47 protein-coding genes (2 of these 47 only partly in view) are annotated in these 57,671 nt (G+C 73.1%); 23 read left to right on the top strand and 24 right to left on the bottom strand.

Going from position 1 to position 57,671, the window contains the following annotated elements; genetic code table 11:
- The 4 genes from gcvT to ACFYU9_RS33015 form a co-directional block, all read left to right on the top strand.
- A protein-coding gene (gene gcvT, locus ACFYU9_RS33000; RefSeq protein ID WP_389208764.1) for a glycine cleavage system aminomethyltransferase GcvT crosses the window boundary here: on the top strand, positions 1–558 show its end. The gene continues 567 nt to the left of window position 1, outside the view; the window shows 558 of its 1,125 coding nt (coding positions 568–1,125); its start codon lies beyond the left edge, outside the window; it ends in the stop codon at positions 556–558.
- A gap of 111 nt (positions 559–669) precedes the next feature.
- The gene (gcvH, locus tag ACFYU9_RS33005) at positions 670–1,047 is read left to right on the top strand and encodes a glycine cleavage system protein GcvH (RefSeq protein WP_389208762.1); all 378 of its coding nucleotides are present in this window, start codon (positions 670–672) and stop codon (positions 1,045–1,047) included.
- Between the two features lie 23 nt (positions 1,048–1,070).
- Complete coding sequence (glyA, locus tag ACFYU9_RS33010) at positions 1,071–2,330, top strand: serine hydroxymethyltransferase (RefSeq protein ID WP_389208760.1); 1,260 nt, start codon at positions 1,071–1,073, stop codon at positions 2,328–2,330.
- 183 nt (positions 2,331–2,513) lie between these two features.
- Complete coding sequence (locus ACFYU9_RS33015; RefSeq protein WP_389208758.1) at positions 2,514–3,899, top strand: L-serine ammonia-lyase; 1,386 nt, start codon at positions 2,514–2,516, stop codon at positions 3,897–3,899.
- Between the two features lie 64 nt (positions 3,900–3,963).
- On the opposite strand, the gene ACFYU9_RS33020 is transcribed toward ACFYU9_RS33015, so the two are convergent.
- The 3 genes from ACFYU9_RS33020 to ACFYU9_RS33030 all read right to left on the bottom strand — a co-directional run bounded on the left by ACFYU9_RS33020 (position 3,964) and on the right by ACFYU9_RS33030 (position 5,679).
- Positions 3,964–4,206, bottom strand: a complete 243-nt coding sequence (locus ACFYU9_RS33020) for a hypothetical protein (RefSeq protein WP_389208756.1) — start codon at positions 4,204–4,206, stop codon at positions 3,964–3,966.
- Between the two features lie 227 nt (positions 4,207–4,433).
- Complete coding sequence (locus ACFYU9_RS33025) at positions 4,434–5,345, bottom strand: CopD family protein (RefSeq protein WP_389208754.1); 912 nt, start codon at positions 5,343–5,345, stop codon at positions 4,434–4,436.
- 112 nt (positions 5,346–5,457) lie between these two features.
- Positions 5,458–5,679 carry an EF-hand domain-containing protein gene (locus ACFYU9_RS33030; RefSeq protein WP_389208752.1) on the bottom strand — a complete coding sequence of 74 codons (222 nt, stop codon included), beginning with the start codon at positions 5,677–5,679 and terminating at the stop codon, positions 5,458–5,460.
- Between the two features lie 87 nt (positions 5,680–5,766).
- On the opposite strand from ACFYU9_RS33030, the gene ACFYU9_RS33035 reads away from it, so the two are divergent.
- The gene (locus tag ACFYU9_RS33035; protein ID WP_389209212.1) at positions 5,767–6,405 is read left to right on the top strand and encodes a GNAT family N-acetyltransferase; all 639 of its coding nucleotides are present in this window, start codon (positions 5,767–5,769) and stop codon (positions 6,403–6,405) included.
- Positions 6,406–6,416: 11 nt separating this feature from the next.
- Here the strand turns inward: ACFYU9_RS33035 and ACFYU9_RS33040 are convergent, their stop codons facing one another.
- The 6 genes from ACFYU9_RS33040 to ACFYU9_RS33065 all read right to left on the bottom strand — a co-directional run bounded on the left by ACFYU9_RS33040 (position 6,417) and on the right by ACFYU9_RS33065 (position 12,964).
- Positions 6,417–7,619, bottom strand: a complete 1,203-nt coding sequence (locus ACFYU9_RS33040; RefSeq protein ID WP_389208750.1) for a YncE family protein — start codon at positions 7,617–7,619, stop codon at positions 6,417–6,419.
- The gene (locus ACFYU9_RS33045) at positions 7,619–8,380 is read right to left on the bottom strand and encodes a polysaccharide deacetylase family protein (RefSeq protein WP_389208748.1); all 762 of its coding nucleotides are present in this window, start codon (positions 8,378–8,380) and stop codon (positions 7,619–7,621) included. The genes ACFYU9_RS33040 and ACFYU9_RS33045 overlap by 1 nt, the downstream gene beginning before the upstream one ends.
- 415 nt (positions 8,381–8,795) lie before the next feature.
- Positions 8,796–9,320, bottom strand: a complete 525-nt coding sequence (locus ACFYU9_RS33050; RefSeq protein ID WP_389208746.1) for an ATP-binding protein — start codon at positions 9,318–9,320, stop codon at positions 8,796–8,798.
- 157 nt (positions 9,321–9,477) lie between these two features.
- Positions 9,478–10,245: an enoyl-CoA hydratase/isomerase family protein gene (locus tag ACFYU9_RS33055; protein WP_389208744.1), complete on the bottom strand. Its 768-nt coding sequence runs from the start codon at positions 10,243–10,245 to the stop codon at positions 9,478–9,480.
- A gap of 87 nt (positions 10,246–10,332) precedes the next feature.
- The gene (locus tag ACFYU9_RS33060; RefSeq protein ID WP_389208742.1) at positions 10,333–11,577 is read right to left on the bottom strand and encodes an Ig-like domain-containing protein; all 1,245 of its coding nucleotides are present in this window, start codon (positions 11,575–11,577) and stop codon (positions 10,333–10,335) included.
- 160 nt (positions 11,578–11,737) lie between these two features.
- Positions 11,738–12,964 carry an Ig-like domain-containing protein gene (locus tag ACFYU9_RS33065; RefSeq protein WP_389208740.1) on the bottom strand — a complete coding sequence of 409 codons (1,227 nt, stop codon included), beginning with the start codon at positions 12,962–12,964 and terminating at the stop codon, positions 11,738–11,740.
- Positions 12,965–13,146: 182 nt separating this feature from the next.
- Here ACFYU9_RS33065 and glgX point away from each other — a divergent pair, with 182 nt between their 5' ends.
- Entirely contained in the window at positions 13,147–15,366 is a 2,220-nt protein-coding gene (gene glgX, locus ACFYU9_RS33070) for a glycogen debranching protein GlgX (RefSeq protein WP_389208738.1), read from the top strand.
- Here glgX and ACFYU9_RS33075 read toward each other — a convergent pair.
- Genes ACFYU9_RS33075 through ACFYU9_RS33095 form a run of 5 tightly spaced genes read right to left on the bottom strand, consistent with a single transcriptional unit; the run spans position 15,348 to position 19,177 of the window.
- Positions 15,348–15,470, bottom strand: coding sequence for a hypothetical protein (locus tag ACFYU9_RS33075; protein WP_389208736.1), 123 nt, complete (start codon positions 15,468–15,470; stop codon positions 15,348–15,350). The two genes, glgX and ACFYU9_RS33075, sit on opposite strands and share 19 nt — an antisense overlap.
- A gap of 53 nt (positions 15,471–15,523) precedes the next feature.
- Positions 15,524–16,180 carry a response regulator gene (locus tag ACFYU9_RS33080; RefSeq protein ID WP_389208734.1) on the bottom strand — a complete coding sequence of 219 codons (657 nt, stop codon included), beginning with the start codon at positions 16,178–16,180 and terminating at the stop codon, positions 15,524–15,526.
- Entirely contained in the window at positions 16,164–17,459 is a 1,296-nt protein-coding gene (locus tag ACFYU9_RS33085) for a sensor histidine kinase (RefSeq protein ID WP_389208732.1), read from the bottom strand. The genes ACFYU9_RS33080 and ACFYU9_RS33085 overlap by 17 nt, the downstream gene beginning before the upstream one ends.
- Before the next feature lie 27 nt (positions 17,460–17,486).
- A complete protein-coding gene (locus tag ACFYU9_RS33090) occupies positions 17,487–18,260 on the bottom strand; it encodes an ABC transporter permease (protein WP_389209210.1) in 774 nt (257 codons plus the stop codon).
- A gap of 14 nt (positions 18,261–18,274) precedes the next feature.
- A complete protein-coding gene (locus ACFYU9_RS33095) occupies positions 18,275–19,177 on the bottom strand; it encodes an ABC transporter ATP-binding protein (protein WP_389208730.1) in 903 nt (300 codons plus the stop codon).
- 163 nt (positions 19,178–19,340) lie between these two features.
- Between ACFYU9_RS33095 and ACFYU9_RS33100 the strand changes: the two genes are divergently transcribed.
- From ACFYU9_RS33100 to ACFYU9_RS33120, 5 genes are all read left to right on the top strand, one after another.
- Positions 19,341–21,206, top strand: a complete 1,866-nt coding sequence (locus tag ACFYU9_RS33100; RefSeq protein WP_389208728.1) for an ABC transporter ATP-binding protein — start codon at positions 19,341–19,343, stop codon at positions 21,204–21,206.
- A complete protein-coding gene (locus ACFYU9_RS33105) occupies positions 21,203–23,062 on the top strand; it encodes an ABC transporter ATP-binding protein (protein WP_389208726.1) in 1,860 nt (619 codons plus the stop codon). Before ACFYU9_RS33100 ends, ACFYU9_RS33105 begins: the two co-directional genes overlap by 4 nt.
- Before the next feature lie 399 nt (positions 23,063–23,461).
- A complete protein-coding gene (locus ACFYU9_RS33110) occupies positions 23,462–25,495 on the top strand; it encodes a M4 family metallopeptidase (RefSeq protein ID WP_389208724.1) in 2,034 nt (677 codons plus the stop codon).
- 98 nt (positions 25,496–25,593) lie between these two features.
- Positions 25,594–26,250, top strand: a complete 657-nt coding sequence (locus ACFYU9_RS33115; protein ID WP_389208722.1) for a response regulator — start codon at positions 25,594–25,596, stop codon at positions 26,248–26,250.
- 67 nt (positions 26,251–26,317) lie between these two features.
- Complete coding sequence (locus tag ACFYU9_RS33120; RefSeq protein WP_389208720.1) at positions 26,318–27,868, top strand: sensor histidine kinase; 1,551 nt, start codon at positions 26,318–26,320, stop codon at positions 27,866–27,868.
- 64 nt (positions 27,869–27,932) lie between these two features.
- Here ACFYU9_RS33120 and glgP read toward each other — a convergent pair whose 3' ends face one another.
- From glgP to ACFYU9_RS33135, 3 genes are all read right to left on the bottom strand, one after another.
- A complete protein-coding gene (glgP, locus tag ACFYU9_RS33125; RefSeq protein ID WP_389208718.1) occupies positions 27,933–30,479 on the bottom strand; it encodes an alpha-glucan family phosphorylase in 2,547 nt (848 codons plus the stop codon).
- A gap of 244 nt (positions 30,480–30,723) precedes the next feature.
- The gene (locus ACFYU9_RS33130; protein WP_389208716.1) at positions 30,724–32,736 is read right to left on the bottom strand and encodes a hypothetical protein; all 2,013 of its coding nucleotides are present in this window, start codon (positions 32,734–32,736) and stop codon (positions 30,724–30,726) included.
- A gap of 123 nt (positions 32,737–32,859) precedes the next feature.
- Positions 32,860–33,804 carry an AraC family transcriptional regulator gene (locus ACFYU9_RS33135; RefSeq protein ID WP_389208714.1) on the bottom strand — a complete coding sequence of 315 codons (945 nt, stop codon included), beginning with the start codon at positions 33,802–33,804 and terminating at the stop codon, positions 32,860–32,862.
- Between the two features lie 117 nt (positions 33,805–33,921).
- Here ACFYU9_RS33135 and ACFYU9_RS33140 point away from each other — a divergent pair, with 117 nt between their 5' ends.
- From ACFYU9_RS33140 to glgB, 5 genes are all read left to right on the top strand, one after another.
- Positions 33,922–35,076, top strand: coding sequence for an SDR family oxidoreductase (locus ACFYU9_RS33140; protein ID WP_389208712.1), 1,155 nt, complete (start codon positions 33,922–33,924; stop codon positions 35,074–35,076).
- 333 nt (positions 35,077–35,409) lie between these two features.
- Positions 35,410–37,404, top strand: a complete 1,995-nt coding sequence (locus ACFYU9_RS33145) for an alpha-1,4-glucan--maltose-1-phosphate maltosyltransferase (RefSeq protein ID WP_389208710.1) — start codon at positions 35,410–35,412, stop codon at positions 37,402–37,404.
- Complete coding sequence (gene treS / locus ACFYU9_RS33150) at positions 37,401–39,113, top strand: maltose alpha-D-glucosyltransferase (RefSeq protein WP_389208708.1); 1,713 nt, start codon at positions 37,401–37,403, stop codon at positions 39,111–39,113. Before ACFYU9_RS33145 ends, treS begins: the two co-directional genes overlap by 4 nt.
- A gap of 264 nt (positions 39,114–39,377) precedes the next feature.
- Positions 39,378–40,727, top strand: coding sequence for a maltokinase (locus ACFYU9_RS33155; protein ID WP_389208706.1), 1,350 nt, complete (start codon positions 39,378–39,380; stop codon positions 40,725–40,727).
- A gap of 151 nt (positions 40,728–40,878) precedes the next feature.
- A complete protein-coding gene (glgB, locus tag ACFYU9_RS33160; RefSeq protein ID WP_389208704.1) occupies positions 40,879–43,149 on the top strand; it encodes a 1,4-alpha-glucan branching enzyme in 2,271 nt (756 codons plus the stop codon).
- 74 nt (positions 43,150–43,223) lie between these two features.
- Here the strand turns inward: glgB and ACFYU9_RS33165 are convergent, their stop codons facing one another.
- Complete coding sequence (locus tag ACFYU9_RS33165) at positions 43,224–45,464, bottom strand: HelD family protein (RefSeq protein WP_389208702.1); 2,241 nt, start codon at positions 45,462–45,464, stop codon at positions 43,224–43,226.
- Positions 45,465–45,799: 335 nt separating this feature from the next.
- Between ACFYU9_RS33165 and thrS the strand changes: the two genes are divergently transcribed.
- Entirely contained in the window at positions 45,800–47,020 is a 1,221-nt protein-coding gene (thrS, locus tag ACFYU9_RS33170; RefSeq protein WP_389208700.1) for a threonine--tRNA ligase, read from the top strand.
- A gap of 67 nt (positions 47,021–47,087) precedes the next feature.
- On the opposite strand, the gene ACFYU9_RS33175 is transcribed toward thrS, so the two are convergent.
- The 3 genes from ACFYU9_RS33175 to ACFYU9_RS33185 are packed head-to-tail and all read right to left on the bottom strand — an operon-like array spanning position 47,088 to position 48,417.
- Positions 47,088–47,435, bottom strand: coding sequence for a thioredoxin family protein (locus tag ACFYU9_RS33175; RefSeq protein ID WP_389208698.1), 348 nt, complete (start codon positions 47,433–47,435; stop codon positions 47,088–47,090).
- The gene (locus tag ACFYU9_RS33180) at positions 47,432–47,848 is read right to left on the bottom strand and encodes a MerR family transcriptional regulator (protein WP_389208696.1); all 417 of its coding nucleotides are present in this window, start codon (positions 47,846–47,848) and stop codon (positions 47,432–47,434) included. Before ACFYU9_RS33180 ends, ACFYU9_RS33175 begins: the two co-directional genes overlap by 4 nt.
- Positions 47,849–47,895: 47 nt before the next feature.
- The gene (locus tag ACFYU9_RS33185) at positions 47,896–48,417 is read right to left on the bottom strand and encodes an Lrp/AsnC family transcriptional regulator (protein ID WP_389208694.1); all 522 of its coding nucleotides are present in this window, start codon (positions 48,415–48,417) and stop codon (positions 47,896–47,898) included.
- Positions 48,418–48,461: 44 nt separating this feature from the next.
- Here ACFYU9_RS33185 and ACFYU9_RS33190 point away from each other — a divergent pair, with 44 nt between their 5' ends.
- Positions 48,462–49,406 carry an NAD-dependent epimerase/dehydratase family protein gene (locus ACFYU9_RS33190; RefSeq protein WP_389208693.1) on the top strand — a complete coding sequence of 315 codons (945 nt, stop codon included), beginning with the start codon at positions 48,462–48,464 and terminating at the stop codon, positions 49,404–49,406.
- Complete coding sequence (locus ACFYU9_RS33195) at positions 49,406–50,278, top strand: aldo/keto reductase (protein ID WP_389208691.1); 873 nt, start codon at positions 49,406–49,408, stop codon at positions 50,276–50,278. The genes ACFYU9_RS33190 and ACFYU9_RS33195 overlap by 1 nt, the downstream gene beginning before the upstream one ends.
- A 142-nt stretch (positions 50,279–50,420) precedes the next feature.
- On the opposite strand, the gene ACFYU9_RS33200 is transcribed toward ACFYU9_RS33195, so the two are convergent.
- Positions 50,421–51,788 carry a cation:dicarboxylate symporter family transporter gene (locus ACFYU9_RS33200; protein WP_389208689.1) on the bottom strand — a complete coding sequence of 456 codons (1,368 nt, stop codon included), beginning with the start codon at positions 51,786–51,788 and terminating at the stop codon, positions 50,421–50,423.
- 183 nt (positions 51,789–51,971) lie between these two features.
- Between ACFYU9_RS33200 and ACFYU9_RS33205 the strand changes: the two genes are divergently transcribed.
- From ACFYU9_RS33205 to ACFYU9_RS33215, 3 genes are all read left to right on the top strand, one after another.
- The gene (locus ACFYU9_RS33205; protein WP_389208687.1) at positions 51,972–53,912 is read left to right on the top strand and encodes an ATP-binding protein; all 1,941 of its coding nucleotides are present in this window, start codon (positions 51,972–51,974) and stop codon (positions 53,910–53,912) included.
- 5 nt (positions 53,913–53,917) lie between these two features.
- Positions 53,918–54,637 (top strand): response regulator, encoded by a 720-nt coding sequence (locus tag ACFYU9_RS33210; RefSeq protein WP_389209208.1) that lies wholly within the window; start codon positions 53,918–53,920, stop codon positions 54,635–54,637.
- Between the two features lie 156 nt (positions 54,638–54,793).
- Positions 54,794–55,402, top strand: a complete 609-nt coding sequence (locus tag ACFYU9_RS33215) for a helix-turn-helix domain-containing protein (RefSeq protein ID WP_389209206.1) — start codon at positions 54,794–54,796, stop codon at positions 55,400–55,402.
- Between the two features lie 10 nt (positions 55,403–55,412).
- Here ACFYU9_RS33215 and ACFYU9_RS33220 read toward each other — a convergent pair whose 3' ends face one another.
- Entirely contained in the window at positions 55,413–56,153 is a 741-nt protein-coding gene (locus ACFYU9_RS33220; protein WP_389208685.1) for an RICIN domain-containing protein, read from the bottom strand.
- 82 nt (positions 56,154–56,235) lie between these two features.
- Positions 56,236–57,261 carry a 6-phosphofructokinase gene (locus tag ACFYU9_RS33225; protein ID WP_389208683.1) on the bottom strand — a complete coding sequence of 342 codons (1,026 nt, stop codon included), beginning with the start codon at positions 57,259–57,261 and terminating at the stop codon, positions 56,236–56,238.
- A gap of 279 nt (positions 57,262–57,540) precedes the next feature.
- On the opposite strand from ACFYU9_RS33225, the gene pta reads away from it, so the two are divergent.
- A protein-coding gene (gene pta / locus ACFYU9_RS33230) for a phosphate acetyltransferase (RefSeq protein ID WP_389208681.1) crosses the window boundary here: on the top strand, positions 57,541–57,671 show its beginning. Its footprint extends 1,951 nt past the window's final position; only the first 131 of its 2,082 coding nucleotides appear in the window; the start codon lies at positions 57,541–57,543; its stop codon lies off the right edge, out of view.

Genomic DNA, 57,671 nt, shown 5'->3' on the forward strand with positions numbered 1-57,671 from the left:
ACCGGCTACACCGGCGAGGACGGCTTCGAGCTGTTCCTGAAGCCGGAGCACGCCGAGGGCGTGTGGCAGGCGCTGACCGAGGCGGGCAAGGACGTCGGCCTGATCCCGTGCGGCCTGTCCTGCCGTGACACGCTCCGCCTGGAGGCGGGCATGCCGCTGTACGGCCACGAGCTGACCACCGCGCTCACCCCGTTCGACGCGGGCCTGGGCCGGGTCGTCAAGTTCGAGAAGACCACGAACGAGGGCCGCTTCGTCGGCCGCGAGGCCCTGGAGAAGGCCGCCGAGCGCGCCGAGTCCGCCCCGCCGCGCAAGCTCGTCGGCCTCATCGCCACGGGCCGCCGCGTCCCGCGCGCCGGCATGTCCGTCGTCGCGGGCGGCGAGGTCGTCGGCGAGATCACCTCCGGCGCCCCGTCCCCGACCCTGGGCAAGCCGATCGCCATGGCCTACGTCGACGCGGCCTTCGCCGCGCCCGGCACCGAGGGCGTCGGCGTCGACATCCGCGGCACCCACGAGCCGTACGAGGTCGTCGCACTGCCGTTCTACAAGCGCCAGAAGTGACCTTTCTGCACTGCTCCCCCGGCATGTGACGTGACGCATTCGTCTCAGGACACGTCTCATCCCGCAAGACCCCCGTACATCAGCACTCCCCGCATCCAGGAGAATCAGGTCATGAGCAACCCCACGCAGCTTCGCTACAGCAAGGAGCACGAGTGGCTGTCGGCCGTCGAGGACGGCGTCGCCACCATCGGCATCACCGAGCACGCGGCCAACGCCCTCGGTGACATCGTGTACGTCCAGCTCCCCGAGGCCGGCGACACCGTGACCGCCGGCGAGTCCTGCGGCGAGCTGGAGTCGACCAAGTCGGTCAGCGAGCTGTACTCCCCCGTGACCGGTGAGGTCGTCGAGGCCAACCAGGACGTCGTGGACGACCCGGAGCTGGTGAACAAGGCTCCGTTCACGGGTGGCTGGCTGTTCAAGGTGCGCATCACGGCCGAGCCGGCCGACCTGCTCTCCGCAGACGAGTACGACGCCTTCATCGCAGGCTGACCGAGACCCCCAGGGATCGATTCATGTCGCTTCTGAACACCCCTCTCCACGAGCTGGACCCGGACGTCGCCGCCGCCGTCGACGCCGAGCTCCGCCGCCAGCAGACCACCCTCGAGATGATCGCCTCGGAGAACTTCGCTCCGGTCGCGGTCATGGAGGCGCAGGGATCGGTCCTCACCAACAAGTACGCCGAGGGCTACCCGGGCCGCCGCTACTACGGCGGCTGCGAGCACGTCGACGTGGCCGAGCAGATCGCGATCGACCGGATCAAGGACCTGTTCGGCGCCGAGTACGCCAACGTGCAGCCGCACTCCGGTGCCTCCGCCAACCAGGCCGCGCTGTTCGCGATCGCCCAGCCCGGCGACACGATCCTCGGCCTGGACCTGGCGCACGGCGGCCACCTCACCCACGGCATGCGCCTGAACTTCTCCGGCAAGCAGTTCAACGTGGTCGCGTACCACGTGGACGAGGCCGGTCTGGTCGACATGGCCGAGGTCGAGCGCCTCGCCAAGGAGCACCGCCCGAAGGTGATCATCGCGGGCTGGTCCGCCTACCCGCGTCAGCTGGACTTCGCCGAGTTCCGCCGGATCGCCGACGAGGTCGAGGCGTACCTGTGGGTCGACATGGCCCACTTCGCGGGCCTGGTCGCGGCCGGTCTGCACCCGAACCCGGTCGAGTACGCGGACGTGGTGACCTCCACCACGCACAAGACGCTCGGCGGCCCGCGCGGCGGCATCATCCTGGCGAAGAAGGAGTTCGCCAAGAAGCTGAACTCCTCCGTCTTCCCGGGCTTCCAGGGCGGCCCCCTGGAGCACGTGATCGCGGCCAAGGCCGTCTCCTTCAAGGTCGCGGCCTCGGAGGAGTTCAAGGAGCGCCAGCAGCGCACCCTCGACGGCGCCCGGATCATCGCCGAGCGCCTGGTCCAGGACGACGTCACGCAGCACGGCGTCTCGGTCCTCTCCGGCGGCACCGACGTGCACCTGCTCCTCGTCGACCTGCGCAACTCGGAGCTCGACGGCCAGCAGGCCGAGGACCGGCTCCACGAGGTGGGCATCACGGTCAACCGGAACGCCGTTCCGAACGACCCGCGCCCGCCGATGGTCACCTCCGGCCTGCGCATCGGCACGCCGGCCCTCGCCACCCGCGGCTTCCAGGCCGAGGACTTCCGCGAGGTCGCCGACGTGATCGCCGAGACCCTGAAGCCCGGTTTCGACGCCGAGGCCCTGAAGGCCCGGGTCACGGCTCTCGCCGAGAAGCACCCGCTGTACCCCGGCCTGAAGTAATTTCGTACGCTTTAGTTCCAGCGCTCGTTCGTACGAAAACTCCGGGGCACCGCGCACACTGGACAGTGAGCGCGGTGCCCCACCGCTTTACCGCCCCGCACGTCCCGCACGTCCCTCCCGCTCTTCCTGCTTGTTCTGCACCACCCCGGCAGACAACGGCGTCCAGCCCCACAAGGAGTCCCCGTGGCCATCTCGGTCTTCGACCTGTTCTCGATCGGCATCGGCCCGTCGAGTTCCCACACGGTGGGCCCCATGCGCGCGGCCCGCATGTTCGCCCGCCGCCTGAAGAACGAGGGGCTGCTCGCCCACGTCGCCACGGTCCGGGCCGAGCTGTACGGCTCCCTCGGCGCCACCGGCCACGGCCACGGCACCCCGAAGGCCGTCCTGCTCGGCCTGGAGGGCCACTCGCCGCGCACGGTGGACGTGGAGACCGCCGACGAGCAGGTCGAGCAGATCAGGACGAGCGGGAAGATCAACCTGCTCGGCGCCCACGAGATCCCGTTCTCCTTCGACGACGACCTGGTCCTGCACCGCCGCAAGGCGCTGCCGTACCACGCCAACGGCATGACGATCTTCGCGTACGACGCCGGGGGCGCGCTCGTCCTGGAGAAGACGTACTACTCGGTCGGCGGCGGCTTCGTCGTCGACGAGGACGCGGTGGCCGGCGAGAACCCGATCATCCCGGACGACACCGTCCTGAAGTACCCGTTCCGCACCGGTGACGAGCTGCTGCGGCTCGCCAAGGACACCGGCCTGTCGATCTCCTCGCTGATGCTGGAGAACGAGAAGGCCTGGCGCACCGAGACGGAGATCCGCGAGGGTCTGCTGGAGATCTGGCGCGTCATGCAGTCCTGCGTCTCGCGCGGCATGTCCCGCGAGGGCATCCTCCCCGGCGGCCTCAAGGTCCGCCGCCGCGCCGCCACCTCCGCGCGCAAGCTGCGCTCCGAGGGCGACCCGGCCGCGCACGCGATGGAGTGGATCACCCTCTACGCGATGGCCGTGAACGAGGAGAACGCGGCGGGCGGCCGTGTGGTCACCGCCCCGACGAACGGCGCGGCCGGCATCATCCCGGCGGTCCTGCACTACTACATGAACTTCGGGGCCGGCGGGGCCTCGGAAGAGGAGAAGGAGGACGGCGTGGTCCGCTTCCTCCTCGCGGCCGGCGCCATCGGCATGCTCTTCAAGGAGAACGCCTCGATCTCCGGCGCCGAGGTCGGCTGCCAGGGCGAGGTCGGCTCCGCCTGCTCCATGGCCGCCGGCGCCCTCGCCGAGGTCCTCGGCGGCTCCCCCGAGCAGGTGGAGAACGCGGCCGAGATCGGCATGGAGCACAACCTGGGCCTGACCTGCGACCCGGTCGGCGGCCTGGTGCAGATCCCGTGCATCGAGCGCAACGGCATGGCGGCGGTCAAGGCCGTGACGGCGGCGAAGATGTCGATGCGCGGCGACGGCAGCCACCTGGTCTCCCTCGACAAGGTCATCAAGACCATGAAGGAGACGGGCGCGGACATGTCCGTGAAGTACAAGGAGACCGCGCGCGGCGGCCTCGCGGTGAACATCATCGAGTGCTGAGCACCGCCCCTCGCACGCACGCGACGGCCGGCCCCGGGGTTCTCCCGGGGCCGGCCGTCCCGCGTCAGGCGCGGACCCAGAGCACGATGATGTCCGGGCGGTCGGAGCTGAAGGGCTCGCAGGAGAAGACCGGGCCCCAGATCCGGTAGCCGGCCCGGCCGGCGGCCTGGCAGTCGGCGTACGAGGAGTAGGAGCTGTTCGCGTAGTAGCCCGGGCCCGGGCTGGCCTGGGCGGCGCCGGCGGCGCCGAGCGCGAGGGCCCCGGCGGTCACGGCGGTGGCGAGAGCGGCTGCGGTGCGACGGTACATGGCATGTCCTCCTGAAAACGCCGGGATGCCCCGGCGGAATGCCTGACGATGCGATGTGGTGCGTTTCGTACCGGCTGCGCAGCCGGGGACGAACGTACCGTCACGGACACGGCCGCACAATAGGTCTAGGCCAATCCTTGATCCTCGGCGAAACCGACCACCGTGCCGGTTCCCGCTGTAGTGACGTCACGACCACCGAGGCCGGCGCTCGCCGTCTTCCCCCCGCGTCAGGGCGGCAGCAGCCAGTGCGGGTCCGGCACCACGGTGAGCAGCGCCGAGACCAGCACCACCGCGCCGAGGACGCCCAGCTCGACCCGGGCCGGGGGCTGGGCGTCGGCGCCGCGCAGCATGCGGCGGCGGGCGGTGAGGGCGAGCAGCGCGGTGACGCCGAAGAGGGCCAGCTTGACGACGAGGACGCGGCCGTAGGCGGTGGTGAGCACGCCGTCGAGCGGGAGCCGGCGCAGGGTGGAGACCGTGCCGGTGGCGCAGAGGGCGCCGAAGAGCCAGGCGGCCATCCGCGCGTAACGCAGCAGGACGTCCCGGGCGCCGCCGCGCAGCCGCATGGTGCGCAGCACGTACAGCAGGGTGCCGGACCAGAGCGAGGCGGCCGTCAGATGGACAACGGTGAGGCCGATGCCGATGGCCGGCGTGTAGGACTCGGGGTGGGCGCGCATCGCCTCGGCGCCGACGGCGACGGCGAGCGGCAGCGCGGCGAGGGCCGGGCGGCGGGTGGCCGCGCAGATGGCGGCGAGGGCGAAGGCGTTGGCGGTGACGAGGATCAGCCGGCCCTCGCGGAGCCCGTACACGGTGGTGAGCCGCAGGCCGCTGATGGCGGCGAGCAGGAGCAGCAGTCCCGCGGAGGCCGCGCAGCCCAGGGCCGCGGCGGCGAGGGACCAGCGGCGCGGCAGCGGGCCCTGCCCGGCGATGCGGACGCCGGCGAGTTCGCCGACGGTGACGGCGAAGGCGACGAGGACGAGGAGCCGCAGCAGGGTGATGCTGCCGGCGGCGGGGATCACCAGTTCGCCGGTGCCCGTCTGGGCGAGTCCGGCGCCGAGGAGGGCGACCGCGAGGACGGCGGTCACGGCGAGGACCGCCGCCGTCAGGCGGGCCGGGGTGCCGAAGGGTCCGGGGAGCGTCACCGGACGATCGTCACCGGGGCCCGGACGGGCGGCAACTCGCGTACGTACGCATGGTCGTACGCGGCCGGCGGGGCTCGGCGGCCCCGCGCCGCCCGTCCGCGTCCCGGACGGCTCAGGCCTTGCTGAGGTGCGACCAGAACTCGTCCCAGGAGAGCATGCCGTCGCCGTTGTCGTCGCGCTGCTTGATGATGGCCGCGGCGACCGTCTCGGTGACGTTGAAGTCGCCCATCTCGGCCATGACGTGCTTGTACTCGGCGGCGGTGATGAAGCCGTCGCCGTCCACGTCGAACTTGTTGAATGCCGTGCGAGCCTCGGCCTCGTTGATGTCCGCCACTGCTTCCGCCCCTTCATGGTGCTTCGTTTGAGAGGGCCAGATTAGCCGGACGCGGCGGTGCCGCATGATGGGGGCATGAGCGCTGGCATGTACGGGACGGTGGCGGGGATTCTGGCGGCGGCGGCCCGGGGCGAGTTCCCGGCGCCCGACGGTTCGACGACGATCGTGCCGCAGCCGAACGGCCGGGACGCGGGGGTGCTGTCCTTCACGGCGCACTCGGTGGTGTTCCTCGACGAGGACCCGGAGTGGATCCGGGCCGAGCTGGCCGCGGCGTCCACGGACCCGCTGGTGGCCAGCATGACCCCGGGCTTCCTGACGGCCCTCGCGGCCCGCACGGGCCGGGAGCTGACCACCGTCGACCTGATGACGGTCGCGGACGCGCTGCCGGGCGAGCCGGAGATCGGGCTGCGGGAGATCGACGACCAGGACCATCCGCGGGTGGCGCGGGCGCTGAAGTACCGCGACGACGTACGGGTGTGGGTCGCCGACGGCGGTCTGGTGACCCTGGGCCGGGGCGTGGCGGGCCGTATGGAGGTCGCCGTCGAGGTGGACGAGGACGCGCGCCACCGGGGCCTGGGGCGGGCGCTCGCGACGGCGGCCCGTCAGCTGACCCCGGACGCCGTGGTGTGGGCGCAGAACACGCCCGGCAACGCGCGCAGCGTCCGCGCCTTCCTGGCGGCGGGCTACCGTCCGGTGGGCGCGGAGGCGCTGCTGGTGGCGCGCTGATCCGGTCGGGCTCAGCGGAAGATGCCGGTGTGGCCGAGCGAGTAGCGGCCCGGCTGCGGGTAGACCGCGAGGCCGTGCGGGCCGCTGCCGACCGGGATGCGGGCCAGCTGCTTGCCGCTCGTCGTGTCGATCGCGTACACCTCGGAGTCGTAGCGGCCGGAGAGCCACAGCACCTTGCCGTCGGCGGAGACGCCGCCCATGTCCGGGGAGCCGCCGTCGGGGAGCCACCACTTCTTGGTGAGCTTGTTCCTGGTGAAGTCGAAGACGGAGACGGAGCCCTCGCCGCGGTTGGATACGTACATCTCCCTGGAGTCGCGGGAGACGTACAGGCCGTGGCAGCCCTTGCCGGTGTGCAGCAGGGTCGGGGTGGTGAACTTCTCGCCGTCGAGGACCCACATGCCGTGCGCCATCATGTCGGCGACGTAGAAGGTCTTGCCGTCGGGTGAGATCTTCACGTCCTGCGGCATGGCGCCCTCGAAGGGCAGTTTCTGCTGGCCGACGACCTCCATCTTCTCGGTGTCGACCTTGAGCAGCTCGCCGGAGAACTCGCAGGAGACGACGAAGTAGCGCCCGTCGGCGGAGAAGTCGGCGTGGTTGACGCCGTAGCAGCTGACGGGGACGGTCTTCTTCCGCTCCATGGTGTGCGGGTCGCGGAAGACCAGCTCGCGGTCGAGCGAGGCCATGACGACGGCGTACTTGCCGTTCGGCGTGAAGTACAGGTTGTACGGGTCGTGCACCTCGACCGGTTTGCCGGCGGTGCCGGTGGCCGGGTCGATGGGGGTGAGGGTGTGGCCGCGGTCGTTGTTGACCCAGAGCGTCTTCATGTCCCAGGAGGGGACGACGTGCTGCGGCTGGCTGCCGACCGGGATGGTCTCGACGACCTTGTAGGTGGCGGGGTCGATGACGGAGACCGTGTTGGAGTTGGTGTTGGGGACGTAGACCCGGGACGGGAAGTCCTTGACGACCGGGGAGAGCGCGTTCGGCCGGTCGGCGGCGTAGACGTCGTCGGGCTTGAGCAGCGGTGGCATGCCGGGCAGTCCGGTGTCGGCGGGGGTCTTCTTCTTCGGTACGGCGGCGAGCGCGCCGGCCTCCTTGGTGGTGCCGGTGCGCGGGGGCGCCGGGTGGGGGCTGCCGCAGCCGGCGAGGCCGGCGCCGAGGGCGAGCAGCAGGGCGGCGGCGGCCAGGGTCCTGGTTCGTGACGTGAGGGTCGGCATCAGCTCAGCAGCTCCGTGGTGGTGACCGCGGAGAGGCCGCGGCGGTCCAGGTCGGCGAGGAGGAGGGGCAGCGCGGCGACGGTGTCCGGGTAGCCGAAGTGGAGGCTCACGACCGAGCCGGCCCGGATCCGGCCGGTGACGTTGGCGAGGACGGCCGCCGGTCCCGGCGAGGTGAAGTCGAGCGAGTCGACGTCGTACGACAGGACGTGCGGGTAGCCGGCGCGGCGGGCGGCCCGCTGGACGGCCGGGCCGGCGTGCTGGGTGCGCGAGGGCCGGAACCAGGTGCCGATGGAGCCGGTGAGGCGGCGCAGCCGGCGGGCGCAGCCCTCGATCTCGGCGTGCGCGTCGGCCTCGCTCATCGCGTTGATGTCGATGTGGCGCTGGGTGTGGTTGCCGAGGTCGTGGCCGCCGTCCAGGATCCGCCGGGCCATCTCGGGGTGCTGGTCGAGCCACTCGCCGACGGCGAGGACGGTGACGTGGGCGCCGGCGTGCTCGGCGCGGTCGAGGATCGCGCGGGCGAGGGCGGGGTCGCCCTGGCCGTGGAAGGTGAGGGCGACCCTGGGCCGGCCGGGCGGGCCGCTCGCGATCTCGGCGGGGCGGCCGGGATAGCGGCGGGGCGCGGGGGCGGCGACGGGGGCCGCGGGGGCGGGGCTGTGCGGGCGGGGGGCGGGGTCCGGCTCCGTACCGCAGGCGGTGGCGAGGGCTCCGGCGAGGGCGGTGGCCGCGCCGGCCCGGAGGGCACCGCGGCGGTCGGTCGGCATCACGGGCACTATTTAAAGACGATTAGGCCTGAAAGATAACGATTGAGCCGATTCAGGACGTTTACGGGTCGCGGTCATCCGTCCACTATGCGGACGAGCCCGGGAAACACCCGTTGAACCCCATATTTATTCATCGTTTACAAGGTAGGTGCTCTAGGTCACCAACGATTCATCGGCGAAGCATCCATGTATGTCCGGATATGACCCGGTAGGGACTTTTGGCGCCAAGGCCACCTGTCTGCCATAGTCGATGACACGACCCCCATTGACCCGGGCCAGGTCGACTTGGCTGCCGTGGGCAACACCCCCCCCTAGCCCACGGCGCACCTCACGAGAGCCCCCAACCGCCCCACCACGGCGAACGGGGGCTCTCGTGCGTCCGGACCCCGCCCCACCCGCGGTCAGCGGTCAGCGGTCAGCGGTCCATGACGCGCATCTCGAACCAGGTGGTCTTGCCGCGCGGCGCGAGGTCGACGCCCCAGCGGTCGGAGAGCTTGTCGACGAGGAAGAGGCCGCGGCCGCTGGTGTCCATCTCCGACACCGGCATCAGACAGGGCAGTCCGCGCGAGGGGTCGCGCACCTCGATCCGGATCCAGCCGCGGCGGCGCAGCATCCGCAGGGCGAAGACCCGGGCGCCGGTGTGCCGGACCGCGTTGCCGACGAGCTCGGAGACGAGCAGCACCGCGTGCTCGGCGATCTGCGGGCTCAGCCTCCAGTGGCGCAGCACCACCCATTCGGTGAGCCGGCGGGCGACCGCGGCGGACTCGGGACGGGACGGCAGCCGGGCGTCCTCCTCGGCCGGGTTGCCGTACAGCGCCAGCGCCTCGGTCGCCAAGTGGTGCGTCTCCGCGGCCTGTTCGTCCTCGGCGCCCGGCACCCACCGTGCGGCCGTCGCACCGCCATGCTGCCGCGGTTGTTCCGTACCCTCCAGGCCCGCCATGCCCACCATCATGGCCGCACCGGGCCGCCCGCGGGGCCGTTCCGGGGGAATCGACCCCCCGGAATCGACAATTCCACGAGACTGACCCTGGCATATGCCAAAGTCAGTCGGAACGGGGCGTGAAGACGGTCCGAAGACCGCCCTCACCCGGTCGGGCTCAGACGAACTTGGCCTTGCCCGGACCCTCCTCGACGAAGCTGCGCATCCCGCGCTCGCGGTCCTCCGTCGCGAACAGCCCCGCGAACCAGGTGCGTTCGATGGCGAGGCCGGTGTCGATGTCCGCCTCCAGACCCTGGTCGATCGCCTCCTTGGCGGCCCGCAGCGCGACGGCCGGGCCCTGGGCGAGCTTCGCGGCCCAGGCGTGCGCCTGCTCGTACACCTCGGCGGCCGGGACCACCCGGTCGACCAGGCCGAGCTGGAGCGCCTCGTCGGCCTTCACCATGCGGCCGGTGAAGATGAGGTCCTTGGCCTTGGAGGGGCCGATGAGGCGGGAGAGGCGCTGGGTGCCGCCGGCGCCCGGGATCAGGCCGAGCAGGATCTCGGGCTGGCCGAGCTTGGCGTTGTCACCCGCGATCCGGTAGTCGGCGCACAGCGCCAGCTCGCAGCCGCCGCCCAGCGCGTAGCCGGTGACGGCCGCGACGACGGGCTTGGGGATGCGGGCGATCGCGGTGAAGGCGTCCTGCAGACCGCGGGACCGCTTGACCATGGCCGCGTGGTCCATGACCTGCATCTCCTTGATGTCCGCGCCGGCCGCGAACACCTTCTCGCCGCCGTAGAGGACGACCGCGCGCACGTCGTCGCGGTCGGTGGCCTCCTGGGCCAGCTCGCGCAGCCGGTCCTGGGTGGCGATGTCCAGGGCGTTCATCGGGGGGCGGTCGAGACGGATCGTGCCGACGCCTTCGGCGACTTCGAGGTTCACAGTCATGGACCGAAGGTTAGCCGCCGTTAACGACGCGGGACCCGGTGCGTTCGGTCACAGCACCGGGTCCCTCGTCACGCGTACGGAAGGGGCTTACGCCTTCCACTCCGACCAGGACATGTTCCAGCCGTTGAGGCCGTTGTCCGGCTGGATCTGCTTGTCCTTCGAGTTCTTCACCACGACGACGTCACCGATGAGCGAGCGGTCGTAGAACCAGGCCGCCGGCGTGGAGCTGTCGCCCGCGCCGCGGGCGTCGCGCAGGCCGACGCAGCCGTGGCTGGTGTTGGTGGAGCCGAAGATGCCCGGGGAGCCCCAGTAGTTGCCGTGCACGAAGGTGCCCGAGGCTGACAGGCGCATCGCGTGCGGCACGTCCTTGATGTCGTACTCGCCGCCGAAGCCCACGGTGGCCCCGTTCATGCGGGTCACCTTGTACTTCTCGCTGATGACCATCTGGCCGTTGTACGTGGTCGTGGACGGCGCGCCCGCGCTGATCGGGATGGTCTTGATGACCTTGCCGTCGCGCTCGACCTTCATGGTGTGCGCCGAGGCGTCCACCGTGGACACCTGGCGGCGGCCGATGGTGAAGGAGAAGGTCTTCTTCTGCTTGCCGTAGACGCCCGGCCGGCCCTCGACGCCGTCGAGGTTGAGCTGCACGGTCACCTTGGTGCCGGCGGCCCAGTAGTCCTCGGGACGGAAGTCGAGGCGGTCGTTGCCGAACCAGTGGCCCTCGATCGGCACGGCCGGCACGGCCGTCACCTTGATGGCGCGCTCCACGGCCTCCGGGTTGGTGATGCCCCGGGTGAAGTTGACGGAGACCGGCATGCCGACGCCGACGGTCTCGCCGTTCTCCGGCGTGTAGTGGCCGATGAAGGTGTTCTTCGGGACGAGCGTCGTGAAGGTGGTGTCCTTCGCCGACTCGCGGCCGTCGGAGTCCTGGGCGATCGCGTGCACCTTGTACTGGGTGCTCGCGGACAGGTGCCCGGTCGGCTGCCAGCTCGCGCCGTCGGCGGATATCTTCCCGTCGACCTTGTTGCCCTCGGAGTCGGCGACCGTGACCGTGGTCAGCTTGCCCTGGTCGGCCGTCACCTTCAGCGCGCCGTTGGTGGCGACGGAGTCCGCGCCGTCCTTCGGGGCGACCGTGACGACTGCCTGCGAGGCCGCGTTCTCCTGCTTGCCGCCGGCGCCGCCGGCCTGGTCCTGGCCCCCCTTGCCACCGCCGGTGGCACCGCCCCCGCACGCCGTGAGGACGAGGAGCAGCGTCCCCGTCGTCAGCGCGCCCAGGCGGGCGCCGCGGCGCCGTCGTCCGGCGGTCGTCCCGGATATCGGCTGCCCGTTCACTATGCTTCTCCCCTCGCGCGACCCGGCACCGCCTGGGCCCCACCCCCGTGCGCATCCTCTCGCGCACACGGCGTTAGATAATCACACCGCAGGACACGAATCTTCCTCGTGAATGTCACCGTTCCGTCGCAGTTGGCGTGATAGAGCGGAAGCTGCCCCCTCAGTTCAGGGCCGAACCCTCCTTCCAGCGGTTCCACTCCAGGTTCCAGCCGCCGAGCCCGTTGTCCGGAGCGACCTGCTTATCGCGCGAGTTGACGACCTCCACGACGTCCCCGACGAGCGTCCGGTCGAAGAACCAGCCGGCCGGGGTGTCCGTGGCGCCGCCCTTCACGTCCCGCAGCCCGACGCAGCCGTGGCTGACGTTCGCCGAGCCGAAGGTGTCCGCCGAGGCCCAGTAGTTGCCGTGCAGGAAGGTGCCGGAGTCGGTGAGCCGCATCGCGTGCGGCACGTCCTTGATGTCGTACTCGCCGCCGAAGCCGACCGTCCGCCCGTCCATCCGCGTCACGTCGAACAGCTCCGTGACCACCATCTTCCCGTTGTACGTGGTGGTCTTCGGCGCGCCCGCGGTGATCGGCAGCGTGGTGAGCAGTTCGCCGTCGCGGTGGATGTCCATGGTGTGCTTCTCGGCGTCGACGAGGGAGACCTGCGAGCGGCCGACGGTGAAGGCGACGGTCTTGCGCTGGATCCCGTACACGCCCGGCGCGCCCTCGACGTCGCGCAGGGCGAGCTCGACGGTGACCTTCGTGCCCGGCTGCCAGTACGCGGCGGGGCGGAAGTCGAGCCGGTCCTTGCCGAACCAGTGACCGACGACCTCGACCGGCGGGTCGGAGGTCACGCTGATGGCCCGCTCGACCTCGCCGCGGTTGTCGATCTCGCGGTTGAAGGAGAACGAGACGATCATGCCGACGCCGACCGTGGAGCGGTTCTCCGGCTTGAAGTAGCCGATGAAGCGGTGCTCGGGGACGACGGTGGTGAAGGTGGTGTGCCGGGCGGAGCGGTGGCCGTACCCGTCGAGCGCGACCGCGTCCACGCTGTACTTGGCGGCGAGCGCGAGCCGGGTGCCGGGCCGGGGCCGCCAGTGCAGCCCGTCGGTGGAGATCTCCCCCGCGACGGCGGTGCGCTGGGCGTCCTCCACCTGGACCACGCTCACCCGTTCGAGCCGCCCGCTGTCGACCGAGATCTCCACCGGGCCCTCGGCGGGGATCCCGCGCGTGCCGTCCTCCGGATTCACCCGGATCACATCGCCCGGCGCCCGGGCCTTTCCGGGCAGGGGCCCGTCGAAGAGCCCACCGCCCCCGCCGCCGTCCGCTCCGGTGCAGCCCGCGAGGCCCACGAGCAGGCCCGCCACGGCGAGCGCGTGTGCCGCCCGCTTCAGTACATGTCTCACGCCCGGCCCAACGACGGCCCCCCTCCAGGGGAAACGTCCGGCCGGGTCATGTTGGGAGCGGGGCCGACCGGGCAGAACAGTCGGGAGGACGTACGGGGAGCCGCGGCCGGGACGCCGCGGGCCCGGCCGTGGCCCGACGGCCGGGCCCACTCCGCCGTACGAGAGCCGCGGGAGGCCGGACGGTGTCGAGCGCAGCCGAGCAGGAGGCGGTGCGTCAGCGTGCCCACGAGCCGCTGGCGCCGGTGGTGTGGCCGGGGGCGCCGATGCCGCTGGGGGCCCGTGTCCGGGTCGGGCCCGACGGGACCCTGGGCACCAACTTCGCGCTGTGGGCGGGCGGGGCGGAGGCGGTGGAGCTGTGCCTGTTCGCTTCGGACGGCACCGAGACCCGGCTGCCGCTGGCCGAGCTGACCCATGAGATCTGGCACGGCTTCGTGCCCGGTGTCGGCCCCGGGCAGCGCTACGGCTACCGGGTGCACGGCCGCTGGGACCCGTGGACCGGGGCCCGCTGGAACCCGGCGAAGCTGCTCCTCGACCCGTACGCGCGCGCCGTCGACGGCGACTTCACCCTGCCGCCCGAGGTGTACGGCCACGTCCGCGACTGGCCGCAGCAGCACGTCGCCGACACCGTCCGCGACGAGCGGGACTCCGCCCCGCACGTGCCCAAGGGCGTCGTCGTCCAGGACGACGACGACTGGTCCGACGACCGCAGGCCCAAGACGCCCTGGCCGGACTCGGTCATCTACGAGCTGCACGTGCGCGGCTTCACCATGCGGCACCCGGGCATCCCCGAGCACCTGCGCGGCACCTACGCGGGCCTCGCGCACCCGGCGGCCGTCGAGCACCTCGTACGGCTCGGGGTGACGGCGGTGGAGCTGCTGCCGGTGCACCAGTTCGCGCACGAGGACCACCTGCTGCGGCGCGGGCTCGCCAACTACTGGGGCTACAACTCGATCGGCTACTTCGCCCCGCACGCCGGCTACTCCTCGTCCGGCACCACCGGCCAGCAGGTCGGCGAGTTCAAGCGGATGGTGCGGGCGCTGCACGCGGCGGGGATCGAGGTGATCCTCGACGTCGTCTACAACCACACGGCGGAGGCCGGCGAGCTGGGCCCGACGCTCTCCCTGAAGGGCATCGACAACCGCGGCTACTACCGGCTCCAGTCCGACGCCCGCCGCTACGCCGACTACACCGGCTGCGGCAACACCCTGCACGTGGTGCAGCCGCAGGTGCTGCGCCTGATCACCGACAGCCTGCGCTACTGGGTGACCGAGATGGGCGTGGACGGCTTCCGCTTCGACCTGGCCGCGGCCCTCGCGCGGTCGATGCACGACGTCGACATGCTCTCCCCGTTCCTCGCGGTCATCGCCCAGGACCCGGTGCTGCGCCGGGTGAAGCTGATCGCCGAGCCGTGGGACGTCGGCAACGGCGGCTACCAGGTGGGCGCCTTCCCGCCGCTGTGGACCGAGTGGAACGACCGCTACCGGGACGCCGTGCGCGACTTCTGGCGCGGCGCGCTGCCGGACGTGCGCGACCTCGGCTACCGGCTCTCCGGCTCCAGCGACCTGTACGCGTGGGGCGGGCGGCGCCCGTACGCCTCGGTCAACTTCGTCACCGCGCACGACGGCTTCACCCTGCGCGACCTGGTGACGTACGAGCGCAAGCACAACGAGGCCAACGGCGAGGGCAACCGGGACGGCACCCACGACAACCGGTCCTGGAACTGCGGGGCGGAGGGCGAGAGCGACGACCCGGCGGTGGGCGCGCTGCGCCGCCGGCAGTCCCGCAACCTGCTGACGACGCTGCTGCTGTCGACCGGCGTGCCGATGCTGGTCGCGGGCGACGAGATGGGCCGCACCCAGGGCGGCAACAACAACGCCTACTGCCAGGACAACGAGACGAGCTGGCTGGACTGGTCGCTGCCCGAGGAGCCGGGCCGGGCCCAGCTGCTCGCGCTGACCCGGCGGCTGCTCGCGCTGCGCCACCGGCATCCGGTGCTGCGCCGCGGGGCGTTCTTCTCCGGCCGGCCGCAGGGCGCGGACGGGCTGCGGGACCTGGCCTGGTTCACCGCCGAGGGCGCCGAGATGACCGAGCGGGACTGGTACGCGCCCGCCGCCACGCTCGGCCTGTACCTGTCGGGCCGCGACATACCGGGCCGGGACGCCCGCGGCGAGCAGGTCCTCGACGACAGCTTCCTCGCGGTGCTGCACGCCGGGCCGCGCCCGGTGCGCTTCCGGCTGCCTGGCCCGCCCTGGGCGGAGTCGTACGAACTGGTCGTCGACACCGCCCTGGAGGACCAGTCCGGCCCGCCGGGCACGGTGCACCCGGGCGGGTCGGCCGTCACGGTGGCGGAGCGGTCGGTGGTGCTGCTGCGGGTGGCCGGGGTTCAGGACAGCTGCGCGTAGCAGGTGTAGGCGCCCTCGGTCTCGGCGTCCGGGCCGGTGTAGGAGGAGCTGGAGGAGCCGCCGCCGTAGGTGTAGTACGTGCCGGCGGGACGGGCGCCCCGCACCCAGGCGTCCGGCGCGGAGTGTGATCTTACGCGAGGGCGGACGGGAGCCGCCGTCAGCCGGTCCGGCCGAGGATGCCGCGCTCGTAGCCGACGGCGACCGCCGCCGCCCGGTCCTTGGCGCCCAGCTTGCCGAAGATGTGGGTGAGATGGGTCTTCACGGTGGCCTCGCTGATGAACAGCTCGGCGGCGATCTCGCGGTTGGACGTGCCCTTGGCGACGAGTTCGAGGACCTCGCGCTCGCGGGCGGACAGGGACTCGTCGGCGGGCGGCGCGGCGGGGGTGCGGACGCGGGTGACGAGGCGGCCGGCGACGGCCGGGGAGAGCACGGTGCGGCCCTCGGCGGCGGCCCGGACGGCGGCGAACAGCTCCTCGCGCGGGGCGTCCTTGAGGAGGTAGCCGGTGGCGCCGGCCTCCAGGGCGGGCAGGGTGTCGGTGTCCGTGTCGTACGTGGTGAGGACGAGGACCCGGGCGCGGGCGCCGCGCCGGGCCAGCTCGGCGATGGCGTCGACGCCGCCGCCCCCGGGCATCCGCAGGTCCATCAGGACGACGTCCGGGTCGAGGCGCTCGGCGAGGGCGACGCCCTCGACGCCGTTGGACGCCTCGCCGAGCACCCGGAAGGCGGGGTCGGCTTCGAACATGCCGCGCAGGCCGTCGCGGACCACGGGGTGGTCGTCGACGAGGAGGAGGGTGATCTCAGTCGTGGCGCTCATCGGGCCCCAACGGTACGCGAGCGCTGATGGCGGTGCCATGGCCGGGTTCGGTCTCCAACGCGAGGCTGCCGGCGAGCCGTTCGGCCCGGGCGCGCATGCCGTCGAGGCCGAATCCGCCGGCCCCGGAGCGGGCCGGGACGGCGGCCGGGTCGAAGCCGTGGCCGTCGTCGCGGACGTCGAGGGTGATCTCGTCGCCCATGTAGGAGAGGGTGACGCCGGCGCGGGCGGCGCCGGAGTGGCGCTCGGCGTTGGCCAGGGCCTCCTGGGCGATCCGCAGCAGGGTGGCGGCGATCTCCTCGTGCAGCGGCCGCTCGGTGCCGGTGACGGTGAACCGGGCGGTGATGCCGGTGCGTTCGGACCAGGCGGCGACGGTCTTCTTCAGCGCCTCGGGCAGCGAGTCGTGCTCCAGGGCGACCGGGCTGAGGTTCTGCACGGAGCGGCGGGCCTCGCCGAGGCTGTGCCGGGCGAGGTCGGCGGCGCGCCCGAGGTGGACCTGGGCGAGCTCGGGGTCGGTGGTCATGGAGACGACCTGGAGCTGGGCGATGACGCCGGTGAGGCCCTGCGCGATGGTGTCGTGGATCTCGGCGGCCAGCCGCCGCCGCTCGTCGGCGACGCCCGCCTCGCGGGCCTGCACGAGGAGCTGCGCCTGGAGGGCGGCGTTCTCGGTGAGGGCCTGCTCCAGGCGGGCGTTGGTGCGGGCGAGCGTGGCGGCCCGCTCGATCTCCTTGCCGCCGAGGTGGGCGAGGCCGAGGGCGAGGCAGGCGTTGAGCGCGAACAGTCCGCCGAACGCCGCCCACTGGACGGCGGACCGCGGCGGCAGCCCGCCCGACTGCGAGCCGCCGAGCGTCAGCGCCACGGCGAGGAGTCCGGCGCGGGTGTACGCGGGGCGGGGCGGCAGCAGGGCGACGGCGTCGAAGTACCCGATGCAGGCGAAGACGGCGAAGAACGGGCTCACCCAGGTGAGCGCGAACCCGAGCGCCGTGCGCAGCACGAAGTACGTGACGGAGGCGGGACCGGGGGCGCCGGGGATGCGGACGACGCCGGGGGTGTCCTGCGCGGGCGGCTCGCTCGCGGCGAAGGCGCGCTCGCGGCGGGTCCACCAGAGCTGGAGGACGAGGGTCGCGGCGAGGAGGGCGATGAGCGCGGCGAGGGGGCCGGGGGTGATCCGTTCGGCGGTGGCGAGGGCGAGGACCGTGGCGACGGCGAGCAGCGCGTACGGCGCCCAGCGGAAGAACTGCCGCCGGCGTTCCTCGACCGACGTCACGGTACTGGTGGTCACATCGCCCCTCACATACGTCACTTGACGTCACTCCCAGCGGAACCAGCGGACCGCCGACCCGGTGAGCAGCACCGCCCACAGCGCCATCGTGCCGAGCGCGGTCCAGGCCGGCCAGGCGCCGGACGCGGCGGCGGACAGGGCCCTGGTGGCCGCGCCGAGCGGGGTGAACTCGACGATCCCGCGCAGCGTATCCGGCATCATCTGGACCGGCAGCCAGATGCCCGACGTGAACATGCTGGGGAAGTAGACGGCCGAGCCGATGCCCTGGGCGATCTTCTGGGTGCGGGAGACCGCGCAGACCGTCGCGCCGAGGGCGAGGCTGCCGGCGGTGGCGAGGAGCAGGGCGAGGGCGTAGCCGGGGAGGTTGCCGGGCAGGGCGACGCCGAAGGCGAGCCGGCCGACGGCGATGACGAGCAGCGCGGAGCCGAGCCCCGCGGCCCCGTTCAGGGCGAGCTGGGCGGCGAGCAGGGCGCCGGGGCGGACCGGGGTGGTGGACAGGCGGCGCAGGATGCCGCGTTCCCGGTAGCCGGCGAGGACCGGCGGCACGGCCTGGAGTCCGGCCGTGATCAGCGCGAAGAGCACGGCGACGGGGACGTAGACGTCGACGGTGCGCAGTCCGCCGAGGTCGGCGGAGGGCTCACGGAAGGACGGGATGGAGCCCAGGATCACGAGGAGCACGGTCGGCGCGGCCAGTACCCAGAAGAGGAAGGCGGGTTCGCGGGCGAAGAGGCGGAGCTCGGTGCGCAGGAGGGTGAGCACGGGGCGGCCGCGCCGGGCGGCGGTGGCGGCGGACGTGGTCAGGGGCGTCGTGGTGGTCACTGGTCGGCTCCGGTCAGGTCGAGGTAGGCGTCGTCGAGGGTCGCGTCGGTGACGCGCAGGCCGCGGGCGGTGATCCCGCGGCGGGCGAGCAGTTGGACGAAGGCGTCGACGGTGGCGTCGGTGCCGGTGAGGACGGTGCGGCCGGCCTGGGCGTCGACGGCGGCGGCGCCGGGCAGGGCGAGGAGTTCGGCCCGGCCGATCAGCCCGTCGTCCTCGTACGAGACGGACTTGGCGGCCCCGGCCCTGCGGATGAGTCCGGCCGGGGTGTCGAGGGCGGTGACGCGGCCGCGGTCGATGACGGCGATCCGGTCGCACAGCCGCTGGGCCTCCTCCATGAAGTGGGTGACGAGGAGGACGGTGACGCCGCTGTCGCGGACGGACTCGACGAGCGCCCAGGTGTCGCGGCGGGCGCGCGGGTCGAGGCCGGTGGTGAGTTCGTCGAGGATCACCGCGCGCGGGTTGCCGACGAGCGCGAGGGCGATGAAGAGCCGCTGCTGCTGGCCGCCGGACAGCTTGCCGTACCGCTTGTCCAACTGGTCGGTGAGGCCGAGCCGTTCCGCCAGCTCCCGCCAGTCCGCGGGCCGCTCGTAGAAGGACGCGTACAGTTCGAGCGCCTCGCGGACGGTCAGCTTGGGCTGCAGCGCGCTCTGCTGGAGCTGGACGCCGAGCAGCCGGGTGACCTCGGCGTGCCGGGCGACGGGGTCGAGTCCGGCGACCCGGACGGTGCCGGCGTCGGGGACGCGCAGTCCGGCGACGCACTCGACGGTGGTGGTCTTGCCGGCGCCGTTCGGGCCGAGGATTCCGAAGATCTCCCCCTCCTCGACCGTGAACGTCACGCCGTCGGCGGCCTTGCGCTCGCCGTAGGCCTTGTGCAGGTCCTGAACCTCGATCATGGGCATGACTCAAGGTTCGGCCGCGGGGCCGGCCGGCGGTATCGGCCATCGCGCTCGAACCGCGATCAACCGATCGGTTGACGGACGGCTACGACCAGGGCCGCGGTGGCCGCCGGTGGCCGGAAAACCACATGAGGGATGTCAGGGGTGAACCTTAGGCTCGGGCCTGATGCCCTCAGAACATGTACCCACCAGTAAAGCGGCCCCGGGCCGCTCCACCACCCGTACGCTGCTGCGCCTGTGGCCGTACGTCCGGCCGGTGCGCGCCCGGCTCTTCACGGCCGCGTTCGTCGCGGTCGTCGCCTCGCTGCTCTCCATCGTCATCCCGCTCGTCCTGAAGTGGCTGGTCGACGGCCCGGTCGCGGCGGCCGACACGACGGGCGTGTGGTTCGGCGCCCTGTACCTGCTGCTGCTCGGCATGGCCGAGGCCGTCCTCTTCGGCGTTCGCCGCTGGCTGGTGGCCCGGCCGCTGGCCAACGTCGAGGCGACCATGCGGGCCGACCTCTACCGGCGGCTGCAGCGGCTCCCGATCGCCTTCCACGACCGCTGGGCCTCCGGCCAGCTGCTCTCGCGCGCGACGGCGGACCTGATGCTGGTCCGCATGTTCCTGGCCTTCCCGCTGACCTTCCTGCTGGTCAACGGCGTGACGATCCTGGCCGGTTACGCGCTGCTGCTCGCCCAGGACTGGACGCTCGGCCTGGTGCTGCTCGGCCCGGTCGTGCCGCTGGTGATCCTCTGCTCGGTCTTCGAGCGGCGGTACGCGGTGGTGGCACGGCGCTCGCAGGACCAGGTGGGCGATCTGACGACGGTCGTCGAGGAGAGCGTGCTCGGCATCCGGATCGTCAAGGGCTTCGGGCGCCATCGCAGCCAGGCCGAGGCATTCCGGGCACTGGCCGGGAAGCTGCGCGGCACGGAGCTGGTCAAGGCGCGGATGCTCGCCTGGATCTGGGCGGTCATCACGCTGCTGCCGGAGCTCGCGGTGGGCGCGGCGCTGGTGCTCGGCACGGTGCAGGTGGCGGACGGGACGCTGTCGGCGGGCACGCTGGTGGCGTTCCTGTCGACGGCGCTCGCGCTGCGCTGGCCGGTGGAGTCGATCGGCTTCCTGCTCGCGATGAGCCAGGAGGCGGCGACGGCGACGGAACGGTACTTCGAGGTGATGGACGCGGCGGAGGAGACGGATCCGGACGCCGCCGCGGCGACCGCCCCGGTCGCGGACGCGCCCGAGGAGGCGCGGGACGGCGTACGGGAGGGTGTCCGGGACGGTCTGCGCAACGGCGTGCGGGACGGCATCCGGTTTGAGAACGTCAGCTTCCGCTTCCCGGACGCCCCGGCCGGCACCACGCCCGTCCTCGACGGCGTCGACCTGCACATCCGGCCCGGCGAGACGCTGGCGCTCGTCGGCGGGACCGGTTCCGGCAAGACCACGCTCACCGCGCTCGTACCGCGGCTGCACGAGGTCGGCGGCGGACGGATCCTGCTCGACGGCGAGGACATCGCGCTGATGCCCCGGGAGCGGCTGCGCTCGCTCGTGGCGGTGGCCTTCGAGGAGCCGACGCTCTTCTCGGCGACCGTCGGCGCGAACGTGCTGATGGGCGCCGGCCCGGACGCCGCCGAGCCCGAGCTGCGGCGCGCGCTCGCCGTCGCCCAGGCCGAGGGCTTCGTGGACCGGCTCCCGGCCGGCGCCGCGACCGAGGTCGGCGAGCAGGGCCTGAGCCTCTCCGGCGGCCAGCGGCAGCGGCTCGCGCTGGCCCGCGCGGTGGTCGGCCGGCCCCGCTTCCTGATCCTGGACGACCCGCTGTCGGCGCTCGACGTCCACACGGAGGCCCGGGTCGAGGCGGCCCTGCGGGAGGTGCTGCGCGAGACGACCGCCCTGGTCGTCGCCCACCGCCCGTCCACGGTGCTGCTCGCCGACCGGGTCGCCCTGCTGTCCGGCGGCCGGATCACGGCCGTCGGCACCCACCACGAACTGCTGCGCACCAGCGCCGAGTACGCCTGGCTGATGTCCGGCGAGCGCGAGGAGGACCGGGACCGATGACGGACACGAGCACGGGGACGCCGCAGGCGCCCGCCAACCCCACCACTCCCGCCTCCCCCGCCGCCGACCCCTTCGACCAGGACGACCTGCCCGTCGCGCCCGGCGCCACCGGGCGGCTGCTGCGCTCGCTGCTCGCCGCGCACCGGGGGCGGGTCGGGCTCGGCGCGCTCCTGCTGCTGGTGCAGCAGGCGGCGCTGCAGGCGGGGCCGCTGATCGTGGCGTACGCGCTGGACCGGGGCGTGCCGGCGTTCCGGGCCGGGGAGCACGGGCCGCTGATCGCGGTCGCGGCCGGGTATCTGCTGTGCGCGGCGCTCGGCGGGGCGCTGCAGTACGCCTTCATACGGGTCGCGGCCCGGGTCAACCAGGACGTGCTGCTCGATCTGCGCGGGCGGATCTTCCGGCACGCGCAGGTGCTGAGCGTCGACTTCCACGAGCGCTACACCTCGGGCCGGCTGATCTCCCGCTCCACCACGGACGTGGAGTCGCTGCGCGAGCTGCTCTCCGAGGGGCTCCAGGAGCTCATCGGCGTCGCCTTGTCCTTCGTGGCGATCTCGGTGATGCTGCTCTGGCTGGACCTGGGCATCGGCGCGGTCGCGGTGGCGTCGTTCGGGCCGCTGTACCTGCTCGTGCGGATCTACCGGCGCCGCTCGGCCGTGGTGTTCGCGGAGCGGTCGACGGCGGCCGCCGGGGCGATCGTGAAGTTCGCGGAGACGATGAACGGGATCCGGCCGGTGCGGGCGTTCCGCCGGGAGGCGGTCAACGACGCCGAGTTCGCGGTCCTGAACCGGCGCCACGAGCGCAGCAACGGCGACGCGCTCCTCGAAATGGCCCGCTATGTCGTCGGCTCCCGACTGGTGGCCAACACGGCGGTGGCCGGAATGTGTCTGTGGGGCGCGTGGCGGGTGGCGCACGGTTCGCTGGAGCTCGGCGTGCTCGCGGCGGCGGTGCTGTACGTGCGGCGGCTCTACGACCCGATCGACCGGCTCGGCATGTTCCTCAACTCCTACGAGTCGGCGGCGGCCTCGCTCGCCAAGATCGCCGGGCTGCTCGCGCAGGAGCCGGGCGTCCCGGAGGCGGCCGCGCCGCGCGAGCTGCCGGCCCGGACGGGCTCGGCGCCGGGGCGCGAGGTGGTCTTCGAGGGCGTGCGGTTCGCGTACCGGACCGGCGGCGAGGTGCTGCCGCGCTTCGAGCTGACGATCCCGGCCGGCCAGACGGTCGCCGTGGTCGGCGCGACGGGCGCGGGCAAGTCGACGCTGGCGAAGCTGCTCGCCCGCTTCTACGACCCGACCGAGGGCCGGGTGCTCCTGGACGGGGTGGACCTGCGCGATCTGGCCACGCCGGAGCTGCGGCGCGGTGTGGTGATGGTGACGCAGGAGGCGTTCCTGTTCTCGGGGACGGTCGCGGAGAACATCGCGATCGGCCGGCCCGACGCGACCCGCGCGGAGATCGAGCAGGCGGCGAAGGCGATCGGCGCGCACGACTTCATCGTGGGCCTGCCGGACGGCTACGACACCGACGTGCGCAAGCGCGGCGGCCGCATCTCGGCCGGTCAGCGGCAACTGGTGGCGTTCGCCCGGGCGTTGCTGGCGGATCCGGCGGTGCTGATCCTGGACGAGGCGACGAGCTCGCTCGACGTGCCGGGCGAGCGGGCGGTGCAGCGGGCGATGGACACGGTGCTCGCGGGCCGTACGGCGGTGGTGATCGCGCACCGGCTCTCCACGGTGGAGGTCGCCGACCGGGTCCTGGTGATGGAGGCGGGCCGGGTGGTCGAGGACGGCTCGCCGGCCGAACTGGTGGGCGGCGAGGGCCGGTACGCGGGTCTGCACCGGGCCTGGCGGGACAGCCTGGTGGGCTGACCGCGGGCCGGACGGGCCTCGCGGGGGGTGTCCGCATGGCGGACGGTAGGGAACGCGCCACGACCTTTTTCCGGCCCGCCACGGGCCCTGGATGTTGCTCGCGCGTGGCGCCGGACCGGGGCAGAAACCCCGTACCCGCGCGGCGGAAGGCACCGTACGACACCTTCGTTCCGATTGCCGAAACGTCCGCTTAACGAACAGCGACGTACGGGCAACGGACGATTTCTGGCCAAGTTGTTGACGCGCTCCTGACAGGTACCCGCCAGGGCTGCCAATCTCTCCAAAGCTTCATGCGAACCAACGTTCACTGATTCACCCGAACGTGCTCCACAGCTCTGTTTGCTCCGCCCGGTTGGCCCCACCCAGCCCTCCGGAACCCCCCTCGCAAAAGGAGTCTGCGTGAGAACCACGCCCAGCCGTCGCGCCACCGCGACCGGCGCCCTGATCGCTGCCGCCGCCATGATCGCCGTCGGCGTCCAGACCGGCACCGCCACCGCCGAAGGCGGCAACTGGGGCGTCGCCCCCAAGGCGCAGGCCGCTCACAACGCCAACCCCGGCAAGCTGCCGGCCGACCTCTCCCCGGCCCAGCGCGCCGCGCTGATCAAGGCCGCGCAGGCCGACACCGCCGCCACGGCGAAGCGCCTCGGTCTCGGTGCCCAGGAGAAGCTGGTCGTCCGCGACGTCGTCCAGGACCGCGACGGCTCCACCCACACGCGCTACGAGCGCACCCTGGACGGCCTCCCGGTCCTCGGTGGCGACCTGATCGTCGACGAGACCAAGGCCGGCGCCCAGACCGGTGTCATCAAGGCCAACCGCGCCGACATCAACAAGGTCGACACGGCCGCAGCCACCATCGCCCCGGCCAGCGCCACGAAGCAGGCGCTCGGCCGCGCGAACGCCGAGGGCGCCAAGTCCCCCAAGGCCGACCGCGCCCCGCGCAAGGTCGTCTGGGCCGCCAACGGCACGCCCGTCCTCGCCTACGAGACCGTCGTCGGCGGTTTCCAGGACGACGGCACCCCGAGCCGGCTGCACGTCATCACGGACGCCAAGTCCGGCGCCAAGCTGTACGAGTGGCAGGCCATCGAGACCGGCATCGGCAACACGATGTACAGCGGTCAGGTCACCCTCGGCACCGCCCCGTCGTACACCCTCACGGACACGACGCGCGGCAACCACAAGACGTACAACCTCAACGGCGGCAGCTCCGGCACCGGCACGCTGTTCTCCAACACCACGGACACGTGGGGCAACGGCCTGGCCTCCAACAAGGAGACCGCCGGCGCCGACGCGCACTACGGTGCCGCGCTCACCTGGGACTACTACAAGAACGTGCAGGGCCGCACCGGCATCCGCGGTGACGGCGTCGGCGCGTACTCCCGCGTCCACTACGGCAGCGCGTACGTCAACGCGTTCTGGGACGACTCCTGCTTCTGCATGACCTACGGTGACGGCACCAGCAACACCCACCCGCTCACCTCGATCGACGTGGCCGCGCACGAGATGACGCACGGCGTCACCTCCAACACCGCGGGCCTGGTCTACAGCGGCGAGTCCGGCGGCCTCAACGAGGCCACCTCGGACATCATGTCGTCGGCCGTCGAGTTCTACGCCAACAACCCGTCCGACCCGGGCGACTACCTCGTCGGCGAGAAGATCGACATCAACGGCAACGGCACCCCGCTGCGTTACATGGACAAGCCGAGCAAGGACGGCGGCTCCAAGGACTCGTGGTACTCGGGCATCGGCAGCATCGACGTCCACTACTCCTCGGGCCCGGCCAACCACTTCTTCTACCTGCTGTCCGAGGGCAGCGGCGCGAAGGTCGTCAACGGCGTGAGCTACAACTCGCCGACCTCCGACGGCCTGCCCGTCACCGGCATCGGCCGCGACAAGGCCGCGCTGATCTGGTACAAGGCGCTGAGCACCAAGTTCAGCTCCAACACCAACTACGCGGGCGCCCGCACCGGCACGGTCGCCGCGGCCACCGACCTCTACGGCGCGAACAGCCCCGAGGTCCTGGCCGTCCAGAACGCCTGGGCCGCCATCAACGTCGGCACCCGTCCCGGCGGTGGCGGCAACCCCGGCGGCACGGTCTTCGACAACAGCACCCCGGTCGCCATCCCGGACAACGGCCCGGCCGTCACCTCGTCGGTGACCGTCTCCGGCATCACGGGCAACGCGCCCAGCAACCTCCAGGTCGGCGTGAACATCAGCCACACCTGGATCGGTGACCTGATCGTCGACCTCATCGCGCCCGACGGCTCGGTCTACAACCTGCACAACCGGACCGGCTCCAGCACGCACGACATCAACCAGACCTACACCGTGAACGCCTCCTCCGAGGTCGCCAACGGCGTCTGGAAGCTCCGTGTCCAGGACAAGGCGTCGCTCGACACCGGCACGATCAACGACTTCAAGCTGACCTTCCCGTAAACCCGGGAAAGCCGCTGAAGAGCTGAGCTGAATCCGACCGACGGCCCCCGGGGTGGAGACACCCCGGGGGCCGTCGGCCGTTTGCGTAGGCTGGCCCGATGATCAGGGTGCTGCTGGCCGACGACGAGACGATGATCAGGGCCGGGGTACGGGCGATCCTCGACACCGACCCCGGGATCGAGGTGGTCGCCGAGGCCGGCGACGGCCACCAGGCCGTCGAACTCGCGCTCCTCCACCGGCCCGACGTCGTCCTCCTCGACATCCGGATGCCGCGGCTCGACGGACTCGGCGCCGCGGAGGAACTGCGCCGGGTCGCCCCCGACGCCGGGCTCGTCATGCTCACCACCTTCTCCGAGGACGCGTACGTCGAACGGGCGCTGGGCAGCGGGGTCAGCGGCTTCCTGCTGAAGTCCGGCGACCCGCGCGAACTGATCGCCGGCGTCAGGGCCGTCGCCGAGGGAGCCGCCTTCCTCTCCCCCGTCGTCGCCCGCCGCGTCATCGACACCCTCGGCAGCGCCCGCTTCACCCGCGCCGCCGACGCCCGCGCCCGGCTCGCCCCGCTGACCGGACGGGAGCGCGAGGTCGTCGCGCTCGTCGGCGCGGGACTCTCCAACCAGGAGATCGCCGAACGCCTGCACGTCGTCGAGGCGACGGTCAAGGCGCACGTGAGCGCGGTCCTGGGAAGACTCGGACTGCGCAATCGGGTACGGCTCGCGATCCTCGCGTACGAGGCCGGACTGGTGCCGGATGCCTGAGGCGCGGGCGAGCGGCGCGGGCGACGAGCGGGCTTTCGGGGGAGGTCGCGGACAGGAGCCCGGGCGGGTGCCAGTGCCGGAGCGGCGCTCCGAGCGGGCCTTCGAGCGGGCCTTCGACGTCGCGCTGTGGGTGCTCCTCTGCGTCCCCGTCCTGCTCAAGTCCGACCCGGACGACGGCGGCTCGTGGACCAGGGTCGCGATCGGCGTGGCGCTGCTCGCCGTGTGCGTGGCGCTCGCCCGGCGGTGGCCGGTGGTGCCGCTCGCGCTCACCGTGATCGTCTCGTTCGCCTCCGGGCCCGGTCTCTTCACGCCCGCGTACGTGCTCGCGCTCGTCGCCTTCGGCTATCTCGCCGGCCGCCGGGCGGAGCGGACCCGGCCCGCGCTGTGGCTGTTCGCGGGCGTGCCGGCCGCCGGGCTCGGGCTCGTCGTGGCGACCGGCGACACGCTGGCGCACTGGTTCGCGCTGCTGCTGTCGACGGCGCTCGCGGTCGTCGCGCCCTGGCTGATCGGGCGTTACGTACGGCAGTACGACCGGCTGGTGCGCAGCGGCTGGGAACTGGCCGACCGCATGGAACGCGAACAGGCCGCCGTCGCCGACCGCGAGCGGCTGCGCGAACGCTCCCGGATCGCCGGCGACATGCACGACTCGCTCGGCCACGCCCTGGCACTCATCGCGCTGCGCGCCGGCGCCCTCGAACTCGACCCGGCGCTCGGCCCGGCCCAGCAGCGGGCCGCCGGCGAACTGCGCGGCGCGGCCGCCGACGCGACCGCGCGGCTCCGCGACATCATCGGCGTGCTGCGCGAGGACGGCGACGACGCTCCCGTCGCCCCGCCGGACGAGACGGTCGCCGACCTCGTCGCCCGCGCCCGCGCCTCCGGCATGACCGTCACCCTCACCGACGCCGCCGCGGACGCGGCGCCCGCCCCGCCGTCCGCCGGCATGACCGGACGCGCCCTCCACCGCGTCGTCCAGGAGGCCCTCACCAACGCGGCCAAGCACGCGCCCGGCGCGCCGGTGTCCGTGGCCGTCGAACGCGACGCCCGCCGGATCCGCGTCCGGGTGGCCAACGCTCCCGCGGGCCCGGACACCTCCCCGTCGGGCCTCGCCTCCGGCCGCACCGGGCTCGTCGGCCTGGACGAACGGGTCCGCCTCGCGGGCGGGACGCTGCGGCACGAGTCCGGGGCGGACGGGGGCTTCGCCGTCGAGGCCGTGCTCCCGCTGCGGTCACCCGCGCCCCGCGCCGCCGCGCCCCGCTCGGCACGCGAACTGGACCTGGCCCGCCGCCAGGTCCGCCAGGGCCTCGCCCGCGCCATCTGGATCCCGCTGGCCCTGCTCGCCGCGCTGGGCCTGCTGATGGCGGGCGTCGCCCTGTACACCCAGCACCAGACCTATCTGGAGGCGGAGGACTACGCCCGCCTGCGCCTCGGCCAGACCCGCGCCGAAACCGCCACCCGCCTCCCCGACCGCCACCTCGACGGCCGCCCGGCCCGCACCCCCGCCGAACCGCCCGGCATGGACGAGTGCCTCTACTACCGCTCGACGCTGCTGGCGGCGATCCCGGTCTACCGGTTGTGCTACGTCGACGGACGCCTGGCGGCGAGGGCGCGGGTGCCGTAGGGAACGGGGCGGGGCCGGAGGGGCGGGCGCGGGTGCCGTAGGGAACGGGTGCCGGGGCGACGGGTCAGCGCAGCAGCACCCCCGCTCCCGCCCCCGTCGTCTCCGTCGGCAGGGCCACCAGGCCCAGTTCGGCCGGGTGGGCCAGGAGCCGGTGGGCGGGCAGGACGCGGACCGTGCAGCCGAAGGGGCCCGTGCGGTCGAGCGAGAGCGCACCGGCGTAGGGGAGGCGGCCTTCCAGGTCGGGGCCGGCCGCGGGCTTCAGGATGCTGGTACGCGGGTCGAGGAGCCGGTCGTCGGCGTCGACGCGGCCCGTGACGGCCTGGACCTCGACGTCGTCGGGACCGAGCTCGCCGAGGGTGACGCGGACCCGGACCGCCGGGGTCGCGCCCAGCTCGGCGTCGGCGAGGTCGTCGCCGACCTCCACGTGGTCGACGGAGACCTTGGGCCAGGCCGCGCGCACCCGGGCCTTCCAGGCGGCGAGTTCGCGGGCCGCGGCCGGGCCGAGGGCACGGTGGGCGGTGGCCGCGGGGGCGTACAGCCGCTCCACGTACTCCCGGACCATCCGGTCGGCGAGCACCTTGGGCCCGAGGTCGGCGAGGGTGCGCCGGACCATCGCGGTCCAGCCGGCCGGCACGCCGTCCGCGCCGCGGTCGTAGAAGCGCGGCGCGACCCGGCGCTCGATCAGCTCGTAGAGCGCGGCGGCCTCCAGGTCGTCGCGGCGCTCCTCGTCGAGCGCGGCGGCCCCGTCGGCGGTGGGGATGGCCCAGCCGAAGTCCGGCTCGTACCACTCGTCCCACCAGCCGTCCAGGACGGACAGGTTGAGACAGCCGTTGAGCGCCGCCTTCATCCCGCTGGTGCCGCACGCCTCCAGGGGGCGCAGCGGGTTGTTGAGCCACACGTCGCAGCCGGGGTAGAGGCCGCGGGCCATCTCCATGCCGTAGTCGGGCAGGAAGACGATCCGGTGCCGCACCCGCGGGTCGTCGGCGAACCGCACCAGCTCCTGCACGAGCTGCTTGCCGCCGTCGTCCGCCGGGTGCGCCTTGCCGGCGACGACCAGCTGCACCGGCCGTTCGGGGTGCAGCAGCAGCGCCCGCAGCCGGTCCTTGTCGCGGAGCATCAGGGTGAGCCGCTTGTACGAGGGGACGCGGCGGGCGAAGCCGATGGTGAGGACGTCGGGGTCGAGGACGGAGTCGGTCCAGCCGAGTTCGGCGCCGGCCGCACCGCGCTGCCGCCAGGAGGCCCGCAGGCGTCGCCGTACGTCGGTGACGAGCCGCTCGCGCAGGGTCCGGCGCAGCTTCCACAGCTCGCGGTCGCTCGCGTCGGCGCCCAGCCGGGCGACCTCGGGGGCGGTCCAGGTGGGGGCGTGGACGCCGTTGGTGACGGAGGTGAGCGGGGTCTCGTCGGCGTCGAAGCCGGGCCACAGGCCGGCGAACATGGCGCGGCTGACGGCGCCGTGGAGGGTGGAGACGCCGTTGGCGCGCTGGGCGAGCCGCAGCCCCATGTACGCCATGTTGAAGACGCCGGGCTCGCCGCCGAGCGAGGTCTCGTCGCCGAGGGCGAGGATCCGGCCGGTGTCGACGCCGGGCAGCGCGCCGTCCTCGCCGAGGTGGCGGGCGACGAGGGCCCGGTCGAAGCGGTCGATGCCGGCGGGCACGGGGGTGTGGGTGGTGAACACGGTGCCGGCCCGGACGACTTCGAGGGCCGCGTCGAAGTCGATTCCCTCGCCGCCGAGTTCGCGGATGCGTTCGAGGCCGAGGAAGCCGGCGTGGCCCTCGTTGGTGTGGAAGACCTCGGGCGCGGGCGTGCCGGTGAGCCGGCAGTACGTGCGGACCGCGCGCACGCCGCCGATGCCGAGGAGCATCTCCTGGAGCAGCCGGTGCTCGCTGCCGCCGCCGTAGAGCCGGTCGGTGACCTCGCGTTCGCCGGGCGCGTTCTCCTCGACGTCCGAGTCGAGCATGAGCAGCGGCACCCGGCCGACCTGCGCGAGCCAGAGGTGCGCGTGCAGGCTGCGCCCGCCGGGCAGGGCGAGGCTGACCCGGGCGGGGCTGCCGTCGGCCTCGCGGAGCAGGGTGACGGGCAGCTCGCCGGGATCGAGGACCGGGTAGTGCTCCTGCTGCCAGCCGTCGCGGGAGAGCGACTGCCGGAAGTAGCCGTGCCGGTAGAGCAGCCCGACACCGACGAGCGGCACACCGAGGTCGCTCGCGGCCTTGAGGTGGTCGCCGGCGAGGATGCCGAGGCCGCCGGAGTACTGCGGCAGCGCGGCGGCGACGCCGAACTCGGGCGAGAAGTACGCGATCGAGGCGGGCAGCCCGGCCGCCTCGGACTGCCGCTGGTACCAGCGCGGTTCGGTCAGATACCGGTCGAGCTCCGCGGCCGCGGCATCCAGCCGGGCCAGGAACCCGGCATCGCCGGCGAGCGCGCCGAGCCGCCCGGCGTCGAGGCGCCCGAGCACCCCTACCGGGTCGGCGCCGTCGCCGTCGACGGCGACGGTCTCGAAGAGTTCACGGGTGGGTTCGTGCCAGGACCAGCGCAGGTTGCGCGCCAGGTCGGCGAGGGGTCGAAGGGTGTCGGGGAGGACGGGACGCACGGTGAATCGACGGATTGCCTTCACGTGTTCCACCTTCGCAGGCCGTGACGGAGCGGAGCGGAAGCACCACGCTGTGCGCCCGCGGTTCCGCTCCGGGAGCCTAGACGACGACCGCCGCCCCGGGGACGGCGCACGAGGGGGACACGGGCGCGGGCGGGCCGCGCGGGGGAGCCCGGGCCGGCGGCGCCGGATGGCCGGGGTCCCCGCGTCGTCGCCGCCCGGGCACCCCCTTCAGGGCTCGCCCCGGCCTCGGCGCTCCCGGCCGGGGTCAGACCCCTACGGGTGCGACGGGCCTGAGCCGTTCGTGCTCGGTCAGTCGCCGGCGCGCCGCTTCGGCGAGGCCGGAGCGCTCGCCGCGCGACCTCGCCAGGGCGAGGTCGATCACCAGCCGGATCCGGTCGGCGTCGGCGGCCGGATAGGCCACGCCCGACGTCTTCTGCCGGTTGCTCACCATGATCAGCGTCTGGCTCGCCCGGGCGTCGTGGTCGTGGCCGAGCCATCGGCCGTAGTCCCACTCGCGCCGTTTGGCGGGGCCGAGGAACAACACGCGCTGGTCGGTGACGGCGATCTCGCCGGCCTCGGTCCGCTCCGTGTGGCTGACGCCCTGGCGGGTGCGGACCTCCACCAGGGTGGCGGTGGTCACCAGATGCACCTTCTCGCCGGCCTTGCGCCGTCCCCAGCGGAAGTCCGCGCCGGCGTACTCGACGGCGGGCGGGTTCTCCGCGAGGTCGCGCAGCCCGGCGAGCCGGTCGCGTTCGCGCCGCCAGCCCGCGAGGTCGGTCTCGTAGGTCTCCCTGGCCCGGCGCCCGGCCTGTTCGCGCGCGTGGGCGGCCCTCCGCTCGGCGGCGACCCGCACGGCCTCACGCCGGCGCGCCCACCAGACGATGAGCGGGCGGCGCCTGCGCCACAGGAGCAGGCCGGCGACGGCCAGCGCGGCGATGACGCCGAGCCACCAGAGCAGCGCCCGCCAGATCTCGCCGGCCGTCCACTCGTCGGACAGCCGGAGGCCGACGGTCCTGCGGGTGGCGTTGCCGACCGCGTCGGTGGCCGTGACGGTGATGGTGTGCGTGCCCTGCGGCAGACGCAGGGCCACGGTCTGCCGCGCGCCGGTGAGCGTGGTGCGCCGAGGCGTGCCGCCGGGGCTCGTGATGACGGCGGCGGCACCCTTCTCGCCTTCGAGGAGCAGCACGGCCTCGCCGTAGCGGGCCCGGTCGCCGTCGTACCCGAGCGTGAGCGCCGGCGGCCTCGTGTCGACGGTGAAGCCCGTCGAGCGCGCCTCGCCGCGGCGGCCGAAGGGATCGGTCAGCGCGAGCTCGGCCGTGTAGGAGCCGTCGGACAGGGTGAGCGGCACGGTGGCCTGCCCGTAGGTGTCGAGGGCGATGCCGTGGCGGGTTCCGGCGACGGAGAGGGTGCCCTTGGCACCGCGCGGTCCGGTGATCCGCAGAGCGGGGGTGCGGGTGCGGTACGCCGGGTCGTGGCCGATCCGGGGCTGGAAGGCGGCCAGGCCGACGGTGGCCTGCGTGGTGAGGACCGTCGTGTTCCCCGCCGCGTCCCGGACGGTGGCGGTGATGCGGTGCGTCCCGTCGGGCAGCCACAGCTCCTGACGCACCGATCCGCCGGCTTCGACGGTCCCGGCCACCTTGCCGCCGCGCCCTTCGGCCGCCAGCTCGTACGAGGCCCCGGGCTCGGCGGTGAACGACACGGAGACCGCCGCGGTCGTGGCGTCGACGGGGGCCGCGGTCAGCGCCTCGGCCGCCGGCTTGGCCGCGTCCGTGCTGAGCGTGAACTCCGGGGTGGCTTCGCTGGTGTTGTCGGCCCGGTCGACCGCCACCACCGAGTAGCTGTGCTCACCGTCCGCCGCGGTGAAGGCGATCCGCTGGGCGGATCCGGTGGCGGTGGCCTTGGCGACGACGTCGCCGCTCGTGTCGTGCACCTCGATCCGCGAGCCGCGTTCGGCGGTGACGGTGAGGGTCACCCGGCCGCCCGGGCCCGCGGCGGGGTCCTTGACGGTCGGGGTGGCGGGCGGATCGAGGTCGTACGGCTCCGAGTTCCCGGAACCGGATCCGGAGCCCGAACCGGAGTCCGATCCGGAGCCGGGCAGCGAGGTGTAGCCGCACTCGTTGAAATGCCCGGTGTCTCCGCAGACGTACGAGCCGGTGTCGGACGGGCAGGAGTGCCAGCGATGGCAGCCGTCGCGGTGCGCGGCGGCGGGGGTCGCGGTCCCCCATGTCGTGGCCAGGGCGAGGGCGACGGCCGCGGCCAAGGCCGCTGAACGCCGCACGCGGGCAGCTCTCTTCACGTACTCGGTGATCCCCCCAGATCGGCGGTGGCGTCATGCACACCGAAAGTGGCGATGGTCTATCAGACTCCGCGGCGGCGGATCAACCCGTGCGAAGCAACTGATTCAGGCCGCTTTCGGCTCGCCCGCCCGGTACTCCCCCGGTGTCCTGCCGAACCACTTGCGGAACGCGAGGTGGAAGCCGACCACGCTCTGGTAGCCGACGCGGGCGGGGACGGCGGACTGGGGGAGGGTGGTCTCGGTGAGGAGGCGGGCGGCTTCCTGCATGCGGCGGGCGGTGAGGTGGCGGGCCGGGGGGTCGCCGACGAGGTCGCGGAAGGCTGCGGTGAAGGCGGAGCGGGACATGCCGACCTCGCGGGCGAGGGTGTCGAGGGTCCAGGGCTCGGCGAACCGGGTGGCGATCACGACGAGGGCGCGGCTGATGCCGGGGTGGCCGAGGACGGGCAGGGCGGCGGGGTTGTCGGCGAGTTGGCGCAGGAGGGGGCGCAGGGCGAGGACGAGGGCCATCTCGAAGGCGCGCAGGGTGATGAGCCGGTCGCCGGGGCCGTCGGGCCGGTCGGCGGTGGCGAGCAGGCGCAGGGTGTCGCGGAGCAGGGGTTCGCGGTCGACCTGGGGGCGGTCGAGGACGAGGGCGCCGGGCAGGGAGCGGTAGAGGCCGGTGGCGGCGCTGGCGTCGTAGTGCAGGCCGGCGCACAGCAGGCGGCTCTGGACGCCGGTGCCCTCGATGCGGATCTCGCCGGAGGCGCCCGGCCGGCGTCCGGGCAGCACGGCCTTGAGCGGGACGCCGCGGCGGTCGGGGCAGTCGGCGAGGCGGTGGGCGGCGCCGGTGGGGAAGACGACGAGGTCGCCTGCGCTCAGGTGGAACGGGGCGCGGCCGGCGCCGGTGATCCAGCAGCCGCCCTCGACGACGTAGTGCAGGACGGCGCAGTCCTGTTCGGCGTCGCCCTCGATGGCCCAGGGCGCGCTGACGTGCCAGCGGCTGTCGAAGACGCCGGTGAGCCGGAGCGGCTTGAGCAGTTCGCTCAGGAGGTCATGGTTCTCGGTTTCCATGGACGATCCTTCAATTTCCGCCCCATTTTGTTAATTGAACGGACGAAGCCCGCGTCGCAGTCTGGAAGGGACCGGCGACAGCGGCGCTCACAGCCTATCGAAGGGCCTCCTCCACTCATGTCCACTCCGATTCCGAAGGCGCGGCCGATGCGCGTGGCGGTCGTCGGCGCGACCGGTTTCCAGGGCGGGGCCGTGGCCCGGCTGCTCGCCGAGCGGCAGCACCTGGTGCGGACGCTGACCCGCCGCCCGGACGGCGACCGTCCGCCGCTGCCGGGCGCCGAGTTCACGCCGGGCGGGCTCGGGGATCCGGCGGCGGTGCTGCGGCTCTTCGAGGGCGTGACGCACGCGTTCGTGACGATGCCGCTGGTGTACGACGCGGCGCGGGTGCGCCGGTACGCGGCGAACGTGGCGCGGGCGGCCCGCGAGGCGGGGGTGGAGCGCCTGGTGTTCAACGCCAACACGCGCGTGCCGCAGGCTCCGACGCCGGTGCCGGCGTTCGAGACGCGGCGGATCGCGGAGGAGGTGTTCCGGGCGAGCGGGGTGCCGCTGGTGGTCCTGCGGCCGCCGGTGTACCTGGACAACCTGTTCTCGCCGTTCAACGGCCCGGAGCTGGTGGACGACGGCGTCCTCGCCTATCCGCTGCCGGAGGCGCTGCCGACGGCGTGGCTGTCGCACCGGGACCTGGCGGAGGCGGCGTGCGCGGCGCTGGCCCGCGACGGGCTGACGGGCCGGTCCTTCGACATCGGCGGGGCGGTGACGCTGACCGGCGAGGCCCTGGCTGAGGCGTTCGGGCGCGGGCTCGGGCGTTCGGTGCGCTATGTGCCGCTGCGGCCCGAGGTGTTCGAGCGGAGCCTCGCGCAGCTGGCCGGGCCGGAGACGGCGGCCGGGGTGGCGGGGATCTACCACTACCTGGCGGCGGGCAGCGATCCGCTGCTCCTCGCGGGCGACGACGGGGAGTCGGCGGAGGCGCTCGGGGTGGTGCCGGCGAGCGTGGAGGAGTGGGTGGCCCGGCAGCCCTGGCAGGTGTGGGCGGCGGACATGGAAGGCGCGAGGAACGCGAAGTACGCAGGGAACGCAGGGAACACAGGGAACGCAGGGAACACAGGGAACGCAGGGAACGCAGAGGACATTGCGGCCCCGGAGAACGCGGCGAGCATCGCGAACGCGGTGAACCCCGGGCACACCGGGCCCAACGAGCGCACCGAGCACACCGGGCGCGCCCAGGACACGGACGGAGAGCCGGGCGAGGACGCGGAGGAACAGCCCGCCTGAGTCCCTCCTTTCCACAGCCTCCCGGCACCGGAGCCACGGTCCGGACCCGGGGGGAACCGGCCCCGTCCCACAAGGACGGGGCCGGTTTCTTGTCCGGGACGTGTTCTTGCCGCTGCGGCTACGCCCTAGTAGTTAACAAAGCGCCGGATTGCCCACCCGAATTCGGGGGGAAGGCTCCTCCTCGTACCCCGCTGGACCGTCGTCAGACCCGCCATCCGAGTGAACGCGCACAGGAGCGGCGATGCCCGCAACCAACCGGCCGTCGACGGAGCTAGAAAGAGCGCACACCACCCGCACCCCCGCGAACCGTCAGGTGATGCCGTGAATCCGCTCATGGGACGTATTCCCGTCTTGGACGTCCGCCCGCTGGTCGACTGTGGCCGCCGTCCCGCGAAGGCGGTGGTGGGCGAGACCTTCGAGGTCACGGCCACCGTCTTCCGGGAGGGACACGACGCGGTCGCCGCCAATGTCGTGCTGTGCGGCCCGTCGGGCCGGCCGGGTCCGTGGACCCCGATGCGAGAACTGGCCGAGGGGACCGACCGCTGGGGCGCCGAGGTCACCCCGGACGCCGAGGGCCCGTGGACGTACACGGTGGAGGCGTGGAGCGATCCGCTGGCCACCTGGCGGCACACCGCGAAGATCAAGATCCCGGCCGGGATCGACTCCGAACTGGTCCTCGCCGAGGGCGCGGAGCTGCACGAGCGCGCCGCGAAGGGCGTGCCGAAGAAGGGCGGCGGCCGGGAGGCGGTGCTCGCCGTCGCGGACGCGCTGCGCGACGAGTCCCGGCCGGCCGCGGTACGGCTCGCGGCGGCGCTCGCGCCCCGGGTCCTCGGCGCCCTGGAGCGCCACCCGCTGCGCGAACTGCTCACCGCCTCGCCCGCGTTGCCGCTGCGGGTGGAACGGGAGCGGGCGCTGTTCGGTTCCTGGTACGAGTTCTTCCCGCGTTCGGAGGGCGTGCGGAAGGTCAGGGGCCGCACCCGGCCGGGCACCTTCCGTACGGCGGCGGAGCGGCTTCCGGCCATCGCGGCGATGGGCTTCGACGTGGTGTACCTGCCGCCGATCCATCCGATCGGCGTGACCCACCGCAAGGGCCCGAACAACTCGCTGTCGGCGGGCCCCCAGGACGTGGGCGTGCCGTGGGCGATCGGCTCGCCGGAGGGCGGGCACGACGCGGTCCATCCGGACCTGGGCACGATCGAGGACTTCGACGCGTTCGTGGCGCGGGCGCGCGAGCTGCGTCTGGAGATCGCGCTGGACTTCGCGCTGCAGTGTTCGCCGGACCATCCGTGGGTGGAGAAGCACCCGGAGTGGTTCGCCCGGCGCCCGGACGGCTCGATCGCGTACGCCGAGAACCCGCCGAAGAAGTACCAGGACATCTACCCGATCGACTTCGACCGGGCGGGCGACGACATGGCCGGTATCGTCGCGGAGACGGTCCGGGTGCTGCGCCACTGGATGGACCACGGGGTGCGGATCTTCCGCGTGGACAACCCGCACACCAAGCCGGTGGTGTTCTGGGAACGGGTGATCGCCGAGATCAACGGCACCGACCCGGACGTGATCTTCCTGGCGGAGGCGTTCACCCGGCCGGCGATGATGCGCACGCTCGGCGCGGTCGGCTTCCAGCAGTCGTACACGTACTTCACCTGGCGCAACACCAAGGAGGAGATCACGGAGTATCTGACGGAGCTGTCCGGGGAGGCCGCCGCGTACATGCGGCCGAACCTCTTCGTGAACACGCCGGACATCCTGCACGCCTATCTGCAGCACGGCGGCCGGCCGGCGTTCGAGGTGCGGGCGGTGCTCGCCGCGACCCTCTCCCCCACCTGGGGCATGTACGCGGGGTTCGAGCTGTGCGAGAACACCCCGCTGCGCGAGGGCTGCGAGGAGTACCTGGACTCGGAGAAGTACCAACTGAGGCCGCGCGACTGGGAGTCGGCGGAGCGCTCGGGCGCCTCGCTGGCCCCGCTGGTGACCACCCTGAACCGGGTCCGGCGCCGCCATCCGGCGCTGCGCCGGCTGCGGAACCTGACCTTCCACGCCACCGACAACGACGCCGTCATCGCGTACAGCAAGCGCACCGGTCCCGACACCGTGCTCGTGGTCGCCAACCTCGACCCCCACCACACCCAGGAGGCCACGGTCTCGTTGAACATGCCGGAACTCGGCCTCGCGTGGCACGAGACCGTGCCGGTGCGCGACGAGCTCACCGGCGAGACCTATCACTGGGGCAGGGCCGCTTACGTGCGCCTCGAGCCGGGTGTCACGCCCGCGCACGTACTCGCCCTGCGACCGTCCCCGCAGACCGGAGGGTCACCCGCATCATGACTGTCAACGAACCCGTCCCCGACACCTTCGAGGACACTCCCGCCAAGGACCGCGATCCCGACTGGTTCAAGCGGGCGGTCTTCTACGAGGTCCTGGTCCGTTCCTTCCAGGACAGCAACGGCGACGGCGTGGGCGACCTGAAGGGCATCACCTCCCGCCTGGACTACCTCCAGTGGCTGGGCGTGGACTGCCTGTGGCTGCCGCCGTTCTTCAAGTCCCCGCTGCGCGACGGCGGCTACGACGTCGCCGACTACACCTCCGTGCTGCCGGAGTTCGGCGACCTGGCCGACTTCGTGGAGTTCGTCGACGCGGCGCACGCGCGCGGGATGCGCGTGATCATCGACTTCGTCATGAACCACACGAGCGACGCCCACCCGTGGTTCCAGGAGTCGCGCACCGACCCGGACGGGCCGTACGGCGACTACTACGTCTGGGCCGACGACGACAAGCAGTTCGCGGACGCCCGGATCATCTTCGTCGACACCGAGACCTCCAACTGGACCTTCGACCCGGTCCGCAAGCAGTACTACTGGCACCGCTTCTTCTCGCACCAGCCGGACCTCAACTACGAGAACCCGAAGGTGCAGGAGGAGATCATGTCCAGCCTGCGCTTCTGGCTGGACCTCGGCATCGACGGCTTCCGGCTCGACGCCGTGCCGTACCTGTACCAGGAGGAGGGCACCAACTGCGAGAACCTGCCCGCCACCCACGCCTTCCTCAAGCGGGTGCGGCAGGAGATCGACGAGCACTACCCGGACCGGGTGCTGCTCGCCGAGGCGAACCAGTGGCCGGAGGACGTCGTCGACTACTTCGGCGACTTCCGCTCGGGCGGCGACGAGTGCCACATGGCCTTCCACTTCCCCGTGATGCCGCGGATCTTCATGGCGGTGCGGCGGGAGTCGCGCCACCCGGTCTCGGAGATCCTGGCGAAGACCCCGGAGATCCCGGCGGGCTGCCAGTGGGGCATCTTCCTGCGCAACCACGACGAGCTGACCCTGGAGATGGTCACCGACGAGGAGCGCGACTACATGTACGCCGAGTACGCCAAGGACCCGCGGATGCGGGCCAACATCGGCATCCGGCGGCGGCTCGCCCCGCTCCTCGACAACGACCGCAACCAGATGGAGCTGTTCACCGCGCTGCTGTTCTCGCTGCCGGGCTCGCCGGTGCTCTACTACGGCGACGAGATCGGCATGGGCGACAACATCTGGCTGGGCGACCGGGACGGGGTGCGCACCCCGATGCAGTGGACGCCGGACCGCAACGCGGGCTTCTCGTCCTGCGATCCGGGCCGGCTCTACCTGCCGACCATCATGGACCCGGTGCACGGCTACCAGGTGACCAACGTGGAGGCGGGGATGGCCTCGCCGTCGTCGCTGCTGCACTGGACGAAGCGGATGATCGAGATCCGCAAGCAGAACCGCGCCTTCGGGCTCGGCACGTACACCGAACTGCCCTCGTCCAACTCGGCCGTTCTCGCCTTCCTCAGGGAGTCCGCCGCCGAGGAGGGACAGGACGCCGACCTCGTCCTCTGCGTGAACAACTTCTCCCGGTTCGCGCAGCCGACGGAGCTGGACCTGCGCCGCTTCGCGGGGACGCGGCCGGTGGAGCTGATCGGCGGGGTGGAGTTCCCGGCCATCGGCGAGCTGCCGTATCTGCTCACGCTCGCCGGGCACGGCTTCTACTGGTTCCGCCTCAAGCGATCCTGAAGTACCGTCAGTTCAGTTCTGTCCCGGGTGGGGCGGTTTCCTCCGCCCCACACCGGGAACCGATCCCACACACGATTCAGGCACGACCCGGGCACCCGCCGGGTCACCTCAGGTCCATACGGGCCTTCTTGCCGGGCCCATACGGATCTTCCCCTTCCGACACGTCCCGCACAGCCGGACAGCCGAAGCCGCCATCCGGGACACTCTGCGCATTTGAACGCATACGAACGCCACGTGCGCGCCCCGGGGAAAGGACGCGATGCCATGCCGGAGACCGCATCCACCACCGAGGCCCAGGACGCCCTCCTTCCGTCACTCGCGCCGCTGCTCCACGCCTGGCTGCCGCGGCAGCGCTGGTTCGCGGGCAAGGGCCGCCGGGTCACCGGATTCACGCTGGACGCGGCCACCGAGCTGCTGCCGCTCGACGGCACCGGGCCCGGTCTCCTCCACCTCCTCGTCCGCGTCGAGCAGCCGGCCCGGCCGGCCGGAACGCCCCCCGACTGCTACCAGTTGCTCCTCGGCGTACGGCCGCAGCTGCCGCCCCGGCTCGCCCCCGCCCTGATCGGGCGGATCCGGCAGGGCCCGCTGGCCGGCCGGGCCGTCTACGAGGGGCTGCGCGACCCGCGGCTCGCCGGTCTGCTGTACGAGCGGCTGCGCACCCCGGGCCGGATCGGCCCGCTGCGCTTCCACGCCACGGCCCCGCTGCCGCCGGCGCTCGCGCCGCGGATGCTCGACGCCGAACAGTCCAACTCGTCGCTGGTCTTCGGTGATTCGCTCATCCTGAAGATCTTCCGGCGGGTCTCGCCGGGCGCCAACCCGGATCTGGAGCTGCCGCTGGCCCTCGCCGGGGCCGGCTGCGCGCGGGTCCCGGCGCCGGTCGCCTGGTTCGAGACCGGCGCGGCCACGCTCGGCGTGCTCCAGCCCTATCTGCGCGGCTCGCGGGACGGCTGGCGGCTCGCCCTCGACGCGCTCGCCGACGGACGGGACTTCGCGACGGAGGCGCGCGCGCTGGGGCGGGCCACCGCGGAGGTCCACCTCGCGCTCGCCACCGCCCTGCCGACCGAGCGCCTCCCGCGCGACCGCGCCGCGCACCTCGCCGCCGCGATGGACGCCCGGCTGCACGCCGCCGCCCAGGCGGTGCCCGCGCTCCTGCCGTACGTCCCCGGCCTGCGCGCCGTCTTCGCCGCGGCCGGCGACTCGCTGGGAGCGGGACGCCTCCAGCGCATCCACGGCGACCTCCACCTCGGCCAGACGCTGCGCGGCTCGGACGGCGCCTGGGCGGTCATCGACTTCGAGGGCGAGCCGGCCAAGACGCTCGACGAACGCCGCAGCCCGCAGCCCCCGGTCCGCGACATCGCCGGCATGCTCCGCTCCTTCGACTACGCGGCCCGCACCCACCGCCCCTGGAACGCCGACTGGTCCGCCCGCTGCCGCGCCGCCTACTGCGCGGGCTACGCGGAGGCGTCGGGCACCGACCCGCGCGAGCGGCCCGCGCTGCTGAGGGCGTACGAGACGGACAAGGCGGTGTACGAGGTCGTCTACGAGGCCAGACACCGCCCGGACTGGCTCCCGGTCCCGATGGCGGCGATCGAACGTCTTGCGGGGGGAGCGTGAAGCGCCCTCCCCCGTCCGGCCCAGCGCGACCCCGGCCGACCGGGGCTCCCGCCTGCGCAGATCCGCACACGCCCCGTTCGGCCGAGTGTCCGGACCGGCGCGCCCGCGTTCCGTACCCGTACCCCCCTCGCACCCCCAGGAGGCACCCCCGGTGACCGCCCGTCCCGCAGGAAAGCCCGCAGGAAAGAAGGCCGGCACGCAGCCCCGTACGGCGCCCCCGCTCGACCCGGCCGACCGGGCCCGGCTGGTCGCCGGGGAGCACCACGATCCGCACGGGCTGCTCGGCGCGCACCCGGTGCCGGGCGGGGTGGTGCTCCGGGTGCTGCGGCCGTGGGCGCGGGAGGTGGCCGCGGTGCTGCCGAAGGGGCGCCGGGTGGAGCTGCTGCCGGAGGGCGACGGGCTGTTCTCGGCGCTGCTCCCCCGGCTCCGCAAGGTCCCGGAGTACGAGCTCCGGGTGCGCTACGACGGCGGCGGCGACGCCTCCGCCTCCGGCGAGCTCGCGCTCGTCGACCCGTACCGCTTCCTGCCCGCGCTCGGCGAGCTCGACCTGCACCTCATCGGCGAGGGCCGGCACGAGGAGCTGTGGACGGCGCTCGGCGCCCGGGTGATGACCCACCAGGGCGTCGACGGCACCCGGTTCACGGTCTGGGCGCCGAACGCGCGCGGCGTCCGGGTCACCGGCGACTGGACGTACTGGGACGGCAGCGCGCTGCCGATGCGCTCGCTCGGGTCGTCGGGCGTGTGGGAGCTGTTCGTGCCGGGCGTCGGCGAGGGCGCGCTGTACAAGTTCGACATCGCCCGCCCGGACGGCTCGCACACGCTGCGCGCCGACCCGATGGCCCGCCGCACCGAGTGCCCGCCGAACACCGCGTCCGTCGTGACGGCCGACCACCACGTGTGGCAGGACGCGGAGTGGATGGCCGGGCGCGGCGCCCGCCCGCACCACGAGGCGCCGATCTCGGTGTACGAGCTGCATCTGCCGTCCTGGCGGCCCGGTCTGACGTACCGGCAGCTCGCCGAGCAGCTGCCGGGGTACGTCCGCGATCTCGGCTTCACGCACGTGGAGTTCATGGCGGTCGCCGAGCACCCGTTCCACGGCTCCTGGGGCTACCAGGTCACCGGCTTCTACGCGCCGACCGCCCGCATGGGCACCCCGGACGACTTCCGCCACCTGGTCGACGCGCTGCACCGGGCCGGCATCGGCGTGCTGATGGACTGGGTGCCGGCGCACTTCCCGCGCGACGACTGGGCGCTCGCGGAGTTCGACGGGCGGCCGCTGTACGAGCACGAGGACCCGCGCCGCTCGGCGCACCCGGACTGGGGGACCCTGGAGTTCGACTACGGCCGCAAGGAGGTGCGCAACTTCCTGGTGGCGAACGCCGTGTACTGGTGCGAGCAGTTCCACCTCGACGGACTGCGCGTCGACGCGGTCGCCTCGATGCTCTACCTGGACTACTCGCGCGAGGGCGGCGACTGGCTGCCGAACGAGTTCGGCGGCCGGGAGAACCTGGACGCGGTCGCGTTCCTCCAGGAGATGAACGCCACGGTCTACCGGCGCTGCCCGGGCGTGGTCACCTTCGCCGAGGAGTCGACCGCCTGGGACGGCGTGACCCGGCCGACCGACCAGGTGGGCCCGGGCGGCTTCGGCGGGCTCGGCTTCGGCCTGAAGTGGAACATGGGCTGGATGCACGACTCGCTCGGCTACGTCGAGAAGGACCCGGTGCACCGCAAGTACCACCACCACGAGATGACGTTCTCGATGGTGTACGCGTACAGCGAGAACTACATCCTGCCGATCTCGCACGACGAGGTCGTGCACGGCAAGCGCGCGCTGGTGTCGAAGATGCCGGGCGACTGGTGGCAGCAGCGCGCCAACCACCGCGCGTACCTGGGCTTCATGTGGGCCCACCCGGGCAAGCAACTGCTCTTCATGGGGCAGGAGTTCGCGCAGGGCGCGGAGTGGTCGGCGGACCACGGCCCGGACTGGTGGCTGCTCGACCCGTCGTACGCCGCGGAGCCCGACCACCGGGGTGTGAGGGACCTGGTCCGCGACCTGAACACGGTGTACGCGGCGACGCCGGCGCTGTGGGAGCGGGACACCTCGCCGGAGGGCTTCCAGTGGATCGCGGGCGACGCGGCCGAGGACAACGTCTTCGCGTTCCTGCGCCACGACGCGATCGGCTCCCCGCTGCTCGCCGTCTGCAACTTCTCGCCGGTCGTCCGGCACGACTACCGGCTCGGTGTGCCGGACGCCTTCGCCGCCTGGTCGGAGGTGCTGAACACGGACGCGGCCCGGTACGGCGGCGGTGACGTGGTCGGCACCGACCCGGTGAAGACCGAGTCGGTGCCGTGGCACGGGCGGCCGGCGAGCCTGCGGATGACGCTGCCGCCGCTGGCGACGGTCTGGCTCAGGCCCGCCTGACCCGCCTGATCAGGGCGCCCGCCTGATCAGGGCGCCCGCCTGATCAGGGCCCGGCCGGCCGGAGCGCCGACCGGTCAGAGCGCCCGCCTGATGACGCCGAGCCGCTGGGTGGCCCGGGTCAGCGCCACGTACAGGTCGTTGACGCCGTGCGGGGCGCCGGCCCGGATGCCGTCCGGGTCGACGACGAGGACGGTGTCGAACTCCAGCCCCTTGGCCTGGCGCGGGTCGAGGAGCACGACCGGCCGGGTCAGGTCGGGCTTGGCGCCGTACGCGGCGCCGGGGAGGGCGGCGAGCAGCCCGGGGTGCAGCTCCTCGGGCGCGATGACCGCGAGCCGTCCCTCCGGCCGCAGCTCGGCGGCGACCGCGTCGGCGGTCTCCTTCACCGGGTCCTCGGCCGTACGGTCCCAGGGCTCGACGCCCGTGGAGCGGACCGAGCGCGGCGGCTCGAAGGCGGGGTCGGCGGCCCTGCGCACCTCGGCGGCGACGGCCATGATCTCGGCCGGGGTGCGGTAGTTGACGCCGAGCCGGACGTGCTCCCAGCGGTCCTCGACGTACGGGCCGAGGATGTCCTGCCAGGCGCCGACGCCGGCCGGGTCGCCGGTCTGCGCCGGGTCGCCGACCAGGGTCATGGAGCGGGTCGGGCTGCGGCGCATGAGCAGGCGCCACATCATCGCGGACAGCTCCTGCGCCTCGTCGACGATGATGTGCCCGAAGGCCCAGGTGCGGTCGGCGGCGGCGCGCTCGGCCGCGCTGCGGTGGTCGGCCTCCTCGTGGCGCTCGGCGAAGCGCTCGGCGTCGATGATGTCGTGCGCGGAGAGCACCTCGGAGGCGTCCTTGTCGACCTCCTCCTTGTCCTCGAACTCGTAGGTCCGGGAGGCGTACGAGACGTCGAGGACGCCCTGCGCGTAGGCGATCTGCTTCTGCCGCTCGGCCTCCTCGGCGGCGCGGGCGGCGGAGTCGTCCTCGCCGAGGAGTTCGGCGGCCTCGTCGAGGAGCGGCACGTCGGCGGGGGTCCAGTCGGCGGCGTCGCGCCGGATCGCCGCGAGGTCGGTCTCGTCGTCGAGGTGGGTGGGCTCGGCGAGGTAGTCGGCGAGGAACTCCTGCGGGGTGAGCGCGGGCCACAGGGTGTCGAGGGCGGTGTGCACGTCGGGGTTGGCGGCGACGCCCTTGGCGAGCAGGGCCCGGTCGTCGGGGCCGAGGAAGTTGGGGCCGCCGTAGGGGTCGGCGCCGATGCGGTCGGCGAGCTGTTCGGCGAGCGCGTCGAGGACGTGGAAGACGAAGTAGGGCCGGGCCAGGTTGTGCGGGAGCTGGGTCTCGCGGGCCTTGTGCCGGGCTTCGAGGGCCATGTCCCAGTCGATGACCAGGTCGCCGTCGTCGTGCGGCACGATCAGCGGCTCGCCGCGCTCGGGCACCTGCTGCCGGTCGCGTACGGCCGCGGCCAGCGCCCCGGCCATGCGGGCCGAGCCCTTGACGGCGGCGGCGCGGGGGGTGTCGGTGCCGGTGGCGTGGACGCCGGGGAAGAGCTCGCCGGGCGTGGCGAGCAGGACGCCGGTCTCGCCGAGGGAGGGCAGGACGTTGCCGATGTAGCCGAGGAATGCGGGGTTGGGGCCGACGATGAGCACGGCGCGCTTGGCGAGCTGTTCGCGGTGCGCGTACAGCAGGTAGGCGGCCCGGTGCAGGGCGACGGCGGTCTTGCCGGTGCCGGGGCCGCCCTCGACGACGAGCACGCCGCGGTGCGGGGAGCGGATGATGGCGTCCTGCTCGGCCTGGATGGTCTGCACGATGTCGTGCATGCGCCCGGTGCGGGCCGCGTCGAGCGCGGCGAGCAGCACCTCGTCGGCGTCGCGGTTCTCGTGGCCGGTGCGGGTGGCGTCGGCGAGGTCGAGCACCTCGTCGTGGAGGGAGAGGACCTCGCGGCCCTTGGTGGCGAGGTGCCGGCGCCGGGTCAGGCCCATCGGCTCGTAGCCGGTGGCGAGGTAGAAGGGGCGGGCGATCTCGGCGCGCCAGTCGACGACGAGCGGGGTGCGCTGCTCGTCGTCCTCGCGGACGCCGATGCGGCCGATGTGGTGGTCGCGGCCGTCCTTGAAGACCAGCCGCCCGAAGCACAGCCCGCTCTCCCCGGCGTTCAGCGCGGTGAGCAGCCCGGACTGTTCGGCGACGAGCACGTCGCGTTCGAGGCGCGCCTGGGCGTTGCCCACGCCGGGGGTGCCGAGGGCGTGGGCGACTCCGGCTTCGGCCTGGTCCCTCAGGTCGTCGAGGCGGGCGTAGAGCTCGGTGATGAACAGCTGCTCTTTCCGGAGTTCCTCGGTTGACAATTCGACTCCCGGCGGGTTACAGTGCTTTTAGTGAACTTCACCGTGTCTTCAGCATGTCCGGACACGGAATCCACCAATATACGCGAGACGCGACCCCGGCTGTCAATTCTAGTCCGGGGCTTTTTTGTGCTCTCGATTAATGCGGTGCGCGGCCGCCGGCCCTCTGTTAGCGTCGCCCGCATGAGCTGCATGAAGCGCGCTGCGATCAGCACGACGACGCCGGAGAGTGTCCCGGTGCGCTGACAGCTGTCTTTGTCCGAAGCCCCGGGGCGAGTGCCCCGGGGCTTCGTCGTGCGGCCGGGCACTCGCTCCCCTTCCCCGAACGAGGAGCGACCATGAACGTGGACCACCGCAAGCTGGGCCGAGAGCTCGACCTGTTCGACACCGATCCGCTGATCGGGGCCGGGCTGCCGTACTGGCTGCCGGACGGGGCCGTCGTACGGCACGCCCTCGAGGAGTACGTACGGGAGGCCGAGCGGCGGGCCGGCTACCGGCACGTGTACTCGCCGGTGCTCGGCAAGCGCGAGCTGTACGAGATCTCCGGGCACTGGGCGCACTACAGCGACGACATGTTCCCGCCGATGGACGTCGGCGGCGAGGAGATGGTGATGCGGCCGAGCCTCTGCCCGCACCACGCCGTGATCTTCCGCTCCCGCGCCCACAGCTACCGCGAACTGCCGCTGCGTATGGCCGAGTTGGGCGGCATGTTCCGGTCCGAGCTGTCGGGCGTGCTCGGCGGGCTCACCCGGGTCCGGGCCATCCAGCTCAACGACGCGCACATCTTCTGCACCCTCGACCAGGTCGCCGGGGAGGCCGCCGGCGCGCTGGAGCTGATCCGCGAGGCGCACGCCGCGATGGGCATCGCGGCGGCCCGCTACCGGCTCTCGCTGCCCGGCCCGGGCGGCAAGTACGTGGCCGCGCCGGAGAAGTGGGAACGCTCGATCGCCCTCCTGCGCGAGGTCCTCGACGCGTCCGGGCTCGACTACGAGGAGGCGGAGGGCGAGGCCGCGTTCTACGGGCCGAAGATCGACGTCCAGGTCGCGGACCCGGCCGGCCGCGAGTCGACCCTCTCCACCGTGCAGGTCGACTTCCACCAGCCCGAGCGGTTCGACCTCCAGTACATCGGCGCCGACGGCGCCAAACACCGCCCCGTGATGATCCACCGCTCCGTCGTCGGCAGCGTCGAACGCGCCGTCGCCCACCTCGTCGAGCACCACGCCGGCGCCTTCCCCGCCTGGCTCGCCCCCGTCCAGCTCGCCGTCCTCCCCCTCTCCGACGCCGAACACGACTCCGCCGCCGCCCTGGTCGCCCGCTGCACCGCCCTCGGCCTGCGCGCCGACCTGCTCTCCCCGGCCCGCGGCACCCTCGGCGCCCGCATCCGCGCCTCCCGCCTCACCCCGTACCAGGTGGTCATCGGCCCGAAGGAGGCCGCGGCGGACGAGGTCTCGGTCCGCCTGCGGGACGGCCGCCGGCTGGACCCGATGCCGGCGGAGGAACTGCTTGAGCGGGTACGGGGGTTGGCGGGGGCTCACTCGGTGGAGCTGTGGGCCGGCTAGGACGCGCCCACGAGAGGGGCCCGGGGCGCACGGACGTAGCTGTCCGTACGCCCCGGGCCGGTGACCGCTACGCCCGCGCCGGCTCCAGCGCGTCCGACAGTTCCTCCAGGAGGCGGCGCTTCGGGCGGGCGCCGACGAGGGACATGACGGGTTCGCCGGAGCGGAAGAGGAGGAGGGTGGGCAGGGAGAGGACGGCGTGGCGGGAGACGGTGGCGGGGTTGGTGTCGGCGTCGATCTGGACGACCTTGAGCCGGCCGGCCAGTTCGTCGGCGACGGCGGCGAGGACGGGGGCCAGCTGGCGGCAGGGGCCGCACCAGTCGGCGGTGAACTCGACGAGGACCGGGAGTCCGGCGCCCAGGACCTCGCGGTCGAAGTCGGTGTCGGTGACCTCGGCCACGCCCTTCGCTCGGATCATTCTCTTCGCCTTCCCTGTTCGGTGGGGGTCAGTTCGCAGCGCGGCTCGGGGCCGGCCGGCAGTTCCGCCTCGGCGCGGAGCAGCTGTGCGCCGACCTGGTCGCGCACCTGCTGGAGCCGGCCGATGAGCGCGTCGAGCTCGGCGAGCTTGCTCCGGTAGCCGTCGAGGGACGCGGGGCAGGCGTCGCCCGCCGGGTGGCCGGCGCGCAGACAGTCCACGAAGGGCCGGGTCTCCTCCAGCTCGAAGCCGAAGTCCTGCAGGGTCCGGATCTGCCGGAGGAGCCGCAGGTCGTCCTCGTCGTAGGTGCGGTGACCGTTCTCCGTGCGCCGTGCGGTCAGGAGGCCCCGTGACTCGTAGTACCGCAGAGTCCGCGTGGTCGTGCCCGCCCGCTCGGCCAGCTCGCCGATTCGCATGCCGACGAACGTACGCCTTGACGTCGGCGTCAAGGCAAGCACGAGGGTCAGACGGCCGGCGGGAGCAGGGGCTTGCGTTCCACCGGCGACGACAGGACCACCGAGGTCGTGGTGCGGCCGAGCTGCGAGGTCTGCTCCAGGATCTCCTCCAGGTGCACCGTGTCGGTGACGGCGACCTTCAGGATCCAGCAGTCCTCGCCGACCACGTGGTGGACCTCGCGGATCTCGGGGCGGGCGACGAGTTCGAGGGTGCGGGGGTGCTTGAGGGTGTAGCCGCCGTGCGGGTTGACCCGGATGAAGGCCTGGATGCCGTAGCCGAGCCGGGCCGGGGCGACCTGGGCGCCGTAGCCGGTGATGGCGCCGCACGCCTCCAGGCGGCGGACCCGTTCGGTGACGGCGGCGGGGCTGAGCCGGACCCGGCGGCCGAGCTCGCTGAGCTTGATGCGGCCGTCGCTCTGCAGCAGGTCCAGGATCTGCCGGTCGATGGGGTCATAGGCACCCGCCGACGTTTCGACGGTGGCGGCGCGCGGATGCCGTGGTTCCTTCGGTGCGACGGCCTGGATTCCCATGTTTCCCCCTTCAGACAGCGAGCGCCCAACGTAACACTAGAGGCATGGAGATTCTGGTCATCGGCGGCAACCGCTATTTCGGAAAGCGTCTGACAACGCGTCTGCTCGACGCGGGACATCACGTCACGGTACTCAACCGCGGTTCCTCCCCGGCGCCGGAGGGAACGCGCTTCCTGGTCGCCGACCGCGACGACGAGGCCGCCCTGGAAAAGGCGCTCGCCGGGCGGACATTCGACGTCGTGGTCGACCAGGTCTGCTACACCCCGCGTCAGGCGGACATCGCCCGGCGGGTATTCGCGGGGCGGACCCGGCGTTATGTGATGACGTCGACGGTGGAGGTGTACGAGTACGAGGACTCCGCGGCCCCGGTCACCGAGGACGCCCTCGACCTGGCCACCGTCACCGTGGACCTCGGACTGCCGTGGCAGGAGCCGGAGTTCCTTCAGGCGCACTACGGGGAGGGCAAGCGGCAGGCCGAGGCGGTGTTCGCGGCGGCCGCGGCGGAGTCCGGCTTCCCGTGGGCCTCGGTGCGGGTCGCGCACGTCCTCGGCGGGGCCGACGACTTCACGGGCCGGGTGGCGCACTACGCGGACCGCATCCGGGCCGGCGCGCCCGTCGCCGTACCGCGGACGAACCGCCCGGCGACCTATGTGTACGTGGAGGAGATCGCCGCGTTCCTCGCCTGGGCGGCGACCGGTACGGAATTCACCGGGCCGGTGAACGCGCATTCCCACGGGCCACTGACGACGGCGGACATCTGCGCCGAGATCGAGGACCTGGTGGGCGGACGGACCGTATTCCAGGAAGTGGAGGTCGGGGAAGTGTCGCCGTTCTCCTTCGCCCGCTCCTACGGCATGGACAATTCCCGGGCGGAACGGCTCGGACATACCTTCTCGCATTCCCGTGAATGGCTCCGGAAGGCCCTCTCCGAAACCCTTTCCGAGACTCTTTCCGATACCCCTTCCGACTCTCTTTCCATGGAGGGCTGATGCTGTACCGCACGCTCGGCGACCGCATCGCCGTCAGCGCCGTCGGACTCGGCGCCATGCCCCTGTCGATCGAGGGGCACCCGGACGAGGCCCGCGCCCTCGCCACCGTCCACGCCGCCCTGGACGCCGGCGTGACCCTGCTCGACACGGCCGACTCGTACCACCCGCCGGGCGGCGAGCCGGGCGAGAACGAACGCCTGGTCGCCCGCGCCCTCGCCGGCCGGGACGACGTCCTCGTCGCCACCAAGGGCGGGCGGGGCCGCAGCGCGGACGGCGGCTGGACGGTCGACGGCCGCCCGGAGCACCTGCGGCGGGCGGCCGAGGACTCGGCGCTGCGGCTGGGCGGCGGGGCGATCGGCCTGTACCAGCTGCACAAGCCGGACCCGGCCGTCCCGTACGCCGAATCCCTCGGCGCGATACGGGAGCTGGTCGACGCGGGCACGGTCCGCCTGGCCGGGATCTCCAACGTGGACCGCGAGCAGATCCTGCTGGCCCGCGAGATCCTGGGCGACGCGCTGGTCTGCGTACAGAACCGGTACTCGCCGGCCGTCCGCGACAGCGAGCCCGAACTCCGCCTCTGCGCGGGACTCGGCCTGGCGTTCCTGCCGTGGAGCCCGCTCGGCGGCATCTCGCGCAGCTCGCTGGACGGACCGTCCGGCCGGCAGGCCGATCCGCGGTTCGCCGCCTTCCACCGGGTGGCCGCGGCCCGCGGCGTCAGCCCGCAGCGGGTGGCGCTCGCCTGGCTGCTGGCCCGGCCGGGCGGGCACGTGCTGCCGATCCCGGGCGCGAGCCGCCCGGAGACCGCCCGGGATTCGGCCCTCGCCGTCGAACTGACGCTGAGCGAAGAGGAGTTGGCTGAACTCGGCGACTGACGGCGACGGAACGCCCCCGGCCGCGCGGCTCGCGCGACCGGGGGCGTTCCGCACCGGGACCCGGATCCGGCTCAAGGCCCGGGGCCCGGGGGCGGAAAGGGCGGAGACGGCACAGAGGGCCGGGAGCGTGGGGACGGCCGGGTCAGACTCCGGCCCGGGCCTTCTCCTCGCCCTCGCCCGCCGGCCGCTGGTCCGGTACGGCCGAGGGCGCGCCGTGGCCGTCGTCGACGAGCGTGGTCTCGTCGAAGGGGACGCGGCCGGCGAGCACCTCGGTGACGCGGGCCTTGTCGATCTCCTTGGTCCAGGTGCCGACGAGGACGGTGGCGACGGCGTTGCCCGCGAAGTTCGTCAGGGCGCGGGCCTCGCTCATGAAGCGGTCGATGCCGACGATCAGGCCGACGCCGTCGACGAGTTCGGGGCGGTGGGACTGCAGGCCGCCCGCGAGGGTCGCGAGCCCGGCGCCCGTCACGCCCGCCGCACCCTTCGAGGCGATGATCATGAAGAGGAGGAGGGAGATCTGCTCGCCGAGCGCCAGCGGCTTGCCCATCGCCTCGGCGACGAACAGCGAGGACATCGTCAGATAGATCGCGGTGCCGTCGAGGTTGAAGGAGTAGCCGGTCGGGACGGTGATGCCGACCACCGGCTTGCTGACGCCCAGGTGCTCCATCTTGGCGATGAGCCGCGGCAGCGCCGACTCGGACGACGAGGTCGACAGGATCAGCAGGAACTCGCGGCCGAGGTACTTCAGCAGGGCCAGGATGTTCACGCCCGCCACGAGCCGCAGCAGCGCGCCGAGCACCAGGAAGACGAAGAGCGCGCAGGTGACGTAGAAGCCGATCATGATGACGGCGAGCGACTTCAGGGCCGCGGTGCCGGTGGCGCCGACGACGGCGGCCATCGCGCCGAAGGCGCCGACCGGGGCCGCCCACATGATCATGGCGAGGATACGGAAGACGAGCTTCTGGATGTGCCCGATGCCGCGCAGCACCGGCTCGCCGGCCTTGCCCATGGCCTGGAGCGCGAAGCCCGCGAGCAGGGCGACGAGGAGCGTCTGCAGGACCTCGCCCTCGGTGAAGGCGGAGACCATGGTCTTCGGGATGATGCCGAGGAGGAAGTCGGCGGTGCCCTCGCTCGCGCCCGCCGCCTGCTTGGCGCCGGCGGCGGCCAGGTCCTTGGTGAGGTGGAGGCCGGAGCCGGGCTCCAGGAGGTTGCCGACGACGAGGCCGATGGCGAGCGCGACGGTCGACATCACGAGGAAGTAGCCGAGGGCGAGGCCGCCGACCGCGCCGACCTTGGCGGCCTTGCGCACCGAGCCGACGCCGAGCACGATCGTGCAGAAGATGATCGGCGAGATCATCATCTTGATGAGGCTCACGAAGCCGGCGCCGAGCGGCTTCAGCTCCACGGCGAAGCCGGGCGCCAGGAAGCCGACGGCGATGCCGAGCAGGACGGCGCCGATCACGGCCAGGTACAGATAGTGGGTGCGGTCCCGTCGGGCGACTGCGGCCACGGGGTCCTCCTCGTGCTCTGGGGGTGTCCACGTCCCGGTGGACCTCCGCGACTATCCACCAGCCTGTGACCGGGGTCACGCTTGCGTACGTTTCGTTCACGGCCGAACGGATATCGGCGATCGGCATAACGATTCGGGCCGCCCGGTACGAGGGAGCAAATCGGGCGGGGCACACTGGCACGCATGCGCCTCCCCCTCCCCCGGCCCCGCAGCCTCGCAGGTCAGCTCTTCGCCATGCAGGTCGTGCTCGTGGCCGTCGTCGTCGCGGGATGCGCCGTCTTCGCGTACGTGACGGACCGCGCCCAGGCCGAGGAGACGGCGCGCCGCCAGTCGACGGCGACCGCGACGGCCGTCGCCGCCTCGCCCTCGGTGGTGGCGGCGGCGCGCGCGGCGCGGACGGTGAACCCGACCACCGCGCTCCAGCCGTACGCGGAGGAGCTGCGCCGGCGGACCGGCGTCACCTTCGTCGTGATCATGGCGCCGGACGGCACCCGCTGGACGCATCCGGAGCCGGAGCAGATCGGCCGCGGCTATCTGGGCCACATCGCGCCCGCCCTGCGCGGCGAGACCTTCTCCGAGACGCACCTGGGCGTGCTCGGACCCTCGGTGCGCACGGTCGCGCCGGTGCGGGACGCGGGCGACCACGGGCGGGTGATCGCACTGGTCAGCGCGGGCATCACGATCGAGCGGATCAGCGAGCAGGTACGGGAGCAGGTGACCGCGCTGCTCGGCATGGCGGGCGCGGCGCTCGCGCTCGGCGGCGCCGGCACGTACGTGATCAACGCGCGGCTGCGGCGGACGACCAAGGGGATGAACGCGACGGAGCTGAGCCGGTTGCACGACTACCACGAGGCCGCGCTGCACGCGGTGCGCGAGGGCCTGGTGATGCTGGACGGGCAGCGGCGGATCGCGCTGATCAACGACGGGGCGCGGGAGCTGCTCGGGCTCGCCGACGACGCCGTGGGCCGCTCGGCGGCGGAGCTCGGGCTGCCGGCGCCGCTCACGGGCGCGCTCCTCGCGTCGGAGCCGCGCGTGGACGAGCTGCATCTGACGGACGAGCGGGTGCTCGTGGTCAGCACCCGGCCGGTGGTGGGCGGCGAGCGCCGGGGCACCGTGGTCACCCTCCGGGACCGCACCGAACTCCAGGCACTGTCGGGCGAGTTGGACTCGGAGCGCGGCTTCACGGAGGCGCTGCGCTCACAGGCCCACGAGGCCGCCAACCGCCTCCACACCGTCGTCTCGCTCATCGAACTCGGCCGGGTCGAGGAGGCGGTCGGCTTCGCCACCGCCGAACTGGAGCTGGCCCAGGCGCTGACCGACCGGGTGGTGAGCGCGGTCGGCGAGCCGGTGCTCGCCGCCCTGCTGCTCGGCAAGGCGGCGCAGGCCAACGAGCGGGGCGTGGAACTGATCCTCACCGAGGACAGCCGCATCGACGACGGCGTCCTGCCGGTGTCGATGCCGGCCCGCGACCTGGTGACGATCCTCGGCAACCTCGTCGACAACGCGGTGGAGGCGGCGGGCGGCGGGCCGGGGGCGACCGGGGGGCCGGGGGCGCGCGACGGACTGGCCTCGGACGGGCCGGTGGCGGACGGCGGACCCGGGGCGCGCGACGGACTGGCCTCGGACGGCGAGCCGGTGGCGGACGGTGGAACGGTGACGCACGACGGACCGGCCCCGGGAGGCGGGCCCGTCGCGAGCCGCGGCAGCGTCCCCGCGCCCCGTACACCCGCCACACCCGCCACACCCGCCACACCCAGCGCACCCGCACCGGCGCCCGCACCCGCGCCCGGTCGCCCCGGTCACGAGCCCGGTTCGCTCGGTGACGCCGTCGGGCCGACCGCCCCGCGCAGTGGGCGGGTCACCGTGACCGCGCTCGCCGAGGGCGGCGAGCTGCTGCTGCGCGTCGGCGACAACGGGCCCGGCGTGCGGCCCGAGGACCGCGCCGCCGTGCTGGACCGCGGCTGGTCCACGCGGGGCCCGGGCCGCGGGCTCGGCCTGGCGCTCGTGCAGCAGGCCGTGACCCGGGCGTCGGGGAGCCTCACGCTGGCCGCGTCCCCGCTGGGCGGCGCGGAGTTCACCGTCCGGCTGCCCCTGGACCGTACCGCCGAGGAGGTTCTCGTATGAGCGACATGAAGACGCGGCCCGGCATCCGGGTGCTCGTCGTCGAGGACGACCCGGTCGCCGCCGACGCGCACGCGCTGTACGCGGGCCGGGTCGCCGGATTCACGGTGGTCGGGGTGGCGCACTCGCGGGCCGAGGCCGTGCGGGTGCTGGACCGGGTGCCGGTGGACCTGATCCTGCTCGACCTCTACCTCCCGGACGGGCACGGGCTCCAGCTGCTGCGGGCGCTGCGCGCGGCCGGGCACGCCGCCGACGTGATCGCGGTGACCTCGGCGCGCGACCTGGCGATCGTGCGCGAGGGCGTGTCGCTGGGCGTCGTGCAGTACGTGCTCAAGCCCTTCACGTTCGCCACGCTGCGCGACCGGCTCGCCCGGTACGCGGAGTTCCGCGCGGCGGCCGGGGAGGCGTCCGGGCAGGACGAGGTGGACCGGGCGCTGGCGACGCTGCGCGCCCCGCAGCCCGCCGCGCTGCCCAAGGGCCTGAGCGGGCCGACGCTGGAGGCGGTGACCCGCTCGCTGCGGGCGGCGGGCGACGGGCTCACGGCGGCGGAGGCGGGCGCGGCCGTCGGGATCTCGCGGATCACCGCGCGCCGCTATCTGGAGCACCTGGTGACGGCGGGCCGCGCGACGCGGGCCCCGCAGTACGGGCAGATCGGGCGGCCCGAGCTGCAGTACCGCTGGCTCGGGGCGGCGGCCACGGCGACAGAAAGATCCACTCGCGGTCACTGACACGTTACTGATCGGTTCCCACGTTCCTACGACCATCAGCGTTGGGTGAACGCACCGTAGCCAGCGGTCACCCTGCGCTCCTACCGTGGCGGGGTGCACCAACCCTCTCCACCCTTCAACGCCCTCGCCGCGCGCCGTCTGCGCGAGGGTCTCGGCATGCAGCACGGCCACGTCGCCTACGGTCTGCGCGCCCAGTACGGCCTCCTCGTCACCCCCGAGACGGTCATGGCCTGGGAGCGCGGCCGGATCGCTCCCACCTCCCAGGAGCTGACCGCGCTCGCCGGGGTGCTGTGGTGTTCTCCGGCCGAGCTGCTCGCCGCGGCGACGACCCTGCGCGAGCACCGGATGGCCCGCGCGCTCGCCCCCGAGGACCTGGCCCGCCGGCTGGGCCTGGACCCGGCCGCGTACGTGCGGATGGAGGAGTCCGGGCAGTGGCGCGGCAACGAGCGGCAGACCGCCGCCCTCGCCGAGGCGCTGGGGCTCGGGCCGCGCGCGCTGCTCACCGCGACCGGCGGCGACGAGAAGCTGGCCGCGCTGCTGCGGGACGGGGCGACGACACGCTGGCAGGCGTACGTGAAGCCGGTCGTGAAGCTGCTTCCGCTGCCGAAGCGGACGGTGGAGAACGCGCTGCAGCGGCTGCACGCCGACTACCACGCCCGGATGGCGGCGACGAGCAGCTGGGGCGCGTCGGGGGCGACGGGCGACGAGGGCCGCACGTACCTCGACGGGATCATGGACCACTTCTGGGCCGCGGTGGGGCAGTAGCCACTGCGGCTCAGGGCCGCACGCGGTCGAAGCCGAACAGCTGGCCGCGGGCGTCCGGGCGGCAGGGCGCCTGGGCGAGCGAGGCCCATGGCGCGTTCGGGTCGCCGACGACGGTGACGCAGCCGGGGCCGGACCCGGGGGCGATGCCCGAGCCTGGGCCGGACCCGGGGCCGGGAGGTTCGGTGTCCACCGGGCGGATGCGGTAGCCGGCGACGGGGCTGCCGTAGGGCTCCAGGGCGAAGCGTTCGACGCGGGCGGGGTCGCCGCACTCGGTGTCCGTGAGCGCGGCGCCGGATATCCGGGCGGCGGCGCGGATCCCGACGCAGCCGGGGCCGCGGTCGGGACGGTCCGTGACGATCCGCCAGTGTCCGGCCCCGAGCCCGTTCAGCGCGTAGGCCGGCCCGTCGCCGTCGGCGCAGTCCCGCTGGTAGACCTGCCCGTTCCCGCCGTCCCGCCGCTCGCCGAGGCAGAGGCCGGAGCCGACGACCCGGATCCGTACCGGGCCGTCCGCGGGCGCCGTGAGCACCGGGTGGCGCTCGCCGGTGTGCGGGGCGCCGTCGCGCACGACGGCGACCACGCTGACGGTCGCGAGGACGAGGCCGGTCAGGGCGATGCCGGCGACGAGGGCGCGGCGCAGCCGGGAGCGGGGGCCGGGCTGCTCCTCGCCGGCGGCGTCCTCGGTGCCGCCGGCGGCCGGATCGCAGCCGGGCCAGACGAGCGGGCCCTCCTCCGGCTCGTCCCCCGTGGTCATGCCTGCCGCCCCTTCGCCGCGAACACAGGGCCCCAGCCTTGTGGATCGCGGCGCCGGGCTCAAGCCCGGATTTCGGCCCGGCTCAGAAGACCGACTCGGCCTCGCGCATCCGGTCCGCCGGCACGGTCTTCAGCTGGGTGATCGCCTCGGCCAGCGGCACCATCCGCACGTCCGTGCCGCGCAGCGCCGTCATGTTGCCGAAGTCTCCGCGGTGCACGGCCTCCACGGCGTGCCAGCCGAAGCGGGTGGCGAGGACGCGGTCGTACGCGGTCGGGGTGCCGCCGCGCTGGACGTGGCCGAGGATGACGGGCCGGGCCTCCTTGCCGAGGCGGCGCTCCAGCTCGTAGGCGAGGGCGGTGCCGATGCCCTGGAAGCGCTCGTGGCCGAACTGGTCGATCTCGCCCTTGCCGTAGTCCATGGTGCCCTCGGCGGGGTGGGCGCCCTCGGCGACGCAGACGACGGCGAACTTCTTGCCGCGCGCGAAGCGCTCCTCCACCATCTTGACCAGGTCGGCCGGGTCGAAGGGGCGCTCGGGCAGGCAGATGCCGTGGGCGCCGGCGGCCATGCCGGACTCCAGGGCGATCCAGCCGGCGTGCCGGCCCATCACCTCGACGACCATGACGCGCTGGTGGGACTCGGCGGTGGTCTTGAGCCGGTCCATGGCCTCGGTGGCGACGCCGACGGCGGTGTCGAAGCCGAAGGTGCGGTCGGTGGAGGAGATGTCGTTGTCGATGGTCTTGGGCACGCCGACGACGGGCACGCCGGCCTCGGAGAGCATGCGGGCGGCGGTGAGCGTGCCCTCGCCGCCGATCGGGACGAGCGCGTCGAAGCCGCTCTTCTCGACGATCTCCTTGACGTTGTCGCAGGCGGCGCGGAAGCGGGCGCGCTCCAGACGGGAGGAGCCGAGGATGGTGCCGCCGCGGGCGAGGATGCCGCTGACGGCTTCCAGGTCGAGGCGGCGGTAGCGCCCGTCGAGCAGGCCCGCGTAGCCGTCCTCGAAGCCGATGACCTCGTCGCCGTAGTGCGTCACGGCCCGGTGCACGATCGACCGGATCACCGCGTTCAGGCCGGGACAGTCGCCGCCCGCTGTCAGAACTCCGATGCGCATCGTGCTGGGTCTCCTGCTCGGTAGTGGTACGTGTGAGCCGCGTCGATTCTCACACGGTCGGCGGTGCGAGCGCGCTCACGGCCGCTCCGCGCGTCCGGCGCGCGGAGGCCTCCGGCGGGCCTCGGGGGCCTTTGGTCCCGGGCTTCCGGGCCCTTCGTCCAGCGGGCGTCGTATCGAGCCGCAGGGGTATTGTCAAGAGGGCATTGCCGCCCTATCGGTGGGTTTTACACACACAGGGTTGACATCAAGCCCGTAGGAATTCGGACAGGAGACCACGGCGTGACGCGCAGCGTGTACGTGACCGGGATCGACCGCGGAGACGGCCGGCAGGTCGTCGAGCTGGGAGTCATGGAGCTCCTGACCCGCCAGGTGGACCGCGTGGGGGTGTTCCGGCCGCTGGTGCACCACCG

The sequence above is a fragment of the Streptomyces sp. NPDC004327 genome (assembly GCF_042873935.1).
Classification (GTDB): domain Bacteria; phylum Actinomycetota; class Actinomycetes; order Streptomycetales; family Streptomycetaceae; genus Streptomyces.

Coding starts and splice junctions, on each gene's coding strand:
- thrS (WP_389208700.1), top strand. CDS start 45,800: ATGAACGTGGACCACCGCAAGCTGGGCCGAGAGCTCGACCTGTTCGAC.
- ACFYU9_RS33145 (WP_389208710.1), top strand. CDS start 35,410: ATGGGACGTATTCCCGTCTTGGACGTCCGCCCGCTGGTCGACTGTGGC.
- ACFYU9_RS33105 (WP_389208726.1), top strand. CDS start 21,203: ATGACGGACACGAGCACGGGGACGCCGCAGGCGCCCGCCAACCCCACC.
- ACFYU9_RS33035 (WP_389209212.1), top strand. CDS start 5,767: ATGTACGGGACGGTGGCGGGGATTCTGGCGGCGGCGGCCCGGGGCGAG.
- ACFYU9_RS33185 (WP_389208694.1), bottom strand. CDS start 48,417: ATGGGAATCCAGGCCGTCGCACCGAAGGAACCACGGCATCCGCGCGCC.
- ACFYU9_RS33220 (WP_389208685.1), bottom strand. CDS start 56,153: ATGACCACGGGGGACGAGCCGGAGGAGGGCCCGCTCGTCTGGCCCGGC.
- ACFYU9_RS33020 (WP_389208756.1), bottom strand. CDS start 4,206: ATGTACCGTCGCACCGCAGCCGCTCTCGCCACCGCCGTGACCGCCGGG.
- ACFYU9_RS33180 (WP_389208696.1), bottom strand. CDS start 47,848: ATGCGAATCGGCGAGCTGGCCGAGCGGGCGGGCACGACCACGCGGACT.
- ACFYU9_RS33055 (WP_389208744.1), bottom strand. CDS start 10,245: ATGACTGTGAACCTCGAAGTCGCCGAAGGCGTCGGCACGATCCGTCTC.
- ACFYU9_RS33210 (WP_389209208.1), top strand. CDS start 53,918: ATGAAGACGCGGCCCGGCATCCGGGTGCTCGTCGTCGAGGACGACCCG.
- treS (WP_389208708.1), top strand. CDS start 37,401: ATGACTGTCAACGAACCCGTCCCCGACACCTTCGAGGACACTCCCGCC.
- ACFYU9_RS33135 (WP_389208714.1), bottom strand. CDS start 33,804: ATGGAAACCGAGAACCATGACCTCCTGAGCGAACTGCTCAAGCCGCTC.
- ACFYU9_RS33195 (WP_389208691.1), top strand. CDS start 49,406: ATGCTGTACCGCACGCTCGGCGACCGCATCGCCGTCAGCGCCGTCGGA.
- ACFYU9_RS33225 (WP_389208683.1), bottom strand. CDS start 57,261: ATGCGCATCGGAGTTCTGACAGCGGGCGGCGACTGTCCCGGCCTGAAC.
- ACFYU9_RS33080 (WP_389208734.1), bottom strand. CDS start 16,180: ATGAGCGCCACGACTGAGATCACCCTCCTCCTCGTCGACGACCACCCC.
- ACFYU9_RS33040 (WP_389208750.1), bottom strand. CDS start 7,619: ATGCCGACCCTCACGTCACGAACCAGGACCCTGGCCGCCGCCGCCCTG.
- glyA (WP_389208760.1), top strand. CDS start 1,071: ATGTCGCTTCTGAACACCCCTCTCCACGAGCTGGACCCGGACGTCGCC.
- ACFYU9_RS33155 (WP_389208706.1), top strand. CDS start 39,378: ATGCCGGAGACCGCATCCACCACCGAGGCCCAGGACGCCCTCCTTCCG.
- ACFYU9_RS33115 (WP_389208722.1), top strand. CDS start 25,594: ATGATCAGGGTGCTGCTGGCCGACGACGAGACGATGATCAGGGCCGGG.
- ACFYU9_RS33140 (WP_389208712.1), top strand. CDS start 33,922: ATGTCCACTCCGATTCCGAAGGCGCGGCCGATGCGCGTGGCGGTCGTC.
- ACFYU9_RS33095 (WP_389208730.1), bottom strand. CDS start 19,177: ATGCCCATGATCGAGGTTCAGGACCTGCACAAGGCCTACGGCGAGCGC.
- ACFYU9_RS33175 (WP_389208698.1), bottom strand. CDS start 47,435: ATGATCCGAGCGAAGGGCGTGGCCGAGGTCACCGACACCGACTTCGAC.
- ACFYU9_RS33205 (WP_389208687.1), top strand. CDS start 51,972: ATGCGCCTCCCCCTCCCCCGGCCCCGCAGCCTCGCAGGTCAGCTCTTC.
- ACFYU9_RS33190 (WP_389208693.1), top strand. CDS start 48,462: ATGGAGATTCTGGTCATCGGCGGCAACCGCTATTTCGGAAAGCGTCTG.
- ACFYU9_RS33045 (WP_389208748.1), bottom strand. CDS start 8,380: ATGCCGACCGACCGCCGCGGTGCCCTCCGGGCCGGCGCGGCCACCGCC.
- ACFYU9_RS33215 (WP_389209206.1), top strand. CDS start 54,794: ATGCAGCACGGCCACGTCGCCTACGGTCTGCGCGCCCAGTACGGCCTC.
- gcvH (WP_389208762.1), top strand. CDS start 670: ATGAGCAACCCCACGCAGCTTCGCTACAGCAAGGAGCACGAGTGGCTG.
- ACFYU9_RS33050 (WP_389208746.1), bottom strand. CDS start 9,320: ATGGCGGGCCTGGAGGGTACGGAACAACCGCGGCAGCATGGCGGTGCG.
- ACFYU9_RS33100 (WP_389208728.1), top strand. CDS start 19,341: ATGCCCTCAGAACATGTACCCACCAGTAAAGCGGCCCCGGGCCGCTCC.